Source organism: Streptomyces sp. NPDC033131 (genome assembly GCF_055578365.1).
This window is the reverse complement of sequence record NZ_JBVIPA010000007.1, coordinates 110,878-168,548: the sequence shown is the minus strand read 5'-3', so window position 1 is coordinate 168,548 and position 57,671 is coordinate 110,878. Positions and strand designations below refer to the sequence as shown.

Sequence of the window (57,671 nt, the reverse complement as noted above, 5' to 3'; positions counted from 1 at the left end):
CGAGGCGGCGGCGGAGGCCCCGGCGACGGCGACGAGCGCGGCCGGGATCCTGCGGAGCAGTCGCCCTGCCCGGCCGGGGATCCGGGGCCAGAGCAGGAGCAGGACAAGAGTCAGCGCGCTCACCGACACGGCGGCCGGATGCAGGCCCGCCAACTGGGCGGGCAGCGCACGCACGTTGTCGAGGACGGAGCTCTGCGGGGTGCCGCCGAGAACGATGTGCAACTGGGCGACGGCGATGGTGACGCCGATGCCGGCGAGCATGCCGTGCACGATCGCGGGGCTGACGGCGAGGGCGCCGCGGGCCACGCGCAGGCAGCCGAGGCCGAGTTGGGCGAGGCCTGCCAGGACGGTGATGGCGCAGGTCGTCCGCCAGCCGTAGCGCTGGATGAGGTCGGCGGTGACCACGGTCAGTCCGGCGGCCGGGCCGCTGACCTGGAGCGGGGCGCCGCCGAGCCGGCCGGCGACGATGCCTCCGACAGCGGCGGCGACGAGTCCGGCCTGCAGGGGTGCGCCGGTGGCGAGGGCGATGCCGAGGGACAGGGGCAGGGCGATCAGGAAGACCGCGATCGAGGCCGACACGTCGGCGCCCGCGACACGGAAGCGGCGGGAGGGGGACGGCGGCGGGTTGTGGGGTTGTCGGATGCTCTCCGGCCGAATCGAGTCGGCGGCGCGAGTGGGGACGCAGGCTGACATTTGTTTCCCGTCTCCTCCGGGGCAGCGCGGTCGCGATCTGGTGGTCCCCCGATGGCGGGGGGTCGGGTCGGCGGCCGTGGGTCACGGCGTGCAGCGGCGGGATGAATCAACGCTCAGTAAACGGATCGTAATGCAGAGTAAAGAGCGAGCATAGACTTTCCTGGCAAATGGGTGAATAGGTAACTCCAGAGAGTGAAGCGGCTCTTTGATCGGCTTGTCGTACTAATTCCTTCTCGGTCCCGTGCGAGCTTGACGGCCACAACACGCCCTCACCGGCGTCGGCCCGAGAGAAGGAAGTAGGTGGGCGGAACATGGCCGCCATCCAGAGGATCGCCGCGGGCGCCGTGGTCGCCGCGGTGTGTGCCGCGTCCCTCGCCGGCTGCGGGATCGGAAGCGACGGTTCCAAGGAAGCAGCGGCAGGGCCACCGAAGGCGAAGCCGGCCCAGGCGCCGCCCAAGAAAGTCGTCCGCCTGATCGGCGACGGCTCCACCTCGTACACCGGAGCCCAGCCCCACCTGCCCAGACCCGAACGCCTCACGCCGGGCCAGAAGCCCCCGCAGTTCGTGGTGTTCTCCTGGGACGGCGCCGGCGAGGACGGCCAGAAGCTGTTCTCCCACTTCCGCAAGGTCGCCAAAGCGAACAACGCGACAATGACGTACTTCCTCAGCGGCGTGTACATGCTCCCGGAGGAGAAGCGCGACCTGTACAGGCCGCCGCAGCACTCACCGGGCCGCTCCGACATCGGCTTCAACGACGAGCGGGGCATCGCCGAGACCGCGAAGCAGCTGCGCATGGCGTGGCTGGAGGGCAACGAGATCGGCACCCACTTCAACGGCCACTTCTGCGGCAGCGGCGGAGGGGTCGGCGAGTGGTCGGTGGAGGACTGGAAGGACGAGATCGCCCAGGCCAAGCACTTCGTGAAGTCCTGGAAGACCAACGCCGGCCTGAAGAACGCCTCCCCGCTGCCCTTCGACTACGACAAGGAGCTCATCGGCGCCCGCACGCCCTGCCTGGAGGGCCAGAAGAACTTCATGAAGGCAGCCCGCGAGCTGGGTTTCCGCTACGACACCAGCGGTGTCAACAACCAGGTCTGGCCGAAGAAGAAGGACGGCCTGTGGGATCTGTCCATGCAGCTCGTGCCGTTCCCCGGGCACTCCTTTGAGCAGCTGACGATGGACTACAACTTCATGGTCAACCAGTCGGGCACCAGGACCCAAGGTGACCCCGCCAAGCACGACTTCTGGGGCGACCAGATGCGCGACGGCCTCCTTGCGGGCTTCCACCGGGCCTACGACGGCAACCGCGCGCCCCTGATCATCGGCAACCACTTCGAGTCCTGGAACGGCGGCACCTACATGCGGGCCGTCGAGGAGGTCATCGAGCGGGTCTGCAACAAGCCCGACGTGCGCTGCGTGTCCTTCCGGCAGCTCGCCGACTGGCTGGACGCCCAGGACCCGAAGACCCTCCAGCAGCTGCGCTCCCTGACGGTCGGCGAGGCCCCGAAGCAGAGCTGGGCGTCCTTCCTGTCGGGTGGACGCCCGGCCCCGGCCCCGAAGGGTGTGCCCGGGGCGCCGACGGCCAAGCGGCAGTAGCCGTCAGGCGGTTCGGCGGGTGTTGGCAGGGGCCGGCGGGTGCTGCGAGCAGTAACCGTCAGGCGGTTGCCACGACACTCTCGCCGAGCACGAAGGAGGGGTCGACCTGCGCTGCCAGGTCGGCCCCGGTGCGCTCGTTGCCCCAGGACTGGGCGTTCTTCAGGTGGAAATGCACCATCTGGCGCGTGTAGCGCTCCCAGTCCCGCAGCTCGTACGTAGCGTCGGCGGCCGACCGCAACCGGCTCAGGGCGCGGTGGTTGGCGTCCTCCAGGAGCTCGAACCGGGGCGGCCGGCCCTTCTCCAGGGCGCGCACCCAGTCCGAGTGCCCCACCGTCACGAGCAGGTCGTCCCCGACCTCGGCGCGCAGGAAAGCGAGGTCGTCGTCGCCCTGCACCTTGTTGCCGACGACCTTCAGGGTGACGCCGAAGCCGTGGGCGTACTCCTTGTACTGGCGGTAGACGGAGACTCCCTTCCGGGTCGGTTCGGCGACGAGGAACGTGATGTCGAAGCGGGTGAACATGCCGGAGGCGAAGGAGTCCGAGCCTGCCGTCATGTCCACCACCACGTACTCGTCCGGGCCGTCGACGAGGTGGTTCAGGCACAGCTCCACCGCTCCGGTCTTGGAGTGGTAGCAGGCGACGCCCAGGTCGGCGTCGGTGAAGGGGCCGGTGACCATCAAACGGACGATGCCACCGTCGAGTTCCACCGGCCGGGCGCAGGCGTCGTACACCGGGTTGTCCTCGCGCACCCGCAGCAGCCGCGAGCCCTCGCCGGGGGGCGTCGTCTTGATCATCGTCTCGCTCGAGACGATGCGCGGGTTGGAGCCGCGCAGATAGTCCTTGATCAAGGGCAGCCGCTCACCCATCGCGGGCAGCGCGGCCGCCTCCGCCTCGTCCAGGCCGAGCGCCGGGCCCAGGTGCTGGTTGATGTCGGCGTCGACGGCGACGACCGGCGCCCCGGTGGCCGCGAGGTGGCGGATGAAGAGGGAGGACAGGGTGGTCTTGCCGCTGCCGCCCTTCCCGACGAAAGCAATTTTCATGTTCACCAAGGGTAGTGGCTCGATAGCTGTAGGTGGCAGGCGGGCGTGAAGAAGACCACTCCTTCGTGGGGTGGGCGCCCGGGCTGCGTAGGGTCGTACTTATGAGTACGACAGGGGCGACCGCCGATCCGCTCGCTGCCCTGGGCTCGCTGCCCGGTGTGGCCGAGTCCGTGGAATCCATGCGCAAGGCCGTGGACCGGGTCTACGGACACCGGGTCATGCGGCGCCGCAGCAACGAGATCACCTCCGAGGCCGCCCTGCGCGGCGCGCGCGGCTCGGGGGCGCTGTCCGGCGCGGACTGGGCTCTGGAGGAGGTGCGCCGACGCACCGACTTCAGCGGCGACGACGAGGCGCGCGTCATGGGCGGCGCCCTGCGGCTGACCGCCGAGGCGGGGCAACTGCTGTCCATCTGGCGGCAGTCGCCGCTGCGGGTCCTGGCCAGGCTGCACCTGGTGGCCGCCGCGACCGCGGGCGACGAGGTGGGACGCCCGCGTCAGGCGGGTGAACCGGTCGACGAGCCGCTCATCGAGCTGCCGCTGCCGAGCGCGGCAGAGGTCTCCGGCCGCCTCGAAGGGCTTTCCGAACTGATCATCGCGGGCGGTTCGGCACCCGCTCTGATCACGGCCGCCGTCGTGCACGGCGAACTCCTCGCCCTGCGCCCCTTCGTCTCCCACAACGGTCTGGTCGCGCGCGCGGCCGAACGCATCGTCCTGGTGGGCAGCGGCCTTGACCCGAAGTCCGTCTGCCCGCCGGAGGTCGGTTACGCCGAACTGGGCCGCGCGGCCTACCTGGCGGCGCTCGACGGTTATGTCTCCGGCTCCCCGCAGGGCATGGCCGCCTGGATCGCCCACTGTGGCCGGGCGGTCGAACTGGGGGCCCGCGAGTCGATGGCGGTGTGCGAGGCGCTGCAGCGCGGGGCTGCCTAGGGGGGTCCGGCAGGTCCCGAAAATCCCCCGGAAAAGGGTTGCGGCGGTACGAGAATTCGTACCGCCGCTGGCATGTCCACCGGGGTACCAAGCGTCCTCGAATGGTGCCCATCAGGTCGGGAACTTTGCCCGTCCCTGGTGCGGCTGGCCCGTAATCGACGGGTCGACGTCGCGTGGGTGCCCGGTGTCCATGCTCGGTCCGTGGGGCCAAATTGCGTTCTTAAGGTGATCCTTTCGGATGTCCTTGGTCTCGCGGGCCGTTAACCCCTTTGTACTCCTGGACCGGAGCAAGCGGAAGCCCAGGCAACACTTCTTTACTTTTAGTGTCAAACGGACATTAAGCGGGTCGTGGCATGGTCAGGCCGGAGCGGCGCGGCGCCGGCTGGCGTACCAGACGAGGCCCGCGGTGGCCGCCGCGGCGCCTACCGCCGCGACCGCGACGAGCGCCGGACGGGGCGGGACGGAGAAGGCGGGCAGCCGCTTCTTGAGCCGGACCGGCCGGTGGAAATCCAGAATCGGCCACCCGCGCGCGAGCGCCTCACGACGCAGCGCGCGGTCGGGATTCACCGCGTGGGGGTGACCGACGGACTCCAGCATCGGCAGGTCGGTCGCCGAGTCGCTGTAGGCGTAGCAGCCCGCGAGGTCGTACCCCTCCGACTCGGCCAGTTCCCTGATCGCCTCGGACTTCGTCGGTCCGTACGCGTAGTACTCCACCTCCCCGGTGAAGCAGCCGTCGTCGCCCACCACCATGCGGGTGGCCACCACGCGGTCCGCGCCCAGCATCTCGCCGATCGGCTCGACCACCTCGGCACCGGACGTGGACACGATGACGACGTCGCGCCCAGCGGTGTGGTGCTCCTCGATGAGGGAGGCGGCCTCGTCGTAGATGATCGGGTCGATGAGCTCGTGGAGCGTCTCGGCGACGATCTCTCTGACCTGCTGGACGTTCCAGCCGCGCACGAGTGCGGACAGGTACTCGCGGGTCCGCTCCATCTGGTCGTGGTCCATGCCACCCACCAGGAAGACGAACTGGGCATATGCGGTACGCAAGGCGGCCCTGCGGTTGATCAGCCCGCCTTGGTAGAAGGACTTGCTGAAGGTGAGCGTGCTCGACTTCGCAATGACCGTCTTGTCCAGGTCAAAGAAGGCCGCTGTGCGGGGCAAGGAGTGGTTTTCCACAACCATGAGCATAGGCGCAGCCCATTCGGCGTAAGGTGGGCGTGTGGGTTTGCCTGAGAGGCCTCTCGGGTACACCATGGAAGTCACGGATCGTTCGCGACCGTGCTAACCCGGTCCGACTCCTCCCCCCCCGAGTCGGCCGTGGAGACGACCCCCGCTCTCCCCCCCGGCGGGGGTCGTCGCATGTCCGGGTGGGTTTTTTCCCTTCACCAAGCGGCCGCAGGGCCGTGTTGAGGCGGCTGCGGCCGCCTCTTTGGCATACCCATGATCCCTCACGCTCTGTAGTCGTCACGCTGCTCTGCGGAAGTCGCACAGCGGGTGGTACAGCGGTCACCGGTTTGGGTGACGGCGATATTCACAGCCGTTGAGTTGTCCACAGATATCGACCAAGATCCACAAGATTTCCGGGATCCCTGCACCGTGATTCCCACGCATCCGGCTCGCACCGAGTTCATGGCTGGTTCCGGTTTGTCGGGCGCGTTTGGCCGGTCGGTATCGGCCGTTCATATGGAGGCCGGTTGCCGGTTCTTCACACGTTTGGGAATCGCGGGGCCGTGGTGGCCCCGCGGAAGGGGGATGGACACCGTGGCCGCAGCCGTCACACACGATCCGCCGCCCGCCGCCGGAGGCCGGCAGGGCAAGCCGTTGATCGTGACCGAAGACACCGAACTGCTCGACGATCTGCTGCGCCTGTGCGCGGCAGCCGGCGCCACACCCGAGGTCCACCACGGGGTGCCGGACAACAGAGGCAACTGGGAGGCCGCGCCCCTCGTGCTGGTCGGCGACGACGCCGCACGGCGCGTCCGCGGGGCCGCACGCAGGCGCGGAGTGGTCCTGGTCGGCCGCGACCAGGACGACCCCGGTGTCTGGCAGCGGGCCGTCGAAATCGGCGCCGACCACGTCCTGATGCTGCCCGACGGCGAGCAGTGGCTGGTCGACCGCATCGCCGACGTCGCCGAAGGCACCGGCCGGCCCGCCCTCACCGTCGGCGTCATCGGCGGCCGGGGCGGGGCCGGAGCGTCCACGCTCGCCTGCGCGCTCGCCGTCACCTCCGCGCGTGAGGGACTGCGCACGCTCCTCGTGGACGCCGATCCTCTGGGCGGCGGACTCGACGTACTCCTCGGCGGCGAGAGCGCAGAAGGCCTGCGCTGGCCCGCGTTCGCCGCCTCGCGCGGCCGGGTCGGCGGCGGCGCCCTGGAGGAGTCGCTACCGCGTCTGCACTCCCTGCGGGTGCTGAGCTGGGACCGCGGCGACTGCGTCGCCGTCCCGCCCCAGGCCGTCCGGGCGGTGCTGGCCGCGGCCAGGCGCCGGGGCGGGACGGTCGTCGTCGACCTGCCACGCCGTATCGACGACGGCGTCGCCGAAGTTCTCGCCCAGCTCGACATGGGGCTCCTCGTGGTCCCCTCGGAGCTGCGTGCCGTCGCCGCGGCGGGCCGGGTGGCCTCCGCCGTCGGCATGGTCCTGCGGGACCTGAGGGTCGCCGTCCGCGGGCCGTACACCCCCGGGCTCGACGACCGCGAGGTGGCCCGGCTGCTCGGACTGCCCCTGGCCGGCGAGGTGCCGGTGGAGTCCACGCTGCAGCGTCCGCACGGGAGCCAGGCGCCTCCGGGCGCGGCCGCGCGGGGGCCGCTGGCGCGCTTCTGCAGGCAGTTCTGGGAGCGGGCGTTGATGGAGGCGGGTGCCGCGTGAGTACGTTCTCCGACCTTGAGGACCTCGATGAGGTCGCCGCTGGGCGGGGCGGTGGCCCGGTGAGTGGGGTGTCCGGGCGGTGGGTGGCCGGTGGGGTTGCGTCTGAGCCGGGGCTGGGCGGTGGGGTTGTGTCCGAGTCTGGGCCGGCTGGTGGGGCTGTGTCCGCGCGGTGGGTGTCTGGTGGGGATGCGTTCGGGAGGGTGTCGGGCGGTGGCGTTGCGTCCGAGTCGGGGCCGACTGGCGGGGTTGCTTCCGCGCGGTGGGTGTCTGGTGGGGATGTGCACGAGCCGGGGCTGGGTGGTGGGGCTGCCTCCGGGCGGTGGCCGGCCGGCGGCATGGCTTCCGCAGGGGCGAGCAGTGCGGATCTTTCGCGGGGGCTGCTCGACGGGGTGCGGCAGTGGCTGGTCGAGAGCGGGGCCGAACCGACACCCGCGCGCGTGGCACAGGCGTTGCGGGAACAGGGCCGGGTGCTCGGAGACGCGGAAGTCCTCGGCGCTGCCGAACAGTTGCGGTCCGAGCTGGTCGGAAGCGGCCCCCTGGAACCGCTGCTCGCCGACCCGTCGGTGACCGACGTACTGGTGTCGGCCCCCGACCGGGTCTGGGTGGACCGTGGCGGTGGCCTTGAGCTGACCACCGTCTCCTTCCCGGACGCGGCTGCCGTACGACGGCTCGCGCAGCGCCTGGCCTCGGTGGCCGGACGCCGGCTCGACGACGCGCGGCCCTGGGCCGACGCCCGGCTGCCCGACGGGACCCGGCTGCACGCGGTGCTGCCCCCGGTCGCCGTCGGCTGCACCTGCCTGTCCCTGCGGGTCGTACGGCCGCGGGCGTTCACACTCGACGAGCTCATGGCGGCGGGCACCGTGCCGCCGGGCGGGGACCGGTTGCTGCGGGCGCTGCTCAGGGCACGGCTGTCCTTCCTCATCAGCGGCGGCACGGGCAGTGGCAAGACGACGTTGCTGAGCGCCCTGTTGGGGCTCGTCGGGCCGGACGAGCGGATCGTGCTCGCCGAGGACTCGGCGGAACTCAGGCCGGACCATCCGCACGTCGTACGGCTGGAGAGCAGACCCGCCAACCAGGAGGGCGCGGGCCTCGTCACGCTCGAGGACCTGGTCCGGCAGGCGCTGCGGATGCGGCCGGACCGGCTGGTCGTGGGGGAGGTGCGCGGGCCCGAAGTGGTGCATCTGCTGGCCGCGTTGAACACCGGCCACGAGGGCGGCTGCGGGACCGTGCACGCGAACGCGGCAGCCGATGTGCCGGCCCGTCTGGAGGCGCTGGGTACGGCCGCCGGGCTCGACCGGGCCGCCCTGCACAGCCAGTTGGCGGCCGCGCTGTCGGTCGTACTGCACCTCGTGCGCGACCGGACAGGACGGCGCCGGATCGCCGAGGTGCACGTGCTGGAGCGGGATCCGACGGGGTTGGTGCGGACGGTGCCGGCGCTGCGATGGAGCGCGGAGGGGTTCGCCTACGAGCGGGGGTGGGAGCGGTTGCGGGGATTGATTCGGGATGACTGCGGCTGGCGCGATGCGGGAGAGGGGTGTGGTTCGTCCGGGGCAGGCGAGTTGACGGGCTTGCCGACGCGGGTGAACGGACTGGCTGTGGAGGGGGCGGGGTGGTGAGCGGAATGAGCGGAATCAGTGGAATGAGCGAGATGGACGGGATGTCGATGGGGGCGGCTGTGGTGTGTGCCGGGGCTGCTGTCTGGCTGTTCGGTGGGCGGCATTCGGGTGCGCGGCGGGCGCAGTTGCTGCTCGCGGGTGGTGGGGTGGTGGGGGCCGGGCCGCCCGCGTGGGGGCAAATGGCTCGAGGGCTGCGGCGGATTCGGAGGCGGCTGCGCGCCGAGTGGTGGGCGCTGGCCGTAGGGCTGGCGCTGGCGGTGTGGGGCTCCTCTGTGCTGCCGGTCGTCGCGGGGGCGGCCGGGGTGCCGTTGCTGCGGCGGGTTCGGCTGGCGAGTGAGACACGGCGCGCCCGTGAGCGACGAGGTGACGCGGTGATCGCGTTGTGCGGGGCGCTCGCGGGGGAGGTGCGGGCCGGGCGGCAGCCCGGGGAGGCGTTGCTGCGGGCGGTTCGGGAGGCCGGTGGGCTCGGTGACGTGCGGGCGGGGGAGGTGCGGGATTACGGCGCGCTGGATCGCGTGCCGACAGGGGCGCGAGGCGTCGGCGGGCCTGGTGACGTGAGGTCGGGGGTGCGGGAACCGAAGGGGTTCGGTCGTGTGCGGGCAGGAGTGCCGGACGTCGGTGGGCTCGCAGGTCTCGGTGGGCTCGGTGAGGCTGAGGCGGCGGTGTTGGCGGCGGCGCGGTTCGGCGGTGATGTCCCGGCCGCGCTCGCTGGTGCCGCGCGAGAGCCGGGTGCCGAGGGGTTGTTGGGGCTTGCGGCTTGCTGGCGGGTTGCGGTGGACCAGGGCGCGGGACTCGCGGCCGGGCTCGACCGACTCGAAGGGGCATTGCGCGCAGAGCGTGATCAACGGGCCGACCTGCGGGCGCAGCTGGCGGGCGCCCGCTCGACGGCGGTGATGCTTGCCGGCCTGCCGGTCCTCGGCCTCGCTCTCGGTACGGCCCTTGGTGCGGACCCGCTGCACGTACTGCTGCACACCGGGGCGGGACTGGGCTGCCTGTTGGCCGGTGGCCTGCTGGAAGGGCTGGGGATGTGGTGGGCGATGCGGATCGTGCGGGGAGCGGAGGCGGTGTGAGGGCTACGGCTGAGGAAGCGGACGGTCGGCCGCAAGGAAAGGGCGGCGCGGAAGCGGGCCGAGGCCGAGGGGCGGGGCGGCAGGGCGCCGGCTGGGCGGGCCGACGCGCCGGAGGTCGGCGGGGTGCCGCCATGCCCGGTGGGCGTCGGCCGAGGGCGGACGTCGTGGAAGAAGTGGGAGTCGGCAGAGGTCTCGGGAGGGAGACGGTGGCGTGAGTGCGGAAGTTGTCCACAGGCTGGGGGTGACCGTGGGGATGGTGCTCGTCCTCGGATGGCTGGTGCGGTGGCTGGAGTCGGTGCGGCGGGAGCGGAGGGTACGGCAGCGGTTGGCCGGGCTGTTGGCGACGGTCGGGGAGCCGTCCAAGGGGCCGCGCATCGACGCGCGGGACGTCGCTCGGCGATGGCTGCCGATGGTGGGGGTGGCGTGTGCCGGGTGGCTGCTGGTCGGTGGGGTTGCCGGTGCGGTGATGGGGTTGGCTGCCGCGGTCGGGCTGTGGCGTTGGCGGCTCCGGCAGGCGGCGGCCGGCACCGAGGCGGAGAGTGACGCCCGAGAGGCGGCTCGACAACTCCCCCTCGCCGCTGACCTCTTGGCGGCCTGCATCGCGGCGGGCGCCGGTCCCGTGGTCGCGGCGCAGGCCGTCGGTGAAGCCCTTGGCGGTCCTGTCGGAGAAGGGCTGGCGCGGGGCGCCGCGGAGGTGCGGCTCGGCGGCGAACCGCGCGAGGCCTGGCGAAGGCTCGCCTCGACCCCGGGCGCCGGAACCCTGGCGCGACTGCTGGAACGGGCCGGCGTCTCCGGGCTCCCCGCGGCCGGACCGGTGGCCAGGCTCGCCGCTGACGCCCGCGCCGACTGGACGCGTGAGGCGACGGCACGGGCGCGCAGGGCGGCCGTCATGGTCGCCGCGCCGGTCGGGCTGTGCTTCCTGCCCGCGTTCATCGCGGTGGGCGTGCTGCCCGTGGTCATCGGGCTGGCGGGCGGGGCGCTGGGAGGAGGTGGTGGATGAGGAGGGGCGAAAGCGACGGCAAGTAGGGGGCGTGGGCCGCGAGTGGTCGACGCACGGCAGGTAGTCAGCTGGTCAACGGAACGGAACCTCACGGGGGTCGAGATGTACAAGGCGGTACGGGCGCGGCTGCGTGCCCAGGTGTGCAGGGCACGGGCGGCGCGGAGGGACGCGGGGATGGTCACCTCCGAGTACGCGATGGGCATCGTCGCGGCGGTGGCGTTCGCGGTGGTGCTCTACAAGGTGGTGACGAGCGGCCAGGTCAGTGCGGAACTGCAGAGCATCGTGAAGCAGGCCCTCGATGCGCAGATGTGAGCGGGAGACGGACCGGGGGTTCGTCACGGCCGAGTCGGCCATGGTGTTGCCGGTGTTGGTGATCTTCGCAATGGCGCTGGTGTGGGGGCTGCTCGTGGTGGCCGCGCAGATCCAGTGCGTGGACGCGGCGCGGACCGGCGCCCGCGCGGCGGCCCGACAGGACCCGGCCGACGCGGTCGTCGAGATCACTCGGGAGACCGCGCCGCGCGGCGCGACGGTCACCGTCAGCCGGGAGGGGGACCAGGTGCGGGTCGCGGTCGTGGCGAAGCCGCCGGCGCTGCACGGACTGCCCTTCGAGGTGCGGGAGGAGGCCGTGGCGTTGGTGGAGGAGACGGTGGCGGAGGCGAGATGAGCGGCCGTTCCCAGGAGCAGAGGCAGAAGAGGCGGAAGCAGGGTCAGCAACGGAAGCAGGAGCAGAGGCAGGGCCAGAAGCCGAAGGAGGAGCGGAGGCAGGGCCAGAAACGGAAGCAGGAGCAGAGGCAGGGGCGGCAACAAGGGCCGGGTCCCGGGGCCTGGCGGGTCGATCGTGGTGCGTGGCGGTCTGATCGGGGATCCGCCACGGTGTGGAGCGTCGGGATGATCGCCGTGCTGTGCGTGGTGTTCGGGGTGGTCCTGGCCATGGGGCAGGTCGTCGTGATCCGGCATCGCGCGGCCGGCGGTGCGGATCTGGCGGCGCTCGCGGCGGCGGACCACTGGTGGGACGGCGGCACGGCGGCCTGCGCCCGGGCGGACCGGGTGGCGCGAGCCCAGGGCACGCGGCTGGTGCGCTGTGTTCTCGTGGGCGAGACCTCGGACGTGACGGCGGCGTCGGGACGAGGGCTGTTCTCGGCGGAGGTCAGAGCGCGGGCGGGACCTCCGGGGCCACCGGTTCCGCAGACGCCTCCGGCTCCCCAGTCGCCTCCGAAGCAGAACCGACCACAGCAGCCTCTCCAGTCGTCCCAGGTCCCTCCGGAGCAGCATCCGCGGCGGCAGCATCCTTCCCCGCTTCCCCAGGTGCCCCCCGCAACAGCACCGTGAGCAACCGCACAGCACCCCTCTTGTGCAGCGGGTCGTTGCCGTTGCCGCACTTGGGGGACTGGATGCAGGACGGGCAGCCGGAGTCGCACTCGCAGGAGGCGATGGCCTCGCGGGTGGCCGTCAGCCACTCGCGGGCGGTGTGGAAGGCGCGCTCAGCGAAGCCCGCGCCGCCGGGATGGCCGTCGTAGACGAACACGGTCGGGAGGAGCGTGTCGGGGTGCAGAGGGATGGACACGCCGCCGATGTCCCAGCGGTCGCAGGTGGCGAAGAGGGGCAGCATGCCGATCGACGCGTGCTCGGCGGCGTGCAGGGCGCCGCCGAGGATCTCCGGGTTGATGCGGGCGGCGTCCAGCTGGTCCTCGGTGACCGTCCACCACACGGCACGCGTGCGCAGCGTACGAGGAGGGAGGTCGAGTTTCGTCTCGCCCAGTACTTCCCCGGTGATGAGTCGTCGGCGCAGGAAGGAGACCACTTGGTTGGTGACCTCGACGGAGCCGTAGCACAGGCGGCCCTCGCCCCACGGGATCTCGACGTCCGTCTCCAGGACGGAGATGGAGGTGGTGTCGCGGGCGACCGTGGAATACGAAGGGCTCGCCTGCTCGACCAGGGCGACGGAGTCCTCCAGGTCGAGTGAGCGCACCAGGTACGTACGGCCCTGGTGCAGGTGGACCGCGCCCTCGTGCACGGTCGAGTGAGCGGCGCCTTCGTCGACCGTGCCCAGGAGGCGGCCGGTGCCGGCTTCGACGACCTGGATCGGTGGGCCGCCCTCCCCGCGGATGTCGGTCAGGTCGGCGGCCCGCTCCCGGCGCGTCCAGTGCCAGGCCTTCGTACGGCGGCGCAGCAGTTTCGCGGCCTCCAGCTGCGGGAGCAGTTCCTTGCACGCCGGACCGAACAGCTCCAGGTCGTCGTCCGTCAGCGGCAGTTCGGCGGCGGCCGCGCACAGGTGGGGGGCGAGCACGTACGGGTTGTCGGGGTCGAGGACGGTGGACTCGACGGGCTGGTCGAACAGAGCTTCGGGGTGGTGGACGAGGTAGGTGTCCAGCGGGTCGTCCCGGGCGACCAGCACGGCCAGCGCCCCCTGCCCGGCGCGTCCGGCGCGGCCCGCCTGCTGCCACAGGGAGGCGCGTGTGCCCGGGTAGCCGGAGATGAGGACGGCGTCGAGGCCGGAGACGTCGATGCCCAGTTCGAGAGCGGTCGTCGCGGCGAGGCCGAGGAGTTCGCCGGAGTGGAGGGCCTGTTCGAGGGCACGGCGTTCCTCGGGGAGGTAGCCGCCGCGGTACGCCGCGACACGCCGGGCCAGGGAGCGGTCGACCTCGGCGAGGCGTTCCTGGGCGATCACCGAGATGAGCTCGGCTCCGCGCCGGGAGCGGACGAAGGCGACCGTGCGCACACCCTGGACGGCGAGGTCGGTCAGCAACTCGGCGGTCTCGGCGGTGGCGGTACGGCGGACGGGCGCGCCCTTCTCGCCCTGCATCTCGGTGAGCGGGGGCTCCCAGAGGGCGAACACCAGTTCGCCGCGCGGGGAGGCGTCGTCGGCGACCTCGACCACCGGGAGGCCGGTGAGGCGGCCGGCGGCCACCGAGGGCTGGGCGGCGGTCGCGGAGGCCAGCAGGAACACGGGCGAGGCGCCGTAGCGGGCGCACAGGCGGCGCAGGCGGCGCAGCACCTGGGCGACGTGGGAGCCGAAGACGCCGCGGTAGGTGTGGCACTCGTCGACGACGACGTACTTCAGCGACTTCAGGAAGGAGGACCAGCGAGGGTGTGACGGAAGTATGCCCCGGTGGAGCATGTCGGGGTTGGTCAGCACGTAGTTGGCGTACTGGCGGACCCATTCGCGTTCTTCCACCGGCGTGTCGCCGTCGTAGACCGCGGGACGCACGGAATGGCCGAGCGGTTGTGAAAGTTCCTTCACGGAACGGCACTGATCCGCTGCAAGGGCCTTTGTGGGCGCCAGGTAGAGGGCGGTGGCCCCCCGGCCATTCGGGGCCTCGGAGCCTCCCAGAAGGGCCGACAGGACCGGGACGAGGTATGCCAGGGACTTCCCGGAGGCCGTGCCGGTGGCGACGACCACGGATTCGCCGTCCAGGGCGTACTCGGCGGCGCGAGCCTGGTGCGCCCAGGGGTGTTCGATGCCGCAGGCCTGCACCGCGGCGATGATCTCCGGACGGATCCGGTCCGGCCAGACGGCATGACGGCCCTCACGTGGGGGCAAGTGCTCCGTATGAGTGATGCGCGAAGCCCGGCTCGGCCCCGCGGCGAGCCGGTCCAGGACCGTGCTCGGCGAGAGCCGGGAGACGGGCTGTGCCGAGGGTCGATCGGATCGGTGATTCTTGGCCATCGGCACCGAGTGTGTCACTGGCGTGACGGACAATGGGACCAAGGCGTCGTGCACGCCTGCCGGTAAGTGATTGAATGCCATCGCGGCTGGCGAACCGTCCTGGGAGCTTCAAGCCGAGGTGTCCCAAGGGGCGACCGCTCGATAGCAAGGTGCTGGAGGATCCGTGGACCTGTCTCTGTCGACCGAGACCATCGGCGATCGCACGATCGTCAGGGTCGGTGGCGAAATCGACGTATATACCGCGCCCAAGCTGCGCGAGCAGCTGGTCGAGCTGGTGAATGACGGCAGTTTCCACCTTGTCGTCGACATGGAGGGCGTGGACTTCCTCGACTCCACCGGGCTCGGCGTACTGGTCGGCGGACTGAAGCGGGTGCGTGCCCATGAGGGCTCGCTGCGCCTGGTCTGCAACCAGGAGCGCATTTTGAAGATCTTCCGTATCACCGGCCTCACCAAGGTGTTCCCGATTCACACCTCGGTCGAGGAAGCGGTGGCGGCAACCGACTGACCACCGATCCGGGTGCGGGCCCAGGTCCGTACCCGGGACGGCAGAAGTTGACAAGGGGGTCCGGCCGCTCGGCAGTCCGGTCCCCCCACAGCACGCCCGTAGTTCCGAGGGGGATGCATGGCCACCGTTGAGCTCCGCTTCAGCGCGCTGCCCGAGCACGTCCGGACCGCCCGACTGGTGGCGGCAGCGGTGGCGCGCAGGGCCGGAGTGGACGAGGCCGTTCTCGACGAGGTCAGACTCGCTGTCGGCGAGGCCTGCACCCGTGCCGTCGGACTGCACCAGAACAGTGGCATCACGGCGCCCGTGATGGTGCTGCTGATCGAGGAGGAGAAACAGTTCTCCATCGAGGTCGGCGACGAGGCGCCACGCCACACTCCCGGCGACCGGCCACCCGGTGCCGCCGGCGAGGAGATGGACGCCGAGATCGAGGAGGACGAGATGGGCCTCGCGGTCATCAGCGGCCTCGTCGACGACGTGGAGGTCACCGCCGGGGAGCACGGCGGATCGATCCGTATGACCTGGCCGACCACACCGTCGGTCGTGGTGCTTCCCTGACGCCACAGGCGTCACTGACGCACCCGTAACGCTTTACTCCGAGGGCCCTGCCGAGCAGGGCCCTCGTTGTGTTTTCAAGAACATTCTGAATTCGTGAAGTAATTCACGATCAATTTCCGATCATTGGATCGGATGAAAATGCTTTCGGGCCGTTACCGGACTTTGGCAGATTCCGTTTCCCACGTACTGTTTTGATCAGGAACAGATCTCTAGAATCCGTCCACATCTTGAGCTCAGCCCAAGCGTCAAGGAGGACGAATGGCGGGGCTTTCTTCCCCAGACCAGATTGATCACTCCACAGCCCTCGCGGCAGCGGTACTGACCGACGGAAACCGAGTTCTGGTGTCGGTCATAGGCGTCGTGGCCCTGGCCGCCCTCGTGGTGGCAGGTGTCCTGGTGCGCCAGGTACTCGCGGCGGGCGAGGGCACCGACAGCATGAAGAAGATCGCGACAGCGATCCAGGAGGGCGCGAACGCCTATCTGGCCAGGCAGCTGCGCACGCTCGGCGTATTCGCCGTCGTCGTGTTCTTCCTGCTCATGCTGCTGCCCGCGGACGACTGGAATCAGCGCGCAGGCCGATCGGTGTTCTTCTTGATCGGCGCGGCGTTCTCGGCAGGCACCGGCTATATCGGCATGTGGCTCGCCGTACGGAGCAATGTGCGTGTCGCCGCCGCCGCGCGCGAGGCGACACCGGCGGAGGGTGAACCGGAAAAAGATCTCACCGCCGTATCGCACAAAGCCATGAAGATCGCTTTTCGTACGGGCGGCGTCGTCGGCATGTTCACAGTGGGGCTCGGTCTGCTGGGCGCCTCCTGCGTGGTGCTGGTGTACGCGGCCGACGCGCCGAAGGTTCTGGAGGGCTTCGGTCTCGGCGCGGCGCTCATCGCGATGTTCATGCGAGTCGGCGGCGGCATCTTCACCAAGGCCGCCGACGTCGGCGCCGACCTGGTCGGCAAGGTCGAGAAGGGCATTCCGGAGGACGATCCGCGTAATGCCGCGACGATCGCCGACAACGTGGGCGACAACGTCGGCGACTGCGCGGGCATGGCGGCCGACCTCTTCGAGTCGTACGCCGTGACCCTGGTGGCCGCGCTCATCCTCGGCAAGGCGGCCTTCGGCGACGCCGGACTCGCCTTCCCGCTGCTCGTCCCCGCGATCGGCGTGCTCACCGCGATGATCGGCATCTTCGCCGTGGCCCCGCGACGCTCCGACCGCAGCGGCATGTCCGCGATCAACCGTGGCTTCTTCATCTCCGCGGTGATCTCGCTCGTGCTGGTGGCGATCGCCGTCTTCGTCTATCTGCCGGGGAAGTACGCCGACCTCGACGGCGTCACCGACACGGCGATCCTGGGCAAGGGCGGCGACCCGCGGGTCCTCGCCCTTGCCGCGGTGGCGATCGGCATCCTGCTCGCCGCCGTCATCCAGCAGCTGACCGGCTACTTCACCGAGACCAACCGCCGGCCGGTCAGGGACATCGGCAAGAGCTCGCTGACCGGCCCGGCCACCGTCGTCCTCGCCGGAATCTCGATCGGGCTCGAATCGGCCGTGTACACCGCCCTGTTGATCGGCCTCGGTGTCTACGGGGCGTTCCTGCTGGGCGGTACGTCCATCATGCTGGCGCTGTTCGCGGTGGCGCTGGCCGGTACCGGCCTGCTCACCACGGTCGGTGTGATCGTCGCGATGGACACCTTCGGACCCGTCTCCGACAACGCGCAGGGCATCGCGGAGATGTCCGGCGACGTCGAGGGCGCGGGCGCGCAGGTGCTCACCAATCTGGACGCGGTCGGCAACACCACCAAGGCCATCACCAAGGGCATCGCCATCGCCACCGCGGTCCTGGCGGCGTCGGCGCTCTTCGGGTCGTACCGTGACGCGATCATCACGGGCGCGGAGGACGTCGGCGAGAAACTGTCCGGCGAGGGCGCGCCGATGACCCTGATGATGGACATCTCGCAGCCCAACAACCTCGTCGGTCTCATCGCGGGCGCGGCGGTCGTCTTCCTCTTCTCGGGGCTCGCGATCAACGCCGTGTCGCGATCGGCGGGTTCCGTGGTGTACGAGGTGCGGCGGCAGTTCCGCGAGCATCCCGGGATCATGGACTACAGCGAGAAACCGGAGTACGGCAAGGTCGTCGACATCTGCACCAGGGATGCCCTGCGCGAGCTCGCCACGCCCGGACTGCTCGCCGTGCTGGCGCCCATTTTCATCGGGTTCACGCTCGGTGTCGGCGCTCTCGGCTCGTTCCTGGCGGGCGCGATCGGGACGGGCACGCTGATGGCGGTGTTCCTCGCCAACTCCGGAGGCGCCTGGGACAACGCCAAGAAACTCGTCGAGGACGGTCACCACGGAGGCAAGGGCAGTGAGGCCCATGCCGCGACGGTGATCGGCGACACGGTCGGCGACCCCTTCAAGGACACCGCCGGTCCGGCGATCAACCCTCTGCTGAAGGTGATGAACCTGGTGGCGCTGCTCATCGCGCCCGCGGTCATCCAGTTCAGTTACGGCGACGACGAGAACCTGGGCGTGCGGATCGTGATCGCGGTCCTGGCGTTCCTCGTGATCGCGGGCGCGGTTTACGTCTCCAAACGGCGCGGGATCGCCGTGGGTGACGAAGACAACGCCGAAAAGAAGCCCAAGTCGGCTGATCCGGCGGTCGTTTCGTAGCCGGTTCCACCGGGGCCCAGCTCACAGGGGCGGGCGGGAGGCGCGCGAAGGCGTGCCGACCGCCCGCCCTGCTGCGTTCACGCCGTCATCGTGAGCCTTCTCTCGCATGGTGTATAAGTCAGCAAAACACTACAAAATGGTCACCTGTTATACATCTGGTTCCCTCATGGCGTGTAAGTTCCGGGGCCGAGAGCCATGGAAGGGACCAATCCGGTGAACAAGAAGCTCGCGGCCGCACTGTCCGGCGGTGCGGTACTGGTACTGGCGCTGTCGGGATGCAGCAGTGACGACAGCAGCGAAAAGCTGAACTCCTGGGCCAAGGAGGTCTGCGACGCCGTCAAGCCGCAGGCCAAGAAGATCGAGGCCGCCAATGCCGCGATCCAGAAGGAGACCTCGGACAACAGCACCCCGCAAGAGGTCCAGAAGACGGACGCGCAGGCCTTCCAGGACATGTCGGACGCCTACAAGGCGATCGGCGCCGCGGTGACCAAGGCCGGAGCGCCGGACGTGGACCAAGGCGAGAAGAAGCAGCAGGACGCCGTCAAGGAGCTCGACGGCATCTCCACGTCGTACGCCTCCCTGAAGAAGCAGGTCGACGAACTCGACACGAAGAACCAGGGGAAGTTCGCGGACGGCCTCAAGGACATCGCGACCGCCCTGGACAAGCTGAGCACCAGCGGGAACGACGCCCTGAAGACCCTCGAGGAGGGCGACGTCGGCAAGGCCATGGCCGAGCAGGAGAGCTGCAAGAGCGCGGCCGCCACCGCGCCGGCGGCGAAGAGCTGACGTTCGCGGCGGCCCACGGGGCGCGTCTCCGCGACGGTTCGCGGGTCACAATGGGGGCGTGAGTACCTCCAGCCTGCCCGCCCTGCCCGTTTCCGACCGCCCCGACGTCGCCGCCCGGCTCCGGGACGCCCTGCTCGCGGCCTCCTTCACGGCCGACGGGCTGCTCGAGCTGCTCAGTGCGCCCGCGTATGCGGCGCTCGCCCGGAGCGAGATCGTGCCCGCACTCCGGGCGACACGCGGAGACACGCCGCTGGAGACGCTCGTACGGCTGTTTCTGCTGCAGCAGCCCGTGCCGCACGCCCGCGTGGCGGGCGTTCTGCCTGTGGACGCCTGCCTGGACGGCGGGTGGCTGGTTCGCGCCGACGGGGACGAGGTGGCCGCGACCGTGGACGTACGGCCGTACGGCGGGCCCGGTGGCGAGGACTGGTTCATCGTGTCCGACCTGGGATGCGCGGTCGGCGGGGCGGGCGGCATCGGCAGCCGGGGCCGTGAGGCGGACGCCGCCGTCGTCCTGGGCGTCGGGGGTGCCTCCACGACCCTGGCCGGCATCACCGTCCGCAGGCCCGTCTCCGCCGCCCTCGACCTCGGCACCGGCTCCGGGATCCAGGCGCTGCACGCCACGCACCACGCCACGCGCGTGACGGCCACCGACCTGAACCCGCGCGCACTGCACATCACCGCGCTGACCCTGGCGCTGTCCGGAGCGCCCGCCGCCGACCTGCGCGAGGGCTCGCTGTTCGAGCCGGTCCGGGACGACGAGACGTACGACCTGATCGTGTCGAATCCGCCCTTCGTGATCTCGCCGGGTGCGCGGCTGACGTACCGCGACGGCGGGATGGGCGGGGACGATCTGTGCCGCACGCTCGTTCAGCAGGCGGGGGAGCGGCTGACCGAGGGCGGGTTCGCGCAGTTCCTCGCCAACTGGCAGCACGTGGAAGGGGAGGACTGGCAGGACAGGCTCAGGTCGTGGGTGCCGCGCGGGTGCGACGCGTGGATCGTGCAGCGTGAGGTGCAGGACGTCACGCAGTACGCCGAGCTGTGGCTCAGGGACGCCGGTGACCATCGCGATGACGTGGCCGAGTACCAGGCGCGGTACGACGCGTGGCTGGACGAGTTCGAGGCGCGCAAGGTCAGGGCCGTGGGCTTCGGCTGGATCACGCTGCGCAGGACGGACGCCGCGGAACCCTCGGTGACCGTGGAGGAGTGGCCGCACCCGGTCGAACAACCGCTCGGTGACACGATCCGGGCGCACTTCGACCGCGTCGACTACCTGCGGGCGTACGACGACGCGGCCCTGCTCGAACACCATTTCAAGCTCGCCGCCGAGATCGTGCAGGAGCAGGTCGGGCTGCCCGGCGCCGAGGATCCGGAGCATGTGGTGCTGCGTCAGCACCGCGGGATGCGCCGGGCGACCAAGGTGGACACGGTCGGCGCGGGTTTCGCGGGCGTGTGCGACGGCTCGCTGAGCGCGGGCCGCATCCTGGACGCGATCGCCCAACTGGTCGGTGAGGATCCGGTGTTGCTGCGGGACCGTACGCCCGCGCAGATCCGGCTGCTGGTGGAGCAGGGGTTCCTCGACCCGGCCGAGTGACGGCCCGGCGGCTTCCTTCGCGTCACGGGTGAGGCGTGCGCACGGCCGTGAGCCGCATGTGTCCGCTCTGGCGGGATTGCTCCGGAAAAGGGCTCCTGTCAGTGGTGCGTGCGAAGCTACCTTCTAGGGACGAACTTCGCGCGTTCTCGGGGGAGGCGCGCTGTCTCGGGGGAGGCGTGATGGCGGGGGAGACGCCGGATCAGGGCGAAGGCCGGGTCATCAACGGGCGGTACCGGCTGCTGCGGACGCTCGGCGCGGGCGGCATGGGCCGGGTCTGGCTCGCCCACGACGAGGAGTTGGCCTGCGAAGTCGCGATGAAGGAGATCGCGCTTCCGGACGTGCCGACGGACGCGGCCGAGCCCGTGCACCGCATCGCCCGGGCCCGCAGCGAGGCCCGGCACGCGGCACGACTCCGTGGCCATCCGCACGTGGCCACGGTGCACGACGTGGTGGTCCACGAAGGGCTGCCGTGGATCGTCATGGAGTACGTGCCGGACGCGATCGACCTCCAGGCGGTCGTCCGACGCACGGGCCCGCTCGCGCCCGCACAGGCGGCCCGCGTCGGACTCGCCGTCCTCGACGCGCTCACCGCGGGGCATCGCATCGGCATCCTGCACCGGGATGTGAAACCGGCCAACATCCTTCTGGCCCCAGACGCTTCGGGCGATCCGTACGCGCGCGTGCTGCTCACCGACTACGGCATCGCCCTCCAGCCCGAGTCCCTGGAACCCCGGCTCACCGCCACGGCGGGCATCCTCGGGACGCCCGGCTATCTGGCCCCCGAGCGGGCCCGCGGCGAGCCGCCCACCCCGGCCGCCGACATGTTCTCCCTGGGCGCCACGCTGTACGCCGCCGTGGAGGGCCGCGGCCCCTTCGATCGCCACGGCGACTACGCGACCCTCACGGCCCTGCTCGGCGAGGACCCGGCCCCGCCGGTGCGGGCGGGCGAACTGACCCCGGTGCTGCTGGGGTTGCTCGTCAAGGATCCGGTGCGCAGGTTCTCGCCGGAGGCGGTCGCGCGGGGACTGGAGCGAGTGGTGCGAGGGGGCGCGGGACCGGCGACGCCGTCCGGTTGGGTTGCGGCGCCGGTCGCGGGGCAGGCGGGGTTCGCCTCGCCGCAGGGCGGCTTCGGGCCGCCTCCTGAGGGGTTCGGCGCGGAACCCGCGGGGGCGGGGTGGTCGCCCGGGGGCCCGGGGGCCGCCCTGGGCAGTCATGACGCGCCGCCGCGGGGTCATGGCGGGGCGTCGGGAGGCGAAGGTGCCTCGCCGGGCGGCGTGGCGGCTGACGGCCCGCCACCCGGGTATGCCGCCGGCCCGCCGCCGGGGTACGTCGCGGGCCCGCCCGGCGGCTGGGAGGGCGTTCGGCCGGCTCCGGGTGCGCCGCCGACCCCGGACACCCCCCACACTCAGGCCGGCGGCCATCGCGCCCAGGGCCCGGCCACCCCGGGATCCGGCGGCCGGGGCGGTGAAGGCGGAGGTCAGCGCTCCGGTGGTCCCGCGACACCCGGCGGGACACCCGGTCCGTCGCCGTACGACCCGTGGCGGCAGCCCGCCGCCCAGGCACCGGATGCCGGCAACCCCTATGCGCGGGCGCCCGGTTCGCCGTACCGGAGCGGGAGCGGCCCGTCCTCCCTCGCGAGCGGTGGTGGCCGGTCGCCGTACGCCGGCGAGCAGTCGTCGTACGGAAGCGGCGGCGGGCAGCCGCCGTACGGAGGCGGTGCTCGGTCGCCGTATCCCGGTGGTGCCCCCTCGCAACCCGGGTACGGCGGCTACGGCGGCCCGGGTCTGCCGGCCGCTCCCGGTGGGCCGCCTCCGCCGCCGCCGTCCCCCGGGAGGAAGCGACTCGCTCTGGTCGCCCTCGTCGTGGCCGCCGTCCTCGTCATCGCCGGTGGCGCCTGGGGAATCGTCCTGCTGTCCGGGGACGACGGGGACAAGAAGGGGGCCGCGACGAAGGGGTCGGCCTCGCCGAGCGCGAGTGTGCGCGAGAGCGGGTCGCAGGGGTCGGCCTCGCCGACGGGGCCCGTGCTGCCGTACGGCGATGTGGTCGGCCTTGGGGAGCCTCTGGAGCCGGGGGACTGTGTGCAGGCGGTGTGGTCGGGGACGCCGTTCACGTCGGAGCCGAACCTGGGGCTGGTGGACTGCGCCGAGGACTGGCCGGACGGGCAGGTGGTGGCGATCGACACCGCAGCCGACCACGCCGACGCCCGCGCGCAGGGCGCGAAACGCTGCGAGAACCAGACCCGGGCGCTCGTCGCCGCGCTCCCTGACGCGGCCGGCTACGCCGTCGTACCGACGGCGGAGGGCTTCACCGCGGCGGGTGGCGGTACGGCATGTCTCGTACTCGGCCGCCATGCCGCGATAGGCGGGGAGGTCGGCCGTTTCCGCGACGCGGGCACGGACCTGTGGGTCGGTCAGATGAGCGTGGGCGACTGCTGGGCCTACGAGGAACAGGAGGACAGCTACAACGCCCCGCTCACCGACTGCGCCAAGCCGCACACCGACCAGGTCATAGGCACCGTCCAGGCCCCGGCCGGAATGACCTACAAGAAGGGCACCGACAACGCGTCCAAGCTGTGCGGCAACAAATTCGAGTCGGCCTGGGCCCCGGGACCGGAGCGGACCGTGTACGGCTGGGTCGCCGACCAGGACGACTGGGACGAGGGCTTCAACAAGATCGTGTGCACGGTGAGCCGCGCGGACGACAAGAAGACGACCGGAAAGATACCCGCGCCCGGCGCGGTCTGAGCCAGGCCGGGAGACGTGGACCGGCAGGTCCACAGCCACGTCGGTTCGCCGTTCACCCGGGGTTCGCCTGTCCGCCGTCCCCGCGTGCCAGTCTCCACGGGCTGAGCACGGGGAACGGGAGAAAAGGGGCAGGGGAGCCATGGAAAGTGGACCGGCGATCTTCACGGGAGTGGTGTTCGCCCTGTTCGGAAGCGGGCTGCTGGTGTGGACCGCGGCCCGGGTGCGGCACCGGGAACCGGTCGCCCACGGTGTGAGCCCTGTCGCATCGGCGACCGTCGCGAGCCTCGTCGCACTGATCGCGCTGGCCCTCGGTACCTGGTGCCTTACGCGGGCGTGAGAACCGCGCGAGAGCTGCGGTTCGGGTAACTGGGAGATCACCCTCCGGATGAGCTCGAAAAGGCCGGTGGGGACTCCGGGCGGCAGGAATGGCGGTAGTCGGGTTACCGTTCGAGTGGCCGTTGCGAACTTTTCCCGTTTGACACGGGGGCGGGATGTACCGTCACACTCCGCAGCGTCAGCATGACCCGACCCCGGGAATCAAGGCCGGGGGAGAGACCCCAGCGCCGACCGGAGAGAAGAGCGAAGTTGTCCCCGACCAGCGAGACCGCACAGGGCGGCCGCCGACTCGTCATCGTCGAGTCGCCTGCCAAGGCGAAGACGATCAAGGGCTATCTCGGCCCCGGATACGTCGTCGAGGCGAGCGTCGGGCACATCCGCGACCTCCCCAACGGCGCCGCGGAGGTGCCGGAGCAGTACACCGGTGAGGTCCGCCGGCTCGGCGTGGACGTCGACAACGACTTCCAGCCCATCTATGTGGTCAACGCCGACAAGAAGGCCCAGGTCAGGAAGCTCAAGGACCTGCTGAAGGACTCCGACGAGCTCTTCCTCGCCACCGATGAGGACCGCGAGGGCGAGGCGATCGCCTGGCACCTCCAGGAGGTGCTGAAGCCCAAGGTCCCGGTCAAGCGGATGGTCTTCCACGAGATCACCAAGGCCGCGATCCAGGCCGCCGTCGCCAACCCGCGCGAGCTGAACCAGAAGCTGGTCGACGCCCAGGAGACCCGCCGCATCCTCGACCGTCTCTACGGCTACGAGGTCTCGCCGGTCCTGTGGAAGAAGGTCATGCCGCGCCTGTCGGCCGGCCGTGTCCAGTCCGTCGCCACCCGGCTCGTGGTGGAGCGGGAACGCGAGCGCATCGCTTTCCGTTCCGCCGAGTACTGGGACCTCACGGGCACCTTCGGTACCGGCCGCGCCGGGGACGCGTCGGACCCCTCGTCGCTGGTCGCCCGACTCCAGAGCGTCGACGGCAGGCGGGTCGCACAGGGCCGCGACTTCGACTCCCTGGGACAGATCAAGAGCGCGAACACCCTCCACCTCGACGAGGCGAACGCCCGCGCGCTGGCCGTCGCCCTGGAGAACACCCGGTTCGCGGTGCGGTCGGTCGAGTCGAAGCCGTACCGCCGCTCGCCGTACGCCCCGTTCCGTACGACCACGCTCCAGCAGGAGGCCTCGCGCAAGCTCGGCTTCGGTGCGAAGGCGACCATGCAGGTGGCTCAGAAGCTGTACGAGAACGGCTTCATCACCTACATGCGTACGGACTCCACGACCCTCTCGGAAACGGCGGTCACCGCCGCCCGCGCCCAGGTCACGCAGCTGTACGGCGCCGACTACCTGCCGGCGCAGCCCCGGACGTACGCCGGGAAGGTCAAGAACGCGCAGGAGGCGCACGAGGCGATCCGCCCCTCCGGCGATCGTTTCCGCACTCCTGCCGAGACCGGCCTGACCGGCGACCAGTTCAAGCTCTACGAGCTGATCTGGAAGCGGACCGTCGCCTCCCAGATGAAGGACGCGACCGGCAACTCCGTCACGGTGAAGATCGGTGGCACCGCCGCCGACGGCCGCGACGTCGAGTTCAGCGCGTCCGGCAAGACGATCACCTTCCACGGCTTCCTGAAGGCGTACGTCGAGGGTGCCGACGACCCGAACGCCGAGCTGGACGACCGCGAGCGCCGACTGCCCCAGGTCAGCGAGGGCGACGCGCTCCGGGCCGAGGAGATCACGGTCGACGGGCACGCCACCAAGCCCCCGGCCCGCTACACCGAGGCCAGCCTGGTCAAGGAGCTCGAAGAGCGCGAGATCGGCCGCCCGTCGACGTACGCGTCGATCATCGGCACGATCCTCGACCGCGGCTATGTCTTCAAGAAGGGCACGGCCCTGGTGCCGTCCTTCCTGTCCTTCGCCGTGGTCAACCTCTTGGAGAAGCACTTCGGCCGGCTCGTCGACTACGACTTCACCGCCCGGATGGAAGACGACCTCGACCGCATCGCCCGCGGTGAGGCACAGGCCGTGCCGTGGCTCAGGCGCTTCTACTTCGGCGAGGGCAGCGGCGGGGGCGGTGCCGCGGACGCCGGCAACGGCGACGGGGACCACCTCGGCGGCCTCAAGGAGCTGGTGACCGACCTGGGCGCGATCGACGCGCGCGAGGTGTCGTCGTTCCCGGTGGGCAACGACATCGTGCTGCGGGTCGGGCGCTACGGCCCCTACGTCGAGCGCGGCGAGAAGGACTCCGAGAACCACCAGCGGGCGGACGTGCCCGAGGATCTGGCTCCGGACGAGCTGTCCGTCGAGCTCGCGGAAGAGCTGCTGGCCAAGCCGAGCGGCGACTTCGAGCTCGGTGCCGACCCGGCGACGGGCCACCAGATCATCGCCAGGGACGGCCGCTACGGCCCGTACGTCACCGAGGTGCTTCCCGAAGGCACCCCGAAGACCGGCAAGAACGCCGTCAAGCCGCGAACGGCCTCGCTGTTCAAGTCGATGTCCCTCGACACGGTGACGCTTCAGGACGCCCTCAAGCTGATGTCGCTGCCGCGCGTCGTCGGCAAGGACGCCGAAGGCGTGGAGATCACCGCGCAGAACGGCCGCTACGGGCCGTACCTGAAGAAGGGCACGGACTCGCGCTCACTGCAGACCGAGGACCAGCTCTTCACGATCACCCTCGAAGAGGCGCTGGAGATCTACTCGCAGCCCAAGCAGCGTGGCCGGGCCGCCGCCAAGCCGCCGCTGAAGGAACTGGGCGCCGACCCGGTCAGCGGGCAGCCCGTCGTCGTCAAGGACGGTCGCTTCGGGCCGTACGTCACCGACGGGGAGACCAACGCGACGCTGCGTTCAGGCGACAGCGTCGAGGAGATCACCCCGGAGCGCGGCTTCGAGCTGCTCGCCGAGAAGCGGGCCAAGGCGCCCGCCAAGAAGACGGCGAAGAAGGCGCCCGCCAAGAAGGCCCCGGCCAAGAAGGCGACGGCGGCGAAGAAGACCGCCGCCAAGAAGACGACCACGGCTGCGAAGAAGACCACGGCCAAGAAGACCACCGCGAAGAAGGCGACGGCTTCGAAGACGGCGTCCGAGGACTGAGCAGGGCCCGCTCGACCGGGTCCGCTCTCCGCGCCGTTTCCCCACGGCGGCTTCGCAAAACGAACGCCCCGGCATCACTTTGGTGTCGGGGCGGTCGCACGTTCGGACGCGCCCCCCGGCCTGTCGGTGGGCCCCGATAGGCTGAAAGCATGACCCCAGCCGAGCAGCCAACGGCCCCTCACCCGGCCCCCGACGACGCCCTGGTCGCGGACTCCCGCGAGCGCGCCGTCCGCGCCCTGCTGCGCCGACCGCAGCTGAAACGGCTGTGGAGCGCACACCTCGTGGGCGGTGTCGGCGACACCCTCGCGCTTTTGGTGCTGGTCGTCCTCGCGCTCCAGGCGGCGATCGCCGAGGGCGCCTTCGGCGGCGGCTACCGGGGCGTGGCGTTCGCAGTGGCGACCGTTTTCGGGGTGCGCGTTCTCGCGACCCTGCTCTTCGGAGCGGTTCTCCTCGGCCCGCTGACCTCGCTCACTTCTCACGACGGCCCGCTCGACCGCCGCTGGACCATGGTCGGCGCGGACGGGCTGCGGGCCGCGGTGCTCATCGTGGCGCCCCTGTGGATCGACTGGACGCCCGACAACGCGCTGGCCGTCCTCCTGGTCACCGCCTTCGTGACCGGTGTCGCCGAGCGCTTCTGGACGGTGTGCCGCGAAAGCGCCGCGCCCGCGCTGCTGCCCGCCCCGCCCCCGGAGGGCGCGACGGTACGACCGCTGCCGGACCACATGGACGCCCTGCGCCGCCTCTCGCTGCGGACGACCTTCGTGGCGATCCCGCTCGCGGCCGTCGTCCTCGTCGTCGCGAGCCTGCTCAACAACCTGCTCGGCTCGGGCATCGCCTGGTTCGCCCAGCACCAGGCGGCCCTCGCCTCGTACGTCGCGGCCGGACTGTTCGCCGCGTCCCTGTCCGTGCTGACCTTCCTGGAGCTGCCCGACACCCGCACCCCGCGTGCGCGTTCGCCGCTGGAAGGGCTGCGCCGGCCCAAGACGGGCACCGGCGTCGACAAGGGCCGCACCGGGGCGATCCCCCTTCTGGTGCTCGCCTGCGCGGCGATCGCCGGGGCGGTGGCCGGGGCGGTCGCCGTGTCCGTGCTGCACGCCAAGGACCTGGGCGGCGGCCCGGTGATGTACGGGCTGCTGGTGGGCGCGCTGACCGGCGGCGTGGTCGTCGGCATTCGTACGGCGCCTTCCCTGCTGCCGACGCTGTCGCGGCGCCGCCTGCTGGCGCTGGCGCTCGCCTTCACCGGCGTCGCCCTGCTGGCCGCCGGGCTCGTCCCGGACGTCACCAGCGTCGTGCTGATCCTCGTGCTGGCGGGCGCGGGCGCGGGTGTGGCCGCCAACACCGGGCACACGCTGCTCGACCAGGAGGCCGAGGAGTACCGGCGGCCGCGCATGACCGAGCACCTGCACGCGGTCGTACGGGTGTCCGTGGCCCTGGGCGCGCTGGTGGCGCCCCTGGTGGCGGCGGCGATCGGCCCGCACCGCCTGGAGAACGGCAAGTTCGTGTTCGCGCACGGCGGCGCGGCCTTCACCCTGATGCTGATCGGCGCCCTGCTGCTGCCGGTGGCCGCGCTCGTGCTGGCCAAGGTCGACGACCGCTCCGGTGTACCGCTGCGGCACGACCTGCGGGACGCCCTGCTCGGCGGCGACGACCCTGTGACGGCACCTGCCGGCACCGGTTTCTTCATCGCGCTGGAGGGCGGCGACGGGGCCGGGAAGTCGACCCAGGCCGAGGCGCTCGCCGAGTGGATCAGGGCCAAGGGCCACGAGGTCGTGGTGACGCGCGAGCCGGGGGCCACTCCCGTGGGCAAGCGGCTGCGGTCGATCCTCCTGGACGTGTCCAGCGCCGGACTGTCGCACCGGGCGGAGGCGCTGCTGTACGCGGCGGACCGCGCGGAGCACGTCGACACGGTGGTGCGGCCCGCGCTGGAGCGCGGCGCGGTGGTCGTCTCCGACCGGTACATCGACTCCTCGGTGGCCTACCAGGGGGCCGGTCGTGACCTGTCCCCGACCGAGATCGCCCGTATCAACCGCTGGGCGACGGACGGGCTCGTGCCTCATCTGACGGTGCTGCTGGATGTCCCGCCGGAGATCGCACGCGAGCGGTTCACCGAGGCGCCGGACCGACTGGAGTCGGAGCCGGCCGAGTTCCACGCGCGCGTGCGGTCCGGTTTCCTGACGCTGGCCGCGGCCGACCCGGGGCGCTACCTGGTTGTCGACGCGGGCCAGGAGCCCGAGGCCGTCACGACCGTCGTACGGCACCGGCTCGACCAGATGCTGCCGCTGTCCGAGGCCGAGATCCAGGCCCAGGAAGAGGCCCGCCGGAAGGCGGAGGAGGAAGCCCGGCGCAAGGCGGAGGAAGAGGCCGCCCGCAAGGCCGAGGAGGAGCGCCTGGAGCGCGAGCGCCAGGAGCAGCTCGAACGGCTCCGGGCCGAGGAGGAAGAGCGCAAGCGGCGCGAGCTGGAGGAGGCGCAGCGGCGCGAGGCCGAACGGCAGGCGGAGGAGGCCCGGGTGCGGGCCGAGGAAGCGCACCGGCGTGCCGAGGAGGAGCGGGCGCGCCTGCTCGCCGAGGAGAAGGTGCGGGCCGAGGCAGAGGCCCGTCGGAAGGCCGACGAGGACCGGCGTCGCAGGCAGGCCGAGGAGGAGGCGCGACTGCGTGCCGAGGCCGAGGCGCGGCGCCTGGAGAAGCAGCGGAAGGCCGAGGAGGCGTTGCTGCGGGCCGAGGAGGCCCGTCGGCTGGCCGAGCAGGCGGCTGCCGCTGCGGAGGCGGCACCCAAGCCGACGGCGACCCGGCCGGCGGCCCCCGGGCCCGCATCGGACGCGGCGACCGTGGCGACGCCGATGGTGACGCCGACGAACGCCTCGGGCGGGCCGGTGGACGAGACGGCCGTACTGCCCACGGTGCCGCCGAGGGCCGCGGACGACGAGACCACGGTGCTGCGTCCCGTACGGGACGAGCAGGCCGAGGGGCGGACTTCCGGTGAGGCCTCCAGCGGGTCCGATGCCGAGGTGACCGCCGAGCTGCCGCAGCCGCCGGTTCCGCCGGTTCCCCCGGGGGCGGCGGACGAGACGGCGGTGCTGCCGCCGGTGCCGCCGGCTGGAGCGGCGGACGAGACGGCCGTACTGCCTCCCGTGCGGGACGAGAATCCTGGGGACCGGATTCCGCCGGGGTACTTCCGGGAGGACCAGGCCGGGAGCGGGACCGGAAGCGGGCCCGGGTCCTCGGCCAGGTCCGGGGCACAGCCGGACGGGACCGAGGACCGGACGCGTGAGATGCCACAGGTCGACGAGTCCGGGGCGCCGCGGCGACGGGCGCGGTCGGACTGGGCCGAGGAGACGCCCCTGGACGATCTGCCGACCTTGGCGGACGAGCTGCTGGGGCCGCGCGGGGACGAGGAGTCCGACGAGGGTCGGGGGCGGCGCGGGCGCGGTCGACGCGGCTGAGGCCGGTTGGGCGAGACCGGTTGGCGAGGCCGGTTGGTCGGTTGCAGGTCGTCGCCCGGCTGCCCGGCTGTCCGGCCGTCCGGCCGTCTGGCTGTCCCGGCAGCCGGCCGGGAGCGTGCAGGCGTGGCTGTGGTGCACGGGTGCTTCGGCGGCTGTTGGCCGCCCGTTGTCAGTGCCGCCCCTCACAATGGGAGCCGTGACGCGAAACGTGACGAAGGGGCGGGGTGAGGGATGAGCGTCTGGGACGACCTGGTCGGCCAGGAGAGGGTGAGCGAGCAGCTGGGTGCCGCTGCTCGGGATGCCGACGCCCTGGTCACCGCTGCCGCCGCCGACGTGCCGCCGCCCGAGGCGTCCAAGATGACGCATGCCTGGCTCTTCACGGGGCCGCCCGGCGCGGGGCGGAACCAGGCGGCGAGGGCCTTCGCCGCCGCCCTGCAGTGCGTAAGCCCGGACCGGGCCCTCGGTGGAATCCCCGGCTGCGGCTTCTGCGACGGCTGCCATACGGCTCTGATCGGCACCCACGCCGACGTCTCCACCATCGCCGCCGTCGGAGCGCAGATCCTCGTCGACGACATGCGGGACACCGTCCGCAAGTCGTTCACCTCGCCGGCGAACGGCCGTTGGCAGGTCATCCTCGTGGAAGACGCCGAGCGGCTGAACGAGAAGTCGGCCAACGCCGTCCTCAAGGCCGTGGAGGAGCCGGCTCCGCGCACGGTATGGCTGCTGTGCGCCCCCTCCATCGAGGACGTCCTGCCCACCATCCGCTCCCGCTGCCGTCACCTGAACCTGTCGACGCCGTCGGTCGACGCCGTCGCCGACATGCTCGTACGCAGGGAAGGCGTCGAACCGGCCGCCGCCATGGCCGCCGCGCGCGCCACGCAGGGGCACGTCGACCATGCCCGCCGCCTCGCCACCGACCCGGCCGCCCGCGCGCGCCGGGCCGCGGTGCTGAAGCTTCCGCTGCGGGTCGAGGACGTCGGCGGCTGCCTCAAGGCCGCCCAGGAACTCGTCGACGCGGCCTCGGACGACGCCAAGCAGCTCGCCGAGGAGATGGACGGCAAGGAGACCGAGGAGCTCAGGAACGCCATGGGCGGCGGCCAGGGAGGGCGGATGCCGCGTGGCACCGCGGGTGTGATGAAGGACCTGGAGGACCGGCAGAAGCGACGCCGGACCCGTACGCAGCGCGACAGCCTCGATCTCGCCCTGACCGACCTCACCGGCTTCTACCGCGACGTCCTCGCCCTTCAGCTCGGCTCCCGTGTGGCGATCTCCAACGCCGACGCGGAGGACGCCCTGGAGCGGCTCGCGCGCGCCGGCTCCCCGGAGTCCACGCTCCGCCGCATCGAGGCGATCGCCGCGTGCCGCGACGCCCTCGACCGCAACGTGGCTCCGCTCCTCGCGGTGGAGGCGATGACGATGGCGCTGAGAGCGGGCTGAGACGACGGGGGCGGGCCGTGCATTCTGGTGCCTGGTGCCTGGTGCCTGGTGCCCCTGCCTCCCTGACGAGCTTCCACCGCCCACGCCTGACAGGCTCCACCGCAGGAAGTTGACCATGTCACTCGTACGAGCCATGGCATGCACGGAGGGCATTCGAGTCGCTGCGCAGAGTTACGCTCGGCTGATGTACATCAGGCGCACCTTCCGCCCCCTCACCCCGGCAGGCCAGACCGATCCGCCCGTCCGCCACTCCCCGGCGCGCAGAGCCCGTACCGGCGGTGTGCTCCTCTCCGCCGCCGCACTGTTCGTCTCCGCCTGCTCCTCCGGCGGCGCGACGGGGTCCGGCAGCGCGGCGGCACATGCGGCGCTCGCCGCGCTGCCGCAGGCCACGCCGTCCGCCCTCGCGCCGTACTACGGACAGAAGGTGAACTGGCGGGCCTGCGCAGTCCCCGGCTTCGAGTGCGCCACGCTGAAGGCGCCGCTCGACTACGCCAAGCCGGACGACGGTGATGTCCGGCTCGCCGTCGCCCGCAAGAGGGCCACGGGCCCGGGCAAGCGGCTCGGGTCGCTGCTGGTCAACCCGGGCGGGCCGGGCGGCTCGGCGATCGGGTACCTGCAGGCGTACGCCGGGATCGGCTACCCGGCAGAGGTCCGCGCCCGTTACGACATGGTGGCGGTCGACCCCCGCGGCGTCGCCCGCAGCGAACCCGTCGAATGCCTCAGCGGGCGCGACATGGACGCGTACACGCAGACGGACGCGACGCCCGACGACGACCGGGAGACCACCGAACTCGTCGACGCGTACAAGGAGTTCGCGGAGGGCTGCGGCGCCCGCTCGCCCCGTCTGCTGCGCCACGTGTCCACGGTCGAGGCGGCCCGGGACATGGACATCGTGCGGGCGGCGCTGGGCGACCCGAAACTGAACTACGTGGGGGCGTCGTACGGGACGTTTCTCGGGGCGACGTACGCGGGCCTCTTCCCGGAGCGTTCCGGCCGCCTCGTCCTGGACGGCGCGATGGACCCCTCGCTGCCCGCGCGGCGGATGAACCTCGACCAGACGGCGGGCTTCGAGACGGCGTTCCAGTCCTTCGCGAAGGACTGCGTGCAGCAGCCGGACTGCCCGCTCGGCGGCAAGGGCACGACGCCCGCCCAGGTCGGCCGGAACCTGAAGGCCTTCTTCGAGAAGCTGGACGCCCGGCCCATCCCCACCGGCGACGCGGACGGCCGTGAGCTCGTCGAATCCCTCGCCACCACCGGCGTGATCGCGGCCATGTACGACGAGGGTGCCTGGGCGCAGTTGCGCGAGGCCCTCACCTCGGCGATGAGGGAGAACGACGGCGCGGGCCTGCTGGCCCTGTCCGACGGCTACTACGAGCGGGACGCCGACGGCCGCTACGAGAACCTGATGTTCGCCAACGCCGCCGTGAACTGCCTCGACCTTCCGCCCGCCTTCGACACCCCGGACGAGGTGCGCAACGGCCTCCCCGCCTTCGAGAAGGCGTCCCCTGTCTTCGGCGAGGGCCTCGCGTGGGCCTCCCTGAACTGCGCGTACTGGCCGGTCGTTGCGACGGGTGAGCCGCACCGCATCGAGGCGAAGGGCGCGGCCCCGATCGTCGTGGTCGGCACCACCCGCGACCCGGCCACGCCCTACCGCTGGGCCCGAGGCCTGTCCGCCCAGCTCTCCTCCGCCCGCCTCCTCACCTACGAGGGCGACGGCCACACCGCCTACGGCCGCGGCAGCACCTGCATCGACTCCACGATCAACGCGTACCTGCTCCGCGGAACCCCTCCGACAGACGGGAAACGCTGCTCGTAACCCTTGCGCCCGGCCCCGGGGGCCCTGCCTCCGGGGCCGGTTCGGAGCACCCTCGGAAACTGTGTAGACTTTCCCACGTTGCTGATCGCACCATGGTGCGGACGGCGTGCCGCCTTAGCTCAGATGGCCAGAGCAACGCACTCGTAATGCGTAGGTCTCGGGTTCGAATCCCGAAGGCGGCTCTGTGGAAGCCTCAGGACTCACTCGCCGTGACCTGGGGCTTTTGCTTTTTCCGGGGCGGATTGGGGCGCGTCGGAGCGCACGGTCGGGACGCCGTGGAGGGGCTTGCGTGAGCGATGCGTGAGCGAGCGGTGGGTGATCTGCTTCTGGGGTCTCTTCGGTCTTTTCGGATGTCTCTTCCGATGTCGAAAAAAAGACCTACAGAGGCGAGTGTCGGCGGGGTGTGAGCCCGTCGCACGGTGACCTCCCTCGAACTCCGCGAGCCCTGGAGCTCTGGCGAAGACCGGGGGTGAAGTAGCCGCCGCCTCGCCGGCCGCCCCGGCGACTGTAGCCCGGCATCACGGCATCACGGCATCACGGCATCACGGCATCACGATGCCGAACCCTCCGGGCTGGAGCCGGGTCGCGCCGTCCGCCTCACGGCGCCTGGGCTGCTGCCGAAGCGAGCTCTGAACGCGCGGGAGAAGTGCGACGGATCCTTGAAGCCGACACGCAGCGCGATCTCTGTGATCGTGAGGCTTTCGTGGCCGGCCTTCAGCAGGATTTCGCGGGCCCGGTCGAGTCTCTCGCCGTAGAGCCAGACCTGCGGAGTGGTCCCGGCCTCGTGGAAGAGCTGGTGGAGGTAGCGGAGAGAGAGTCCCAGCTCATGGCTGGCGGTGAGCAGGGTGAGTTCGCGGTCGTGGAGCCTGTGCGAAAGATACGTCTTCGCCCGCTTCAGGTTCCGGCGGTGCGCGGCAGGGCCGACGGCGTCGTACGAGGCGGCGGGGACGTCCAGGATCGTGGCCAGGAGGTCGACGACATTCGGGATGAGTGACTGCGCACTCGTTGTATCGAGCCGGCTGCCCTCCGCCGCCAGCGCGCGGAGAACCGGGCTGACGAAGGCCCCCATGCCGGCCGAGCCCATGAACGCCGTGGCTGTCGCTCGTTCTGCCGTCGCGCACCGGGAGGTGAGCATGTGGCGCGGAATCTGGAGGATCACGGATCGGAAGGGCTTTTCCGAGCGGAACGCGTACGGCCGGCCGCTGTCGAGCAGGACGAAGTCACCGGTGCCCAGTCGGGCGAACCGGTCGTCCTGGCGCGCGTTCGCGGTTCCCTCGGTGATCAGGGTGAGGAAGAAGTCCTCCGCCTCGGCGCGGCGGACCAGTGCCGAGGTGCGCTCGGCCTCGTGTGCGTCAGCGCTCATGGTGGTGACGCGCAGCCCGGCTATCTCGCGGGCGACGGCAGAGGCGTCGAAGGAGGTGGCCCCGACCCTGTCGGCGGTGGCGCGCATCGCGACGAACGCCGTGCGGGTGACCTCGCTCCAGTACTCCCAGTGGTCTCCGTCGACGCCCTGGGTCGTGAAACACCGCTCGGCCGGCGGTGTGCACTCTGGTACCTGAAACCGTGCGTTCTCAGTCATGTCGTGAATACCCAGGTTTCCTTAGTGTTTCGTCACACCTGCAGAGCATGACACCTGACAGGCCAGGATGAAACAGGCCGAAGGTGACGGAACCGCTGCTTCCTGCGGCGTCACGGTTTCTGACTCATCTCCGGCGGCTGTCCAGATTCCATATCCAGCGACTGAGGGAACTGCCCCATGCTGATCTACTCGAACGAGCGGGGAGGACTCCGCTTCGACGTCCTCGCCGGTTCCGAGCCGGCCCTGTCGCCGAACAGCGTCCTCATCAGCGGCGAGCACGACGCGGTCCTGATCGACGTCCAGTTCGTCATCGACGACGCGCGCAGGCTCGTCGAGCACGTTCGCGAGTCCGGCAAGCGGCTCACGTCCGTGTTCATCACTCACGCCCACCCGGACCACTACGGCGGCATGGGGGAGATCCGCGCAGCCTTTCCCGACGTTCCGATCTACGCCCGCCAAGGTGTCATCGACGGAATCCTGGAGTGGCCGGCGAAGCGTCTGCACTGGCAGGAGACCTACGGGGACCAAATCCCGGACGAGCTGCCCGTCCCCCAGTCGCTGACTGGGGACAGCTACTCCCTGGAGGGCCACGACCTGGTCTACGTGGATCTTCCCGTGGCCGAGACGGTGCACGCGACGGTCTTCCACGTGCCTGACGCCCAGGCGGTGATCGCGGGGGACCTGCTCAACCACCACTCGCACTGCTACATGGCGGACACCAACAACCCCGCGTCCTGGCTCATGGCCCTGGACATGGTGCAAGCACTGGGTGAACTGGAGATCGTCGTACCCGGCCACGGTCAGGTGGGCGGCCGCGACGTCTTCGACGACACGAGGGGCTGGCTGGAGGACTACCAGGAGATCGCCAAGCCCCGGGTGCCCATCGCGGACATCGCCCGCGAGATGACCCGGCGGCACCCCGACCGGGCTCTGCCGATGCTGCTGTGGCTGACCCGCGGCCCGTCGTTCGGCCTGGTCGGCCCCAAGGAGCTGGGTGTCCCACCGGAGGTCCTAGGAGGCTGAACACGAGAAGTCGCGGGTGTCCCGCCGGCACCCGCGACTACGAGCCACCCCGCCACCCGTCCCGTGCTACGGCGGGCCGCCCGGCGCAGCGCAAGAAGGGCCGCCGTGCCCGCCTCCGGTGACAGAACGGGTCCCCGGTGGTGGAACCCCGTCGTCGACTCCTGTCCTCCGGCCCGACGGCTGCCTCCAGGCTCCCCCTCGTGAAGCCCGTCGCCGCCTCACCGGTAAACGGCGCGAATCATCGCCCGCGCTCAGCCGCTCGACGACATTCTCAACCGAGCACGCCGCCCTTCTCCCTCTTCCGTTCCCCATCCTTCTTTTCGTCTCCTCGCCTTGTCCTGCCCTGCTCGCATGACCTCGGAGGTTTCCGTGAATGACAGAATGTCCCGAAGAACCGTCCTCAAGGGCTCGGCCGGAGCCGCCTCCCTGTTCTCCGCCAGCGGCCTGCTGACCGCGTGCGGTGGAGGCATCAAGCAGTCCTCGGCGCAGAGCGACTCGGTGCTGCGGATCGGATATGTCTCACCGAGTACCGGCCCCGCCGCGGCATTCGGGGAGTCGAACCCCTACCTGCTGAAGAAGCTGCGCTCCGTGTTCAAGGACGGACTGACGATCGGCGGCAAGAAGTACTCCGTCGAGATCATCGACCGCGACAGCCAGTCGAACCCGCAGAACGCGGCCCAGGTGGCGGCCGACCTGATCAACGGGGAGAAGGTCGACCTGATGCTCTGCACCTCGACGCCGGAGACGGTCAACCCCGTGGCCGACGCGTGCGAGGCCGCCAAGATCCCGTGCCTGTCGACGGTGGTGCCGTGGGAGGCCTGGTATTTCGGACGGGGAGCCACTGCCGAGAAGCCCTTCAACTACACCTACCACTTCTTCGTGGGCGTAGCGCAGTTCACCGCCGCGTACACCTCGCTGTGGAAGAACGGCGGGGTCGAGACCAACGACATGCTCGGCGTGATGTGGCCCAACGACCCCGACGGCAAGGCGATCCGCCAGGGCCTCGGCCCGCAACTGAGGAAGGCCGGGTTCACCCTCACCGACCCCGGCGCCTACGAGGACGGAACGAACGACTACTCGGCGCAGATCGCCACGTTCAAAAGGGCGGACGCCCAAATCTTCAACACCTTCCCGCTCCCCCCGGACTTCGCCACCTTCTGGCGGCAGGCACGTCAGCAGGGCTACCGGCCCAAGATCGCCACCCTCGCGAAGACAGGGCTGTTCCCCTCGCAGATAGAGGCGCTCGGCAAGCTCGGGTACGGGCTGAACACAGGCTTCTGGTGGTCGCCGAAGTTCCCGTACTCCTCCACTGTCACCGGCCAGTCGGCCCAGCAACTGGCCGACGACTACGAGAAGTCGACAGGCAAGCAGTGGACTCAGATCGTCGGGTCCAATATGGCGCTCTTCGAGGTCGCCGCACACGCGCTGAAGAAGACGTCGGACCCCAAGGACCGGGCCGAGCTGGCGGCCGCGATCGGACGATCCAAGCTCACGACGGTGGCCGGACCGCTGGACTGGACGTCCGGGCCGGTGAAGAACGTCTCGACCGAGCCGTTGGTCATGGCGCAATGGCGCGAGACCCCCTCGGGCAGCCAGTTCTCCGCCGAACCGGTCATCGTGGACAACAACACGTTCCGCGACATCCCGCTCGGAGGAACCCTTGAGTCCCTCCGCTGAGCCGGGGGCTGGGGGGACTCGCAGCGGAGGCTTGGCGCCCTTTGAGGCGCCGGGCGCCCCGGTCCTCTCGGCGTCCGGCATACACATGCGGTTCGGCAGCCTGGTCGTCCTGGACGACGTCGACGTGAGGTTGATGCCCGGCGAGGCGCTGGGCATCATCGGCCCAAACGGCGCCGGCAAGACCACGCTTCTCGACATCCTGTCCGGAGCGCAGGCCCCCTCCGAGGGAGGCGTGAACTTCCAGCACCATGACGTCACCGGTTGGAAAGCCGACCGCCGCTGCCGCGGTGGCATAGGGCGCTCGCACCAGGTTCCGCGCCCGTTCACCGGCATGACCGCGTACGAGAACGTTCTGGTCGCGTCAATGGCAGGAGCGTCCCTGCGACGACGCGCGGCTCAAGAACACGCACTCGAGGTACTCCGACGCTGCGGCATGCTCGCTATCGCCAACCGGCCCGCCGCCGCGCTCACCCTGCTGGAGCGAAAGCGGCTGGAGATGGCCAGGGCACTGGCGACCGACCCCCAGGTGCTGCTGCTGGACGAGATCGCCGGCGGCCTCACGGACGCCGAGACCACGGAACTGGTCCTCACCATCCGACAGTTGCGCGCAGACGGCCTGGCGATCGTCTGGATCGAGCATGTGATCCACGCCCTGTTGCAGGTGATCGACCGTCTGCTCTGCCTCGCGCAGGGCCGGGTGCTGGCCGAGGGCGAACCTGAGGCCGTCATGTCCGATCAGCGCGTGATCGAGGCATATCTGGGGAGCGCGGCATGAGGCTGCTGTCCGTGGAGAATCTGGACGTCCGGCATGGCCTGCTGCACGCGGTACGCGACGTGTCGTTCGCGGTGTCCGAGGGTGAAGTCATCGCGCTCGTCGGGGCCAACGGCGCCGGCAAGTCGACCCTGATGCGGGCCGTGGCCGGTGCGCACCGGCCCGCGCAGGGCCGTATCGCCCTGGCCGGCGAAAATGTCACCTCACTGCGCGCGCACAACCGCGTTGCGGCGGGTATCGCTCTGGTCCCCGAGGGGCGGCGGCTGTTCGCCGACCTGACGGTAGGGGAAAACCTGTTGGTCGCCGCCCGAGTCCGGCGCCCCGGGCCGTGGGACCTGACTGCCGTCGTGGCAGCCTTCCCCTTGCTCGACGGGCTGCTGCGGCGGAGGGCCGGCGACCTGTCGGGCGGGCAGCAGCAGGCCGTGGCCATCGGCCGGGCGCTGATGACCAATCCCCGCCTGCTGCTCCTCGACGAGGTCTCGCTCGGCCTCGCCCCCGTCATGGTCGACACCCTCTACGAGTCGCTGGGCAACATCCTGTCCGGTGGTACGACCGTGCTGCTGGTCGAGCAGGATCTTGGCCGCGCGCTGGGCGTGGCACGGCGCGTGCTGTGCATGCTCGAAGGCCGCGTGGTACTGGATGAACCTGCCGGCCAGGTCACCCGCGAACGAGTGGTCGAGGCGTACTTCGGGCTGGGACGGGTGGCTGCTGCCCCGAAGGACCTCCACGACGACGCTGCCAGGGAGCCGGCATGAACTGGATCAACGCAGTGGTGCAGGGCGTCATGCTCGGCGGCCTCTACGCCCTCTTCGCCTGTGGGCTGTCGCTGATGTTCGGCGTCATGCGCACTGTCAACCTCAGCCATGGCGACCTCGCGGTGCTGGGGGCCTTCCTCGTCGCCGTCCTGGCGGCGGCGGTAGGGATCAACCCGTTCCTCGCCCTGCTGCTGGTGCTGCCGGTGATGGGGCTGATCGGAGTCGCGTTGCAGCGCGGCGTCCTCAGCGCCGCACTGCGCAGTGGTGAGATGTCCCCGATGCTGGCCACCTTCGGCCTGGCCATCGTGCTGCAGAACGTGATGCTGGAAACCTTCAGCGCTGACACCCGGTCCCTGGACGTCGGGTCGCTCGCCACCGCCGGACTGCAGCTCGGGTCCTCGTTGAGCGTTCCGTACCTTGGACTACTGACACTTGCTGTCGCCGTGGGGTTGCTGGGCGGCCTGCAACTGCTGCTGTCCCGTACCGGGACCGGCCGTGCCATCCGGGCCACCGCCGCCGACGCCGACACGGCCGAACTGGTGGGGATCGACAGTCGCCGGGTCTACGCCTGGGCCTCCGCCATAGCCGTCGCCACAGCCGGGCTGGCGGGTGCCTTCTTCGCGATGCGCTCGACGTTCAGCCCGTCCACGGGCCCCACTCAGTTGCTCTTCGCCTTCGAGGTCGTCGTGATCGGCGGGCTCGGCTCGCTGTGGGGCACGCTCGCAGGCGGCATCGTGCTCGGCGTCGCGCAGACGGTGGGCGCGCAGATCGATCCCCGGTTCTCCATCGTCGCCGGACACGCGGTGTTCCTCGCGGTCCTCGCCCTCCGCCCCCAGGGACTGCTCGGTATGAGAAGGAGCCGTACATGACCACCGCGTCCACCGGACCGACCGCCTCCGCACCACCCGGCGTCACGGTGCACCGCTGGACTTCGGTGTCCCGGACGGCGTCCGGCACACTGACCGCGGTGCTGCTCGCGCTGGCCTTCGCACCGTTCGCGTTCACACCGGACGTGACCGCCAAACTGACCACGCTGTTCGTCCTGATCATGCTCGCGGTGATGTGGAACACCCTGGCCGGTTACGCCGGGCTGATATCAGTCGGTCAGCAGGGGTTCATCGGGCTGGGTGCCTACGGAGTCTTCCTGCTGGTCGACCGGGGCGTCAGCCCGTTTGCGGCGATCCTGCTGAGCGCCGTGCTGGTCGGGGTCTTGGCTGTCCCCACCTCGCTGCTGGCCTTCCGTCTCACCGGTGGGCAGTTCGCCATCGGAATGTGGGCGATCGCCGAGTTCTTCCGGCTGATCGTGGTCAACACTCCCTCCCTCGGCGGCGGTTCCGGCCGCTCACTGACCGGCCTGTCCGCCATGGACCCTGCCGTGCGGCAGGCCCAGGTGTACTGGCTCGCCCTGGCCGTGATGGGCCTGTCGCTTCTCGCCGTCTTCGTCCTGCTGCGCAGCAGGCTGGGAACGGCGCTGGAGGCGATCCGGGACGATCCGGTCGGCGCGGCCTCCGTCGGGGTACGGGTCGCTTCCGCGAAACGGCTGGTCTTCGTTCTGGCGGCGACCGGCAGCGCGGCGGCCGGCGGCCTCACGCTCGCCAGCACACTCCGGGTGCAGCCGGACTCGATCTTCGGAGTTCAGTGGTCGGCCTACATGATCTTCATGGTGGTCATCGGCGGACTCGGCACCTTCGAGGGTCCGATCGTCGGCGCGATCGTGTTCTTCCTGGCCCAGGACCAGTTCGGGGACACCGGCGGCACCTGGTACCTGATCGCGCTGGGAGCCATGGCCATCGGGATGACCCTGTGGATGCCCCATGGCCTGTGGGGCACGGTGGCCCGTCGGCGAGATGTGGAACTGCTGCCGGTCGGCTACCGGGTGAAGGGGCCAGGCAGGCCCGCGGCCTGAGGGCAGACCGAACGGCCTGCCGACCGGCAATAGGGCGGCCTCGGGTCGGCTCAGGAGGGACTGGCTCCCGCACTCCGATCCGGGACTCGACCCTTGGCCGAGACCTGATTCTCGTTAGCGAATCGGCCATGTAGAGCATCGTCCAACGGGACTTCTGTTCGGGTTGACGGCAACGGCGGCGGACACCAGGTGTCCGCCGCCGTTGCCATACGTATGTCAGGGGTGGTCGAGGGCGCGGCCGAGCTCGCGCTGGAGGCGGAGTCGGACGTGGGCGTAGACGGTGGCGGTGCCGCCGATATAGACCATGGCGGAGATGGCGGCGCGCCTGAACCGGGAGACCACGGCCGGCGTCAGCACGGAGGACGTGCTGGCCGCGATCGGCGAGACCAGGACCGGGAGGTGAGCGAGACGGTCGTCATGGACTGCTCCGCCCTTGTGCACTTCCTCACCAACCACGACCCGCTCGGCCTTGCCGTCCGCACCCGGGTGGGTGCCGCCGATGCCGTCGCCGTGCCCACGCTCATCGACTACGAGATTCAGTCCGCACTCCTCGGCATGAGGAGAGGGGCAACCTCACGGCGAGGGAAGTGGCCCAGGCTGTCGATGCCTACCGGCAGCTCCCACTCGTCCGACACGAGATGCTCCCCTCTGGGATCGCGTTCAGGCTCTCCACGGAAACCTGAGCGCCTGCGGTGCCCAGTACGTCGCCCTGGCCGAGGCTCTCGCCGCAACGCTGATCACCGGTGATGCGCGGATCGAACGGAGCGGTGCTGCGAAATGCGGTATCGAGGTCTTCGGCTCGAACTGACGGCGGCGCGGCCGTGGGGCCGCTGACTCAGGACGGCGCGGGCGGGCTGGTGAAAGGCCGGCGGTGGCTTGTTGGAGGTCACCTACAACTCGACCCCAACACCTCGCTGCGCTGCTCAGCGACGCCCCCGGTGGCCAGCCGGTGGCCGGACGCCTTGGGACGGCGCGGCACGAGGCATCACCGATCAGGACGCCGGAGCCGCTCTGATCAGGCAGGACAGCATCAGGCATTACCCGTTGGTGCGAGGCGACATGATCCCTCACGGTCTCGTAATGCGTAGGTCTCGGGTTCGAATCCCGAAGGCGGCTCTGTGGTAAACCCCAGGTCAGGTCTCTGACCTGGGGTTTCTTGTTTCGGGTGACCTTGGAATCTCGGCAAATCGGGCACTGTCTGCCTGTGCATCGTAATGCGTAGGCCAGAGGCTTGGTTTCTGTGACGAGATCGGAGATCTGGCCTCCTGACTTGGTCTTCTGCTTGCTCTCAAGGGATGGATCACGCTTGCGCGATAGGTCCCGGTGGACAACCGGTGGACAGCTGTGCGTGAGACTCCATCAGGGGACTGTTGTCGCCCTGCGACGATGGGCGAAATCCACTGGTCTCCGATAGGGCGACAGGTGTCGTCGGGACTGTCCGGTCCGGACAGATCTCGCGTCGGGATTGGATCCTGACGATGATTGGCCGTGACGAGGCAAGGGCATTGAAAGAGCGCCTGCGCCTGTGCATGCGGGGGCGTCGTCCTTTTCAGAGCAAGACGAACCCTTTCGCGAGCACGTGGCAGGGTACGAAGTGCAGCGGTGGTCCCTTCAGCCGCCGTATGGTCAACGCCCGTCAGAACACCGACGCGGGCCGCGCGCTCAACGGCTTCTGCACCAACCCTGGTACTCGCTCAGTACCACCTCTTCCAGATCGCGGACCCGCAAGGGTCCGTGGCCGACGACCTCGACGCCACCCGCAACGGGCTCGTATCCGCAGCCGGTGGCGCCATCGAGGTGAGGACCGGGATCCACCCGGCAACGTCCGAGTCACGGTCGACCCCTGCTCCCAGCGGCCCGACCCCGCTCCGGACTGGGGAGAGATCGCAGAGATCTCGTGTCACTCCCTCTCCGGGGAAGTGCTGGTGACACCCCTCATGGGCGACCCCGAGGATCTGCCCTCCCTGACATCCCAGGGCCCGGGCCGATACCGGCTGCGCGTCCATGCGCACGGCAGGGACAGTGCCGTCGACGAGACAACGGTGGATGACGTCCGGGAGTCGTACCTGATCCAGAGCTGGCCCGCCCCACACGAGGAGGCGCTCCTGGTGCAGGCGACCGACACCTACGGAGCCGAGGTACGAGCCCAGGCGGCCGACGACACCATCGTCATCGACCACGAGGACTCGCCCGCCACCCAGACCGGCCGGGAACGCGACATCCTGCGCCTGGCCGAACGCGGCGACAACTCCTGACCCACGCTCGCACGCCCTTCGGCCGGGCCGGCCCCTCACGCGGCTGCCCCAACCGAGGGCGATGGCACTACGCGTGTTGCACAGGTCTGCTCTCACTGTCGTCGCGCATGACGACCTGTTCCCGTCGTCGCTCAGTCGGTCCCGCAACCGTCGGGCCACAACGACCAACCGCTGCAGGCCCTCACGGCCAATCGTGGCGGCTGTACCCGCCGTGCTCGCCCTCCTGTCGCGCGGCCGGAGCGGGCTCCAGCAGGTGCTGGGCGCTCTGGGCGTCACGGACGCACCGGCGGCTGGTGATGGCCGTAGTGAGGGCGGGTACCGGCAGCGTGCGGGGGTGCCACGCTGCCGGGGGCCGGCAGGTCCCCGGGCAGGAATTACCCGGGCGTACTTTTCTGCAAGCTCCCCCTGCATCAAGTTGCAGCGAAAGTCATTGCGCGCTCACTGATCTCTCTGGAAATATTCACGACGTCAGAAGTCGACGCCAGAAGTTGCGATCCGGGGGGATGAATGGACTACTCGGTATTGGTGCCATTTCTGCCGCGCCGGACGGAACAGGTTCTTCCTTTCGCGGCGCTGGTGGAATGGACGGGAGCCGCCAGGCTCTGGCAGGGGCAAAGCCTGCTGATGGAGCCTTTCCAGACGTTCTCCGCTCTCGCCGGCTCCGGATTCCGGGTGCCGACAGGCCTCGGAGTCACCCTGATGCCGCTGCGGCATCCGTTCGAGGCCGCGCACAAGGTCAAGACCTTGGCGATGGCGACCGGTGAAGAGGTCGTGGCCGGCTTCGGGCCGGGTGCGAAGACGTTCCAGCAGAGCCTGCTCGGCGCTCCTTACCGCAGCCAGCTCACGGCGGTCCGTGAGTACATGACGGTGGTCCGAGGGCTGCTCAGCAGTGACCCGGTCGACTTCGACGGCGAGTACTACACCTGCCACGCGGGGATGGGCCCGGCGATGTCGCCGCCCGTGCACCTCGGGCTCGGGGTGCTGCGCCCCGGCATGGCCCGCCTCGCGGGCGAGGTCGCGGACGTGGCGATCACCTGGCTCACGCCGGCGGCCTACGTCGACGGCGTCGTCCGCCCCGCGCTGCGGGAGGGGGCGAGCGCGGCGGGCCGGGCCGTGCCGAAGATCACGGCGATGGTGCCGGTGGCGCTGGAACGCCCCGACCGGGACGTCTCCGATTTCGTGCTGGCGAGTAATGCGGCGCATATGCAGGCGCCGCACTATATCGACATGCTCGGAAAGGCGGGCATCGATTTCACCGAGCGCGATCCGAAATCGGCCGCGCGGCTCATGGCGGAATCCGGGGCGTTCGTCTTCGGGAATCTCGACCAGATCGTGAAGCAGCTCGACGAGTATCGGGATGCGGGGGTCGATGAAATCGTGCTGAACCTCACGGGCGTGTGCCGACTCTACGGAGCGAGCGCTGCAATGGACGACTTGAAGCAGATTCTGGCCGCCGTGGGCGCGGACAGGAGGGACTCCGGTGAATGAGGAACTGATCGCCCGTGTGGGCCACCACCTGCGTTCCTGGGTCACAGGGCGCCCGCTGACCGCTGAAACACCGGGTGCCGCCGTCACCGTCGTCCTGGAGGACGCGGCCGGTCTGGACGCTGTGCTCGGCTCCGACGCCGTGGGACCGGGGACGCTCGTCCTCGTCCCGGAGGCTCCGGCGGTGCAGCAGGGCCGCGACGACCGGTCCGGTGCCACCGTCGTCGGCTACGAAGGCTCGCTGAGCGGCTCGGAAGGCGACGCGTCGGTCGACGACGTCCTCTTCCTCCAGATCCAGGACTACGGCGTCAGCCCGTACATGTCGCTGCTCGGCACGACGCTCGTGCGGATGTCCGGCGACACGGACTTCGACCTGTTCCTCGCGGATGCCGACGCCGCGCGGACGGAGGGCCGGTTCGCCGCGTTCGCGGTCAGCCCGGCCGTGCAGCTCGCGGACCTCTCCGCGCTCGGCGCGCGGGTCCCCGGTGACGGTCCGGGTACCAGGCTCTACGTGGGTCGGGACGGCGGCGTCTCGGTCTCGCCTCAGGGGCTGCGGCTGGGGACCGTCGGGGACTCGGCGGCCGTCCTGCGCGCGGAGTGGGAGCGGCTGAACGCGGCGAGCGAGGTGCCCGGCACGGTGCCGCTCGGCGCGGCCGTCCCGGAGGAGGTGCGCGGCCCGGCTGTACACCAACGCCCTTGGCTCGCACGCTACTTGACGACGCTGGACGTGCTGCGCGACCTCCAGACGCGGGGGATCACGGAGCCCAGGGTTTCAGGGTTCGGCCACCGGCTCGTCCCCGAACTCGCCGAGGCCGAAGGTGCCTTGTGCGCCGAGAGGGCTTTGAACGCCGACGACCCCGAGGCGCCGATCCTGTGCTGGACGCCGGAGCGGGCGTACGTCAGGGTCCCGGGCCTCGACCGGACCTTCCAACTCGGCCGCCGGGCGGCGGAGATCACGGAACTGCTGCTGGTCCTCGGCGCCGACGAAGCCGCGACGCGGCACGCGGACCGGGCCGAGGTCGAGCGGGTCCTCGCGTTCTTCGCCGACAAGGGAGTTCCCCTGGCACGTGTGCTGGAGGCGACCGCATGACGACGACCCGAACCGCGGCGGTCCCGGGCCTCGCCGGCGAGATCCTCACCGGGTACGGCGACCGAGTCCGCGTGCACGACCTGTACGACGAGGCAGGCGCCTCCGTCTACCACGACCTCGCCGCCGCCGACACCAGCGAGATCAGGGAACTGACCCGGGCCGTTCGTGCCGTCCCCGGCCCGGTCCTCGAACTCGCCGCCGGGTCCGGCCGGTTGACACTCCCCCTGCTCGCGCTGGGCCGTGAGGTCACGGCCCTGGAGCTGAAGGAGAGCATGGTCGCCCTCCTCAAGGAGCGGCTCGCCGAGGCCCCGGCGGGGATCGGGGGGCGCTGCACCGTGGTCCAGGGAGACATGTCGGCGTTCGCGCTCGGCGGCGCCACCTTCGCCGTCATCGTCCTCGGTACGACGTCCATCTCGCTGCTCGACGCCGACGGCAGGGCCGGGCTCTACGCGGCCGTCCGCGCCCACCTCCGGCCCGGCGGCAGGTTCCTGCTCTCCACGGTCGACGTAAACGGCGCTGACGGGGACGACCTCGACCTGGAGGCCGCGGGTGCCAGTGGCCGACGTTATCGGATGATCGAGCACTGGCGGTACGGCCAGGAGGTTCGCCAGGTCACCATCCTGACTCCCGAGCGGGAGACACCGCAGGACGGACCGGTACCCGTGTTCACCACGGCCATCCGGGTCCTGCCCCCCGACGACCTCACCCGGGAGCTGGCGTCGGCGGGACTGCGCGTCGTCGCGCGGCACACCCTGCCCGCCGCCTCCCCCCGCCACACCGACGTGCTGCTGGAAGCGGAGGCCGCCTGATGTCCACCGAACTCTGGCCCTCCCTGCTCGAACCCCGTCTGCACGGAGCGGACGACCTGTGCGCCGTCTCGGCGGACGGCGTCCGCATCCGCTTCCTGGACGGCCGTGAACTGCTCTGCGGCACCAGCGGTCTGTGGAACGCGAACCTCGGCTTCGGTAACGAGGCCATCGCGGAAGCCTGCGCTGCCGCCCTGCGCGATGCCTCCTACCTGTCGGTGTTCCGCTACGAGAACGTCTACGCGAGGCGTGCGGCGCGGGCGCTGGTCGAGGCGGCGGGCGCGGACCACTACGGCCGGGTCGTCTTCTCGACCTCCGGCGGTGCCGCCAACGACCTCGTGATGAAGCTGGCCCGGCACTACCACGCCCTGCGCGGGGACGGTGCGCGCAAGCTCGTCGTGGGCCTGCGGGACAGTTATCACGGGCTGACGTTCGGCGGGTTCGCGCTCACCGGCGAGAACCTCGGCCAGTCCGTCTACGGCGTCGACCAGCGGCTCGTCCGCCATGTGTCCCCCAACTCCATTGAGGAGATCGCCCAGTTGGCGGCCCAGCAGGGCAGCCGGATCGCGGCGGTCGTGGTGGAGCCGGTGCTCGGCAGCGGGGCGGTTCCCCTCACCCCGGAGTACGTTCAGGCGCTGCTCGAACTCCGGGACCGGCACGGCTTCCTCCTCGTCGCCGACGAGGTCGCCACGGGCTTCGGCCGCACCGGCGACTTCTTCGCCTCCCAGCGCTGGCCGGCCCCGCCGGATCTGCTGATCACGTCGAAGGGCCTGACCAACGGCACCCACGCCGCGGCGGCCGTCCTGCTGCCCAGGGCGCTCGCCGAACCCTTCGACGCGGCCGGCGACGTGTTCGTCCACGGAGAGACCCAGGCCGGAACGCCCGTCACCTGCGCGGCGATCCTCGCCACCGTGGAGGAGATGAGTCGGCTCGACTCGGTCGCCTCCGCGCGGCGCCTGTCGGCCGTGCTGGACGAACGGCTGGCGCACCTGGTCGCCACCGAACCGCTGGTCTCGGGCACCACGGGCATGGGCTGCTTCCGGTCCATCCGGCTCAGCACGCCCGGCGGAGAGCCGCTGCCGCAGCAGGAGGTCCCGGAGGTCGTCGCCGCGATCCGCGAGGCCGGCGCGATCGTCCACCCCAGCGTCAACGGCGTGCAGATCCTTCCAGCGCTGGTCTACACCGACGACGAGGTCACCGAACTCCTCGACTGCGTGCGGGCCGGGGTGGCCGCGCACGCCCGGCAGCCCGAGGCGGTCTGAGTGGACACGGTGTGGAACTTGAGCGGCCGACGCCCCACCCAGGTGGTGCACGGCATCGGCGGACTGGCCAAGTGGCTGCCCCACCAGAAGGGGCGGACGCTGACCCTGCTCGCGGACCCGGCCGTCGCCGAGTCGGAGACGGTGGACCAGATCCTCGCCTGCGCGGCCTGGGCGGGACGGCCGGTGGAACGGCTCGTACCGGACGGCCCCGGCACGCTGGAGAGCGTGACGGCGCTGGCCGAGCGGCTGCGCGACAGCGAACTCGTCGTGGCCGTCGGCGGCGGGACCCTGCTCGACCAGACCAAGCTGGCCGTCCTGATGAGCGCGGCTCCCGTGGTCCGGGACCGGCTGGCGATGCGCGGCCGGAGCGGGCTGGTGCTGCTCCCGGCCGAGGCGGTGCCCGCGGTGCCCGTCGTCACCGTCCCGACGACCGTCGGCACCGGTAGCGAGCTGAGCGGCGGCGCCTGCCTCGCGGGACCGAGCGGCAAACGCCTGGTGCTCGGCAACGGGCTCCAGCCGGACGTGGCGGTGCTCGACCCGGTCGCCACCCGGACCCTGCCCGCGGAACTCCTCGCCGAGGGGGTCTTCGAGGTGTTCTTCCGGGTCGCCGGGATGTACGTGGGGGACCCGCAGGACCTCCCCTCGGAGGACGCCTTCACCCTGACGCTGATCGAGCGGCTGACCGTGCTCGGCGCAGAGCTGGCGTCCATCCGGCGGGCCGGTGAAACCCCCGGCGACGCGCTGAGCCTGGAGATCGCCAAGCTCAGCGGCGTGAGCCACGGCCCGTGGTTCAACCAGGGCCGCGACCCCTGCGCCTGCAAGGGCTGGTACCTCGCCAACGAGCTGTCCACCGGCCTCGGCCTGCGCAAGATGACGGCCGCCGCCGCCGTGCTGCCACCCCTGTGGCGGCGCATCGCGGAGGGCGACGTCCGCTGGGGGTCCGCGCCCCGACTGCGCCGGCTCTGGCAGGCCGTCACCTCGGTCCACCTGCCGGCCCTGCCGGCGGACCCGGTCGAGGGGATCGAGTCCCTGCTGGACCGCTGGCTGATCGAACGCGGCATCGACGCGAGCGCGGAGCGGACGGAGCTGATCGCCCGGTCCACGCTGCGCGCGTGGGGTGACGGACTGCCCACCTTGGGCGCGCTCACGCTCGCCGACATCCGGCGGGTGATGGACCAGGCCGTCCGTCAGCCGCCCACCACAGACTTCCGCCGGCCATCGCCGGCGGACGGCCCGAAACACCACGGGAGGGGGGAAACATCATGCAGACCGTGAACAGCACCACGTCCGCGCCCCTGGAGCTGGCTCTCCAGGAGCTGGACCAGCAGCTGGACATGCGGGAGCTGGAGGCGCTCGACGCCCCCGACTTCAGCTGGAGCGCTGCTCTCAGCGCCGTCGGCGGCCTGAGCGCGGGAGGCGTCATCTCGTACGTCTCCATCGTCACGCTCGCCACCTGATCCCCGGATCAGAGAGACCCAAGACATCTGGAAGGAGGTGAAAGAAATGAAGGAGAACACGAACCCCGCTCTGGAACTGGCCATGCAGGAGCTGTCCATGGAGGAGCTGGAGGGCATGGAGGCGCCTGACTGGTGGGACAGCTTCCTCGCCAGCGCCGCCATCTCGGCCGGCGTGAGCGCCGCCTACAGCACCATCGCCGTCACCTCGGTCATCGCGACCTGACGGTGCGGTGCCTGACGGACAGTGCCCTGTTCCGGACGCCGGCCATTGGCGTCCGGAACAGGGCCGCACCGACGAATATACGTGCGGCCCGAAGCCGCAGGGGAGGACGTGGCGTGACCGACGCCATCGACATCACGGGACTCACGAAGCGCTACGGCGAGCTGACCGCCGTCGAGGACGTGTCGTTCACCGTCCGTTCGGGCCGGGTGGTGGGCCTCCTCGGGCGCAACGGGGCCGGAAAGACGACGACTTTGCGGATGCTGCTGGGGCTCGCGCGCCCGACGGCGGGCAGCGCCACGATCTTCGGCCATCCGTACGCAAAACTGCCCGGAGCGGCGCACCGGGTGGGCGTCAGCATCGACGGCATCGGCCCCTCCGCCGCCGCCTCCGGCCGCGCCGACCTGCGGATCTGGGCCCAGGCCTGCGGCCTGCCCCGCACTCGGGTGGACGACGTCCTCGAACAGGTGGGACTCGCCTCCGACGCCCACCGCAAACTCCGCGACTACTCACAGGGCATGCGGCAGCGGCACGCCCTGGCCACCGCACTGCTCGCGGACCCCGAACTGCTCATCCTCGACGAACCCGCCAACGGCCTCGACCCCGACGGCATCCGCTGGCTCCGCGAACTCCTGCGCTCCCTCGCGGAAGAGGGCCGCACCGTGCTGGTCTCCAGCCACATCCTTGCGGAGGTCGAGCAGATGGCCGACGACATCGTCATCCTCCAGAAGACCCTGCGCTACAGCGGCACCGTCGCCGACCTCACGAGGAATGGCGAACTCAGCCTGGAGAGCCGCTTCTTCGACCTGGCCGACCCCGCGGTGAAGGAGGACGTTCGTGCGTGACCTGATCGGAGCCGAGTGGCGCAAGATCTGGACCGGGCGCGCCTGGTGGGCAGTCGCAGCCGCCGCCGTCCTGATGTGTGTGATGGCCGACGCCGGGTTCCTCCAGCAGGAGCTGGACAAGAACCCTGACGGCGGCAGCACCGGGGAGATCACCTCCACGCTCGTGCAGGGCTGGTTCATGGTCGAACTCGCCGCCGCCGTCGTCGCGATGCTCGCGGTGACCCGGGAGTTCGGGAACGGCGCCATCAGCCGGTCGGTGCTGCTGAGCGGCGGGCGGGCGCGGCTGCTCACGGCCAAGCTGCTCGCCGTCGTCGGCAGCGGCGCGGTGTTCGCCCTCGCGGCCGGCATGCTGGCCGCCGTCAGCCCGTGGCTGTTCCTCGCCGGGCACGACCGGCAGCCGGAGTGGACGACGACCACGACGTGGACGCTGCTCGGGGTGATGCTGACCATCGTGGTCGGTGCCGTGTGGGGGGCGCTGCTCGGGCTGCTGATCCGGCAGCAGGTCGCCTCGATCCTCGTCCTGCTGGTCAGCACCTGGCTGGTCGGCGAAGGCCTGCTGCGGATCGTCCCGGCGATCGGCAGGCTCACCATCGACGAAGCCATGGCGTCCGTGTACCGGGGCGGCAACGAGAACCTGCTGCCGATCCCGTGGGCCCTGCTGGTGCTCGCGGTGTGGATCGGTGCGGGCACGGCCGTCGCCCGGACCCTGTTCCTGCGCCGGGACCTTCCGTGAGAACGGCCCTGAGGCGGCGCCAGGAGGAGAAGCCCCCGGCACCGCTGCCCGAGCGTCCCCGCCTGGCGCCGGACGCCCGGGTCCACGAGCCGATCGAGGACGGCGCCCCCTGGCTCGTCCAGTCCGGCGCGCAGCGCTACCTGCGGGTGGCCGCCGGGATGGCGGGCCTCCTGCGGCTGGCCGACGGCACCCGTGATGCCGAGGACATGGCGAAGGAGCTGGGCTGGTCGGTCGAGCTGGTCGGCGAGGGGCTGCTGCGCGCTCAGCGCACGGGGCTTCTCGAAGACGCGGCCGACAAGCCGCGCCGGGAGCGCCGGATCACGTTCGTCCCGCCGCTCACCGTCCAGCTCACCGTGGTGCGCCCGGAACGCATGCTGAACGTGTTCCGCCCGCTCACCGCCCGCCTCGCGCACCGGGGTTGGGCGATCGTGGCCGCGACCCTCGCCGGGGCGGGGCTGCTGTCGCTCGTCGTCCAGGCGCAGACGGCGATCGCCGCCCTGTCCGAGCCGATCTCCCTGCCGGCGCTGCTCGCGCTGCTCGTCGTCACCTACTGCGGCACCATGCTCCACGAGCTGTCGCACGGCCTGGTCCTGAGCCACTACGGCGGCCGGCCCAGCCGTATGGGCTTCATGCTCTTCTACCTGACACCCGCGTTCTTCTGCGACGTCTCCGACGGCTGGCGGCTGCCGAGGAACCGGCAGCGCGTACGGGTCGCGCTCGCCGGGATCGCCACCCAGACGGTCATCGCCGGTCTCGCGGGTGTCGGTTCGGTGGTCGTGGCGGTGGCGGGGGGAAACCCCGCTGTGCGTGACTTCCTGCTGCTCCTCACGGTCACCAACTACGTCTCCGGCCTCTTCAACACCATCCCGTTCGTCAAGCTCGACGGCTACCTGGCGCTGATGAGCCACCTCGACATCTCCCACCTGCGGGACCGGTCCATCACGGACGCCCGCCGCCTCGTCGCCCGGCTGCTGTTCGGCGGGCGGTACGAGCGGGAGCTGCCCGGCGTCGAGTGGGCGCCCTTGTTCGGGCTGGCCTGCATGCTGTTCCCGCTGTATGTCGTCAGCATGGCCTTCACGCTGTGGGGGTCGGTTCTGGAGAGCGCGGGGATGGTGGGTGCGGTCCTCGTCTCCGTCGCGCTCGGGTATCTGTCGCTGCGTGTGTACGTCGGCGCCCTCAAGCTGCTTGCGGCGGCGCGGACGGCGGGGGCGGTCGGGTGGCGACGGGTGACCGTCTCTGTGGCGGCGGTCGGGGTGGTCGCGGTGGCGCTGCTGGGGATCTCCGTGCCGTACACCGTGACCGGCGGGTTCGTGGAGGAGCGGGGGCGGACGGTCCTTGTGGCGACCGGGACGACCGACCGGGACGCCATTGAGCCCGGCGCCGAGGTGAGGTTGCTGAGCGGCGGGGTCGTTCTCCAGAAGCAGCTCGGTACGGCCGAGGTCGCGTCCGGCGACTTCGTGGACCTGTCGGTGCCGTTCTCCGCGTTCGTCCCCGTGACCGGGCTCGACTCGCTGAAGGTGCCGGTCGCCGGGGTCGTCCTCGACGGTGGGCGGCTCGCGCCGGGGACCACTGGCCAGGCTGTGGTGGACGCGGGTGAGCGGAGCCTCGGTGACTGGCTGTACCTGAAGTACGTGGCGCCGTTCTGGCGCTGACGTCGACCCCTGAACTTCCGTACTCCCGAAAGCGGTTGACCTGTTATGGATGCGTATCGGCGTGTGATGTTCCTGGCGCCCGGCACCCCCTTCTTCGACCGGACCGAGGCCGACACCTCCGACCCGGACGACGACTTCCTCGCTTCCGCGCCGCCCGCCGACTGGTCCTGCAACACCGGCACCGACTGGACGATGCTCACCCCGCACGGCTGTCAACTGCCCGCGCAGGGCTGGAAAGTCCACGTGTCGACGACGTCGGAGAACGCGCGGAGCGTCCTCGCCCGGTCCTGGGAGTGGCTGGTCGAGCAGCGCATGGCGTTCAAGTTCATCCGCAGCAGGCAGGTGCTGTTGCGCCGCAACGGCAAGTACGGGGACCGGGGGGCCAGCGGTAAGTTCATCACCGTCTATCCCGAGGACGAGACACGCCTGGCTCTCGTTCTGGATGAACTGGGCGAGATCCTCGACGGCGAGCGCGGGCCCTACATCCTCAGCGACCTGCGGTGGCGTTCCGGTCCGCTCTACGTGCGGTACGGCGGGTTCGTCGCGCGCATGATGAAGACGGCGAACGGGGAGAGCGTTCCCTGCATCGAGGACCCCGAGGGTCGGCCGGTACCGGACGTGCGCGGGCCTTCCTTCCGGCCCCCGGAGTGGGTGACGATTCCCGACTGCCTGACACAGGCGCTGGAGGCGCGCAACGCGGGGACGCTGCACGACTTCCCCTACCGCGCCGAGCGTGCCCTGCACTTCTCCAACGGTGGGGGCGTGTACCGGGGGACCGACACGCGTACCGGTGCGCCCGTCCTGCTGCGGGAGGCGCGACCGCTCGCCGGCATCGACACGCATGGCGAGGACGCCGTCGCCCGGCTCCAGCGCGAGCGGGACTGCCTGGAGCGGCTCGCCGGACTTCCCTGGGTACCTCGCCTGATCGAGGCTCGTGTGGGGCACGAACACCACTTCCTCGTCCGGGAGTTCGTGGAGGGGGAGACGCTCGCGCTGCGGACGACTCGGGACAACCCGGCGTCTCCGGAGGCCGATGTGGAGCGGACGGCGGCGTACACGCGGTGGGCTGTCGACGTCCTCGACCAGATCGACCAGGGCGTGCGGGCCATGCACGAACGGGGTGTGGTCTTCGGCGACCTCCATCCCGGCAACGTCATGGTCCGCCCTGACGACTCCGTCGTGTTCATCGACCTGGAGACGGCGTCGACGGACCTCACGGCCCGCCAGATCCACGCGGCGCCGGGATTCGCCGCGCCCCCTACGCACCGGGGCACGGCGATCGACCGGTACGCACTGGGGTGCCTCCGGATCGCCCTGTTCACACCGCTGACCAGTCTGTTGGCGTGGGGTCCCGAGAAGCTGGATCAGCTGATCGAGCTGATCGAGTCGCGGTATCCGGTGCCGGGGGACTTCGGGGAGAAGGTGCGCGCGGATCTGGGCGCGGGCGTGGTGGGCGCGGTTTCCGAGGGGGAGACCGAGAGGGGCGACGGGGATCTGGGGACGGGTGTGGCGGGCGCGGTGTCTGAGGGGGGCGGCGCGAAGGTCCGCGTCGACCTCGGCGCCGGCGCGCAGGACCCGGCGCCCGGCGAGAGGCCCACGGCCCCGGTCGGCACCGGCACGCTCGCCACGGCCGTCGGCGCCGGCGCTCTCGCGTCAGCAGTCGGCACCGATGCCCTCGCCACGGCCGTCGGCATCCTCTCCACCGCCACGCCCACCCGCCAAGACCGCCTCTACCCCGGCGACACCGCCCAGTTCATCCTCCGGGAGGGCGGCACCTGCCTCGCCTACGGAGCCGCCGGAGTCCTCTGGACCCTCGCCGAGACGGGGACGGAGATTCCCGCCGAGCACGTCGATTGGCTGGCGGAGTCCGCGCGCCGGACCACCGACCCGTCCCCCGGCCTCTACACCGGCACGTCCGGTGTCGCCTGCGTCCTACACCTCCTCGGCCGCACCGACACCGCGGCGGCCCTCCTGAAGGAGGCTTCCGCGGCGGAACCCGCGAACGACACCCTCCTCGACGGCCGTGCCGGACTCGCCCTCGCCCACCTGTACTTCGCGCGCGCCACCGGCGACGACAACGCCCTCGAGCAGGCCATCCTCCTCGCGGAACACCTCGTCGAGAGCGCGGCGACCCGTCCGCCCCGGCGAGGCGAGGCCGGTCTGCTGCGCGGCAGGGCCGGCACCGCGCTGCTCCTGCTGCGCCTGCACGCCCACACCCCCGACACCGGCCTCCTCGACGCCGCCCACGACCTCCTGGACGCCGATCTGCGTGCCCTCGGCTGGACGGACGACGGCTGGACGCCGGGCTCCGCCGGCACGCGTCCCACGTTCGCGGCGGGCAGCGGCGGCACCGCCACGGTCCTGCGGGAGTACCTGGGACAGCGCCCCGAGCCGCAGTACGAGTCGGCCTGCGAGACCGTCCTGCGGTCGGCCCTGGACTGCGTCCCTCACACCGTGGGCCTCTTCCACGGCTTCGCGGGCGTCCTCCTGACGGCCACCCGGCTGGCCGGACCGGCGCAGGCCGCCGCCGTCCAGCGCTACGCCGCCACGGCCCGCCTGTACGAGGTCCCCCACGAGGGTGCTCCCGCGTACCTGGGCCTGGAGAACGTCCGTCTGACGACGGACCTGGCGACGGGGGCGGCGGGCGTGCTGCTGGCGCGAAACGCTGCTGCGGACAGGCCGGCGTTCCTGTGAACGACGGTGTGGCGCCGCTGTTTTCGGTGATCTGCCCGACCTACAACCGATCGGCGAAGATCACCGAAACCATCGACTCCGTCCGCGCCCAGACCCTCCAGGCCTGGGAACTGCTCGTCCTCTCCGACGGTTCCGACGACGACACCGACGACTGGGTACTGCGTGCCGCGCGCCAGGACCCCCGCGTCCGACTCCACCGCGTCGAGCGCAGCGGCCACCCCAGCGGCCCCCGCAACGCCGGACTCGCCCTGGCCCGAGGCGAGTTCATCGCCTACCTCGACCACGACGACCTCTGGCGCCCCGGCCACCTCAAGGCCCTGCTCGGCATGTTGCGAGCGGGCGCGGACTTCGCGGTGACGGGCTGCACCTACCACGACGCGGACGGCGCGGAAGCCGCCGAGTTCGCCCCGCTGTCCGCCTTCTGGCACCCCCAACTCCAGGTGCTAGGACCGATGTTCGAGCCGTCGAGGGCGGCACACCGGCGCGGTGTCGTGGAGCGGGTCGGGGGCTGGCGCGGCGGTGCGGGCCTGGAGGACTGGGACCTGTGGCTGCGGGTGGCCGACGCGGGGTACACGTTCCGGACCGTCGTCGAACCGACCGCGGCCCTCCTGATGGACGTCGGCACCCGTAGGAACCGGATGCCGCGCCCCCACCGTCTGCCCCTGGTCGTGCTCGACGACGCGCGAACCGCCCACGGGCTGCTGAGTGAACTCCGGTCCGGCCGGCACGACGAGTCGTTCCGCGCGGCCGTGTCGGCGGACATGAGGGACTGGTACCGGCGGATGGACGACTCCGGCGCGCTGGTCCGCCCCCTCGACTGGGACGGGGACCTCGACGACGAGATCCGGCGGGTGGTCTCCGGCGAGGTGAAGCTCTTCGAGGAACTCGTGCTGGTCCCGGACCGGGGCCGGTACGCCCTCGCCCGCAACCTCCTCTGCTCCCGCACCGAACACGCCCACCGGGCCGCTCGGTTGGTGCCCTCGGTCCAGCCGCGTGTGCTGCGGCTGGTGAGGGACCTGGCCGAGGACGGGCCCGGCGGGCGGGCTGGGCGTTCAGATCAGGCCCAACTCCTTGGCCCTTAGGGCCGCTTGGAAGCGGGTGGTGGCCTCGAGGCGTCTCAGCAGCTCCGCGACCCGCCCCCGGTAGGTGCGGACGGAGATGCCGAGTTCACGCGCGCCGACCTCGTCCTTGTCGGCGCGCGACATGGCTTGGAGCACCTTCAGATGCGTGCCGTCCAGCAGGACGGGATCGAACAGCGTCGAGGCGTCCAGCGCCTTCGACCAGCAGAGGTCGAAGAACGACAGGAGGACGTCGGCCAGCGCCCCCTGTTCCACGCGCGCCCCGCCCGGTGCGGTGTCCCGCTCCGCCTGGACGAGGGCGGTCTCCCGGTCGGCGATCAGCACCCGTTTGAACTCGCCGTCGAGGAGGCGGACCTGTGCGCCGTGCCGGATCAGCTCGGCGAAGAGCGCGGACGTCGCCTCGTTCTCCAGGGCCCGTCTCTGGAGCAGGACCTTCATCGCCACCCCGCGCCGCAGGCAGGGCAGGCCGATGCGGCGCGCGGTGAGGATCGCCTCCGGTGTCAGGGTCTGTTCCGGCTGTATCGTCAGGACTTCGCGCCGGGCCTGGGATATGAGGTCCACGGCCCGGTCGCACATGCCACTGTCGTCTTCCCGGGGCTGTCCGGTGGGACGCCGTAGGAGGGACTGGCGGATCAGCGAGTAGCCGAACGACAGGATTTCCTGCTGTTCCGCATGCAGTTTCCTGAGCCGCTGGTCCAGCAGTCGTCCGACGCTTTCGATGTCTTCGCCGGTTTCCAGATGTTCCGAGTGTTCTGGTAAAAGCGTTTGGTGTACGGAGACACTCAAGACTGTTTCCCCCGTGAATGCCCTAAAAAGCGGACGCGGCGATGACCGCGGTGAGAGCGGCGATGGTGGTGCGGATGGTGTCCCCCAGTGCCGCGGCCCGGCCCTGACCTTCGGTGATCGCGGTCAGTCGATCATCGAGGGCGGGACCCTGCGGCAGGACGGCCTTCAGGCCCGAGTG

General features: G+C 70.9%; 46 protein-coding genes, 1 tRNA gene and 1 pseudogene (2 of these 48 only partly in view). 40 read left to right on the top strand and 8 right to left on the bottom strand.

What is annotated here, in order from left to right; all coding sequences use genetic code 11:
* Positions 1–693, bottom strand: the beginning of a protein-coding gene (locus ACZ5XS_RS12575; RefSeq protein ID WP_468650454.1) for a bifunctional SulP family inorganic anion transporter/carbonic anhydrase. It extends 1,704 nt beyond the left edge of the window; 693 of the gene's 2,397 nt are visible here — the first part of the coding sequence; it begins with the start codon at positions 691–693; its stop codon lies off the left edge, out of view.
* Between the two features lie 311 nt (positions 694–1,004).
* On the opposite strand from ACZ5XS_RS12575, the gene ACZ5XS_RS12570 reads away from it, so the two are divergent.
* Positions 1,005–2,285 carry a polysaccharide deacetylase family protein gene (locus tag ACZ5XS_RS12570; RefSeq protein WP_468650452.1) on the top strand — a complete coding sequence of 427 codons (1,281 nt, stop codon included), beginning with the start codon at positions 1,005–1,007 and terminating at the stop codon, positions 2,283–2,285.
* A gap of 58 nt (positions 2,286–2,343) precedes the next feature.
* Here the strand turns inward: ACZ5XS_RS12570 and ACZ5XS_RS12565 are convergent, their stop codons facing one another.
* Positions 2,344–3,324, bottom strand: a complete 981-nt coding sequence (locus ACZ5XS_RS12565; protein WP_468650450.1) for an ATP-binding protein — start codon at positions 3,322–3,324, stop codon at positions 2,344–2,346.
* Between the two features lie 101 nt (positions 3,325–3,425).
* Between ACZ5XS_RS12565 and ACZ5XS_RS12560 the strand changes: the two genes are divergently transcribed.
* Positions 3,426–4,250, top strand: a complete 825-nt coding sequence (locus tag ACZ5XS_RS12560; RefSeq protein WP_468650448.1) for a Fic family protein — start codon at positions 3,426–3,428, stop codon at positions 4,248–4,250.
* Positions 4,251–4,607: 357 nt separating this feature from the next.
* Here ACZ5XS_RS12560 and ACZ5XS_RS12555 read toward each other — a convergent pair whose 3' ends face one another.
* Positions 4,608–5,441 (bottom strand): HAD family hydrolase, encoded by an 834-nt coding sequence (locus tag ACZ5XS_RS12555; protein WP_468650446.1) that lies wholly within the window; start codon positions 5,439–5,441, stop codon positions 4,608–4,610.
* A gap of 564 nt (positions 5,442–6,005) precedes the next feature.
* On the opposite strand from ACZ5XS_RS12555, the gene ssd reads away from it, so the two are divergent.
* The 7 genes and pseudogenes from ssd to ACZ5XS_RS12520 form a co-directional block, all read left to right on the top strand.
* Positions 6,006–7,118, top strand: a complete 1,113-nt coding sequence (gene ssd / locus ACZ5XS_RS12550) for a septum site-determining protein Ssd (protein ID WP_468650444.1) — start codon at positions 6,006–6,008, stop codon at positions 7,116–7,118.
* A gap of 335 nt (positions 7,119–7,453) precedes the next feature.
* Positions 7,454–8,734 carry a TadA family conjugal transfer-associated ATPase gene (locus tag ACZ5XS_RS12545; RefSeq protein WP_468650442.1) on the top strand — a complete coding sequence of 427 codons (1,281 nt, stop codon included), beginning with the start codon at positions 7,454–7,456 and terminating at the stop codon, positions 8,732–8,734.
* A 5-nt stretch (positions 8,735–8,739) separates the two neighbouring features.
* Positions 8,740–9,804 (top strand): type II secretion system F family protein, encoded by a 1,065-nt coding sequence (locus tag ACZ5XS_RS12540; protein ID WP_468650440.1) that lies wholly within the window; start codon positions 8,740–8,742, stop codon positions 9,802–9,804.
* A gap of 211 nt (positions 9,805–10,015) precedes the next feature.
* Positions 10,016–10,804, top strand: coding sequence for a type II secretion system F family protein (locus ACZ5XS_RS12535; protein ID WP_468650438.1), 789 nt, complete (start codon positions 10,016–10,018; stop codon positions 10,802–10,804).
* 102 nt (positions 10,805–10,906) lie between these two features.
* Positions 10,907–11,116 (top strand): DUF4244 domain-containing protein, encoded by a 210-nt coding sequence (locus ACZ5XS_RS12530; RefSeq protein WP_468650436.1) that lies wholly within the window; start codon positions 10,907–10,909, stop codon positions 11,114–11,116.
* Positions 11,103–11,468, top strand: a complete 366-nt coding sequence (locus tag ACZ5XS_RS12525) for a TadE family type IV pilus minor pilin (RefSeq protein ID WP_468650434.1) — start codon at positions 11,103–11,105, stop codon at positions 11,466–11,468. Before ACZ5XS_RS12530 ends, ACZ5XS_RS12525 begins: the two co-directional genes overlap by 14 nt.
* A 209-nt stretch (positions 11,469–11,677) precedes the next feature.
* Positions 11,678–12,010, top strand: a pseudogene (locus tag ACZ5XS_RS12520) (Rv3654c family TadE-like protein); the annotation flags it as partial.
* Here the strand turns inward: ACZ5XS_RS12520 and ACZ5XS_RS12515 are convergent.
* Complete coding sequence (locus ACZ5XS_RS12515; RefSeq protein ID WP_468650432.1) at positions 11,952–14,552, bottom strand: DEAD/DEAH box helicase; 2,601 nt, start codon at positions 14,550–14,552, stop codon at positions 11,952–11,954. The pseudogene ACZ5XS_RS12520 and the gene ACZ5XS_RS12515 overlap by 59 nt on opposite strands.
* Before the next feature lie 82 nt (positions 14,553–14,634).
* On the opposite strand from ACZ5XS_RS12515, the gene bldG reads away from it, so the two are divergent.
* The 12 genes from bldG (at position 14,635) to ACZ5XS_RS12455 (ending at position 33,599) form a co-directional block, all read left to right on the top strand.
* Complete coding sequence (gene bldG / locus ACZ5XS_RS12510; protein WP_024885807.1) at positions 14,635–14,976, top strand: anti-sigma factor antagonist BldG; 342 nt, start codon at positions 14,635–14,637, stop codon at positions 14,974–14,976.
* A gap of 117 nt (positions 14,977–15,093) precedes the next feature.
* Complete coding sequence (locus tag ACZ5XS_RS12505; RefSeq protein ID WP_468650430.1) at positions 15,094–15,531, top strand: ATP-binding protein; 438 nt, start codon at positions 15,094–15,096, stop codon at positions 15,529–15,531.
* A 258-nt stretch (positions 15,532–15,789) separates the two neighbouring features.
* The gene (locus tag ACZ5XS_RS12500; protein WP_468650428.1) at positions 15,790–18,195 is read left to right on the top strand and encodes a sodium-translocating pyrophosphatase; all 2,406 of its coding nucleotides are present in this window, start codon (positions 15,790–15,792) and stop codon (positions 18,193–18,195) included.
* A 195-nt stretch (positions 18,196–18,390) separates the two neighbouring features.
* On the top strand, positions 18,391–18,981 hold the full coding sequence (locus ACZ5XS_RS12495; protein ID WP_468650426.1) for a small secreted protein: 591 nt from the start codon (positions 18,391–18,393) through the stop codon (positions 18,979–18,981).
* A gap of 58 nt (positions 18,982–19,039) precedes the next feature.
* Entirely contained in the window at positions 19,040–20,572 is a 1,533-nt protein-coding gene (locus ACZ5XS_RS12490; protein ID WP_468650424.1) for a DUF7059 domain-containing protein, read from the top strand.
* Between the two features lie 179 nt (positions 20,573–20,751).
* On the top strand, positions 20,752–23,316 hold the full coding sequence (locus ACZ5XS_RS12485) for a serine/threonine-protein kinase (protein ID WP_468650422.1): 2,565 nt from the start codon (positions 20,752–20,754) through the stop codon (positions 23,314–23,316).
* Positions 23,317–23,455: 139 nt separating this feature from the next.
* Entirely contained in the window at positions 23,456–23,653 is a 198-nt protein-coding gene (locus tag ACZ5XS_RS12480) for a hypothetical protein (RefSeq protein ID WP_468650420.1), read from the top strand.
* Between the two features lie 248 nt (positions 23,654–23,901).
* Entirely contained in the window at positions 23,902–26,724 is a 2,823-nt protein-coding gene (gene topA / locus ACZ5XS_RS12475) for a type I DNA topoisomerase (protein WP_468650418.1), read from the top strand.
* A 149-nt stretch (positions 26,725–26,873) separates the two neighbouring features.
* On the top strand, positions 26,874–30,164 hold the full coding sequence (gene tmk, locus ACZ5XS_RS12470; protein ID WP_468650416.1) for a dTMP kinase: 3,291 nt from the start codon (positions 26,874–26,876) through the stop codon (positions 30,162–30,164).
* A gap of 231 nt (positions 30,165–30,395) precedes the next feature.
* On the top strand, positions 30,396–31,601 hold the full coding sequence (locus tag ACZ5XS_RS12465) for a DNA polymerase III subunit delta' (RefSeq protein ID WP_217239802.1): 1,206 nt from the start codon (positions 30,396–30,398) through the stop codon (positions 31,599–31,601).
* Positions 31,602–31,785: 184 nt separating this feature from the next.
* Positions 31,786–33,417 carry an alpha/beta hydrolase gene (locus ACZ5XS_RS12460; protein WP_468650414.1) on the top strand — a complete coding sequence of 544 codons (1,632 nt, stop codon included), beginning with the start codon at positions 31,786–31,788 and terminating at the stop codon, positions 33,415–33,417.
* A gap of 108 nt (positions 33,418–33,525) precedes the next feature.
* A tRNA-Thr gene (locus ACZ5XS_RS12455) sits at positions 33,526–33,599 on the top strand.
* A 368-nt stretch (positions 33,600–33,967) separates the two neighbouring features.
* Here the strand turns inward: ACZ5XS_RS12455 and ACZ5XS_RS12450 are convergent.
* Positions 33,968–34,996, bottom strand: a complete 1,029-nt coding sequence (locus tag ACZ5XS_RS12450) for an AraC-like ligand-binding domain-containing protein (protein ID WP_468650412.1) — start codon at positions 34,994–34,996, stop codon at positions 33,968–33,970.
* A 177-nt stretch (positions 34,997–35,173) separates the two neighbouring features.
* Here ACZ5XS_RS12450 and ACZ5XS_RS12445 point away from each other — a divergent pair, with 177 nt between their 5' ends.
* The 6 genes from ACZ5XS_RS12445 to ACZ5XS_RS12420 all read left to right on the top strand — a co-directional run bounded on the left by ACZ5XS_RS12445 (position 35,174) and on the right by ACZ5XS_RS12420 (position 41,129).
* On the top strand, positions 35,174–36,019 hold the full coding sequence (locus ACZ5XS_RS12445) for an MBL fold metallo-hydrolase (RefSeq protein WP_468650410.1): 846 nt from the start codon (positions 35,174–35,176) through the stop codon (positions 36,017–36,019).
* 381 nt (positions 36,020–36,400) lie between these two features.
* Positions 36,401–37,696, top strand: coding sequence for an ABC transporter substrate-binding protein (locus ACZ5XS_RS12440; RefSeq protein ID WP_468650408.1), 1,296 nt, complete (start codon positions 36,401–36,403; stop codon positions 37,694–37,696).
* Between the two features lie 85 nt (positions 37,697–37,781).
* Positions 37,782–38,471 carry an ABC transporter ATP-binding protein gene (locus ACZ5XS_RS12435; RefSeq protein WP_468650406.1) on the top strand — a complete coding sequence of 230 codons (690 nt, stop codon included), beginning with the start codon at positions 37,782–37,784 and terminating at the stop codon, positions 38,469–38,471.
* The gene (locus ACZ5XS_RS12430; protein ID WP_468650404.1) at positions 38,468–39,223 is read left to right on the top strand and encodes an ABC transporter ATP-binding protein; all 756 of its coding nucleotides are present in this window, start codon (positions 38,468–38,470) and stop codon (positions 39,221–39,223) included. The genes ACZ5XS_RS12435 and ACZ5XS_RS12430 overlap by 4 nt, the downstream gene beginning before the upstream one ends.
* Positions 39,220–40,092 carry a branched-chain amino acid ABC transporter permease gene (locus tag ACZ5XS_RS12425; protein ID WP_468650402.1) on the top strand — a complete coding sequence of 291 codons (873 nt, stop codon included), beginning with the start codon at positions 39,220–39,222 and terminating at the stop codon, positions 40,090–40,092. The genes ACZ5XS_RS12430 and ACZ5XS_RS12425 overlap by 4 nt, the downstream gene beginning before the upstream one ends.
* The gene (locus tag ACZ5XS_RS12420; protein WP_468650400.1) at positions 40,089–41,129 is read left to right on the top strand and encodes a branched-chain amino acid ABC transporter permease; all 1,041 of its coding nucleotides are present in this window, start codon (positions 40,089–40,091) and stop codon (positions 41,127–41,129) included. The genes ACZ5XS_RS12425 and ACZ5XS_RS12420 overlap by 4 nt, the downstream gene beginning before the upstream one ends.
* A 216-nt stretch (positions 41,130–41,345) precedes the next feature.
* Here the strand turns inward: ACZ5XS_RS12420 and ACZ5XS_RS12415 are convergent, their stop codons facing one another.
* On the bottom strand, positions 41,346–41,585 hold the full coding sequence (locus tag ACZ5XS_RS12415) for a hypothetical protein (protein ID WP_468650398.1): 240 nt from the start codon (positions 41,583–41,585) through the stop codon (positions 41,346–41,348).
* A gap of 1,469 nt (positions 41,586–43,054) precedes the next feature.
* Here ACZ5XS_RS12415 and ACZ5XS_RS12410 point away from each other — a divergent pair.
* From ACZ5XS_RS12410 to ACZ5XS_RS12350, 13 genes are all read left to right on the top strand, one after another.
* Positions 43,055–43,384: a hypothetical protein gene (locus tag ACZ5XS_RS12410; protein WP_468650396.1), complete on the top strand. Its 330-nt coding sequence runs from the start codon at positions 43,055–43,057 to the stop codon at positions 43,382–43,384.
* Between the two features lie 507 nt (positions 43,385–43,891).
* Positions 43,892–44,872 carry an LLM class flavin-dependent oxidoreductase gene (locus tag ACZ5XS_RS12405; protein WP_468650394.1) on the top strand — a complete coding sequence of 327 codons (981 nt, stop codon included), beginning with the start codon at positions 43,892–43,894 and terminating at the stop codon, positions 44,870–44,872.
* The gene (gene mpaB / locus ACZ5XS_RS12400) at positions 44,865–45,959 is read left to right on the top strand and encodes a daptide biosynthesis RiPP recognition protein (protein WP_468650392.1); all 1,095 of its coding nucleotides are present in this window, start codon (positions 44,865–44,867) and stop codon (positions 45,957–45,959) included. The genes ACZ5XS_RS12405 and mpaB overlap by 8 nt, the downstream gene beginning before the upstream one ends.
* On the top strand, positions 45,956–46,768 hold the full coding sequence (gene mpaM / locus ACZ5XS_RS12395; protein ID WP_468650390.1) for a daptide-type RiPP biosynthesis methyltransferase: 813 nt from the start codon (positions 45,956–45,958) through the stop codon (positions 46,766–46,768). The genes mpaB and mpaM overlap by 4 nt, the downstream gene beginning before the upstream one ends.
* A complete protein-coding gene (gene mpaD, locus ACZ5XS_RS12390; RefSeq protein ID WP_468650388.1) occupies positions 46,768–48,027 on the top strand; it encodes a daptide-type RiPP biosynthesis aminotransferase in 1,260 nt (419 codons plus the stop codon). Before mpaM ends, mpaD begins: the two co-directional genes overlap by 1 nt.
* A gap of 18 nt (positions 48,028–48,045) precedes the next feature.
* Positions 48,046–49,302 carry a daptide-type RiPP biosynthesis dehydogenase gene (gene mpaC, locus ACZ5XS_RS12385; RefSeq protein WP_468650386.1) on the top strand — a complete coding sequence of 419 codons (1,257 nt, stop codon included), beginning with the start codon at positions 48,046–48,048 and terminating at the stop codon, positions 49,300–49,302.
* Positions 49,299–49,484: a daptide-type RiPP gene (locus ACZ5XS_RS12380; protein ID WP_328749162.1), complete on the top strand. Its 186-nt coding sequence runs from the start codon at positions 49,299–49,301 to the stop codon at positions 49,482–49,484. The genes mpaC and ACZ5XS_RS12380 overlap by 4 nt, the downstream gene beginning before the upstream one ends.
* Before the next feature lie 46 nt (positions 49,485–49,530).
* On the top strand, positions 49,531–49,707 hold the full coding sequence (locus ACZ5XS_RS12375) for a daptide-type RiPP (protein WP_158002849.1): 177 nt from the start codon (positions 49,531–49,533) through the stop codon (positions 49,705–49,707).
* A 113-nt stretch (positions 49,708–49,820) separates the two neighbouring features.
* Positions 49,821–50,549 (top strand): ABC transporter ATP-binding protein, encoded by a 729-nt coding sequence (locus tag ACZ5XS_RS12370; protein WP_468650383.1) that lies wholly within the window; start codon positions 49,821–49,823, stop codon positions 50,547–50,549.
* Complete coding sequence (locus tag ACZ5XS_RS12365) at positions 50,542–51,282, top strand: ABC transporter permease (protein WP_468650381.1); 741 nt, start codon at positions 50,542–50,544, stop codon at positions 51,280–51,282. Before ACZ5XS_RS12370 ends, ACZ5XS_RS12365 begins: the two co-directional genes overlap by 8 nt.
* Positions 51,279–52,934, top strand: coding sequence for a daptide biosynthesis intramembrane metalloprotease (mpaP, locus tag ACZ5XS_RS12360; RefSeq protein ID WP_468650379.1), 1,656 nt, complete (start codon positions 51,279–51,281; stop codon positions 52,932–52,934). Before ACZ5XS_RS12365 ends, mpaP begins: the two co-directional genes overlap by 4 nt.
* A gap of 66 nt (positions 52,935–53,000) precedes the next feature.
* Positions 53,001–55,628: a class III lanthionine synthetase LanKC gene (gene lanKC, locus ACZ5XS_RS12355; protein WP_468650378.1), complete on the top strand. Its 2,628-nt coding sequence runs from the start codon at positions 53,001–53,003 to the stop codon at positions 55,626–55,628.
* 8 nt (positions 55,629–55,636) lie between these two features.
* The gene (locus tag ACZ5XS_RS12350) at positions 55,637–56,710 is read left to right on the top strand and encodes a glycosyltransferase (protein ID WP_468650376.1); all 1,074 of its coding nucleotides are present in this window, start codon (positions 55,637–55,639) and stop codon (positions 56,708–56,710) included.
* Here the strand turns inward: ACZ5XS_RS12350 and ACZ5XS_RS12345 are convergent.
* Both ACZ5XS_RS12345 and ACZ5XS_RS12340 read right to left on the bottom strand, forming a co-directional pair.
* Positions 56,681–57,493: a hypothetical protein gene (locus tag ACZ5XS_RS12345; protein WP_468650374.1), complete on the bottom strand. Its 813-nt coding sequence runs from the start codon at positions 57,491–57,493 to the stop codon at positions 56,681–56,683. The genes ACZ5XS_RS12350 and ACZ5XS_RS12345 overlap by 30 nt on opposite strands.
* A 22-nt stretch (positions 57,494–57,515) precedes the next feature.
* A protein-coding gene (locus ACZ5XS_RS12340; protein WP_468650372.1) for a GOLPH3/VPS74 family protein crosses the window boundary here: on the bottom strand, positions 57,516–57,671 show its 3' portion. The gene runs 438 nt beyond the window's last position; only the last 156 of its 594 coding nucleotides appear in the window; the start codon falls outside the window, past its right edge; the stop codon is at positions 57,516–57,518.

Excerpts from the sequence above, each read along its gene's own strand:
- ACZ5XS_RS12445 (WP_468650410.1), top strand. The coding sequence starts at position 35,174 with ATGCTGATCTACTCGAACGAGCGGGGAGGACTCCGCTTCGACGTCCTC.
- ACZ5XS_RS12460 (WP_468650414.1), top strand. The coding sequence starts at position 31,786 with ATGTACATCAGGCGCACCTTCCGCCCCCTCACCCCGGCAGGCCAGACC.
- ACZ5XS_RS12375 (WP_158002849.1), top strand. The coding sequence starts at position 49,531 with ATGAAGGAGAACACGAACCCCGCTCTGGAACTGGCCATGCAGGAGCTG.
- ACZ5XS_RS12530 (WP_468650436.1), top strand. The coding sequence starts at position 10,907 with ATGTACAAGGCGGTACGGGCGCGGCTGCGTGCCCAGGTGTGCAGGGCA.
- ACZ5XS_RS12560 (WP_468650448.1), top strand. The coding sequence starts at position 3,426 with ATGAGTACGACAGGGGCGACCGCCGATCCGCTCGCTGCCCTGGGCTCG.
- ACZ5XS_RS12495 (WP_468650426.1), top strand. The coding sequence starts at position 18,391 with ATGGAAGGGACCAATCCGGTGAACAAGAAGCTCGCGGCCGCACTGTCC.
- ACZ5XS_RS12505 (WP_468650430.1), top strand. The coding sequence starts at position 15,094 with ATGGCCACCGTTGAGCTCCGCTTCAGCGCGCTGCCCGAGCACGTCCGG.
- ACZ5XS_RS12525 (WP_468650434.1), top strand. The coding sequence starts at position 11,103 with ATGCGCAGATGTGAGCGGGAGACGGACCGGGGGTTCGTCACGGCCGAG.
- ACZ5XS_RS12405 (WP_468650394.1), top strand. The coding sequence starts at position 43,892 with ATGGACTACTCGGTATTGGTGCCATTTCTGCCGCGCCGGACGGAACAG.
- ACZ5XS_RS12540 (WP_468650440.1), top strand. The coding sequence starts at position 8,740 with ATGAGCGGAATCAGTGGAATGAGCGAGATGGACGGGATGTCGATGGGG.
- ACZ5XS_RS12425 (WP_468650402.1), top strand. The coding sequence starts at position 39,220 with ATGAACTGGATCAACGCAGTGGTGCAGGGCGTCATGCTCGGCGGCCTC.
- ACZ5XS_RS12480 (WP_468650420.1), top strand. The coding sequence starts at position 23,456 with ATGGAAAGTGGACCGGCGATCTTCACGGGAGTGGTGTTCGCCCTGTTC.
- ACZ5XS_RS12485 (WP_468650422.1), top strand. The coding sequence starts at position 20,752 with ATGGCGGGGGAGACGCCGGATCAGGGCGAAGGCCGGGTCATCAACGGG.
- ACZ5XS_RS12555 (WP_468650446.1), bottom strand. The coding sequence starts at position 5,441 with ATGCTCATGGTTGTGGAAAACCACTCCTTGCCCCGCACAGCGGCCTTC.
- ACZ5XS_RS12565 (WP_468650450.1), bottom strand. The coding sequence starts at position 3,324 with ATGAAAATTGCTTTCGTCGGGAAGGGCGGCAGCGGCAAGACCACCCTG.
- ACZ5XS_RS12420 (WP_468650400.1), top strand. The coding sequence starts at position 40,089 with ATGACCACCGCGTCCACCGGACCGACCGCCTCCGCACCACCCGGCGTC.
- ACZ5XS_RS12430 (WP_468650404.1), top strand. The coding sequence starts at position 38,468 with ATGAGGCTGCTGTCCGTGGAGAATCTGGACGTCCGGCATGGCCTGCTG.
- lanKC (WP_468650378.1), top strand. The coding sequence starts at position 53,001 with ATGTTCCTGGCGCCCGGCACCCCCTTCTTCGACCGGACCGAGGCCGAC.
- ACZ5XS_RS12440 (WP_468650408.1), top strand. The coding sequence starts at position 36,401 with ATGTCCCGAAGAACCGTCCTCAAGGGCTCGGCCGGAGCCGCCTCCCTG.
- mpaD (WP_468650388.1), top strand. The coding sequence starts at position 46,768 with ATGTCCACCGAACTCTGGCCCTCCCTGCTCGAACCCCGTCTGCACGGA.
- ACZ5XS_RS12435 (WP_468650406.1), top strand. The coding sequence starts at position 37,782 with ATGCGGTTCGGCAGCCTGGTCGTCCTGGACGACGTCGACGTGAGGTTG.
- ACZ5XS_RS12450 (WP_468650412.1), bottom strand. The coding sequence starts at position 34,996 with ATGACTGAGAACGCACGGTTTCAGGTACCAGAGTGCACACCGCCGGCC.
- ACZ5XS_RS12465 (WP_217239802.1), top strand. The coding sequence starts at position 30,396 with ATGAGCGTCTGGGACGACCTGGTCGGCCAGGAGAGGGTGAGCGAGCAG.
- ACZ5XS_RS12515 (WP_468650432.1), bottom strand. The coding sequence starts at position 14,552 with ATGGCATTCAATCACTTACCGGCAGGCGTGCACGACGCCTTGGTCCCA.
- ACZ5XS_RS12545 (WP_468650442.1), top strand. The coding sequence starts at position 7,454 with ATGGCTTCCGCAGGGGCGAGCAGTGCGGATCTTTCGCGGGGGCTGCTC.
- mpaM (WP_468650390.1), top strand. The coding sequence starts at position 45,956 with ATGACGACGACCCGAACCGCGGCGGTCCCGGGCCTCGCCGGCGAGATC.
- tmk (WP_468650416.1), top strand. The coding sequence starts at position 26,874 with ATGACCCCAGCCGAGCAGCCAACGGCCCCTCACCCGGCCCCCGACGAC.
- ssd (WP_468650444.1), top strand. The coding sequence starts at position 6,006 with ATGGACACCGTGGCCGCAGCCGTCACACACGATCCGCCGCCCGCCGCC.
- ACZ5XS_RS12570 (WP_468650452.1), top strand. The coding sequence starts at position 1,005 with ATGGCCGCCATCCAGAGGATCGCCGCGGGCGCCGTGGTCGCCGCGGTG.
- ACZ5XS_RS12500 (WP_468650428.1), top strand. The coding sequence starts at position 15,790 with ATGGCGGGGCTTTCTTCCCCAGACCAGATTGATCACTCCACAGCCCTC.